This window comes from Xanthomonas sp. BRIP62418 (genome assembly GCF_003993495.1).
In the GTDB taxonomy this organism is placed as follows: Bacteria; Pseudomonadota; Gammaproteobacteria; order Xanthomonadales; family Xanthomonadaceae; genus Xanthomonas; species Xanthomonas euroxanthea.
The window spans coordinates 1-57,671 of the sequence record NZ_QEZG01000035.1; the positions used below are offsets into that span (position 1 = coordinate 1).

The 57,671-nt window shown below is 64.7% G+C and carries 42 protein-coding genes, 1 tRNA gene and 3 pseudogenes (1 of these 46 running past the window's edge); 24 read left to right on the forward strand and 22 right to left on the reverse strand.

Going from position 1 to position 57,671, the window contains the following annotated elements; translation table 11 throughout:
• Window positions 1-374: pseudogene (locus EO174_RS23055) on the forward strand (hypothetical protein); the annotation flags it as partial.
• A gap of 27 nt (window positions 375-401) precedes the next feature.
• On the opposite strand, the gene EO174_RS09865 reads toward EO174_RS23055, so the two are convergent.
• The 4 genes from EO174_RS09865 to EO174_RS09880 form a co-directional block, all read right to left on the reverse strand.
• Complete coding sequence (locus EO174_RS09865) at window positions 402-1,568, reverse strand: lysozyme inhibitor LprI family protein (RefSeq protein WP_126944304.1); 1,167 nt, start codon at window positions 1,566-1,568, stop codon at window positions 402-404.
• Window positions 1,568-3,169 (reverse strand): hypothetical protein, encoded by a 1,602-nt coding sequence (locus tag EO174_RS09870; RefSeq protein ID WP_126944161.1) that lies wholly within the window; start codon window positions 3,167-3,169, stop codon window positions 1,568-1,570. The genes EO174_RS09865 and EO174_RS09870 overlap by 1 nt, the downstream gene beginning before the upstream one ends.
• Before the next feature lie 137 nt (window positions 3,170-3,306).
• The gene (locus EO174_RS09875) at window positions 3,307-4,179 is read right to left on the reverse strand and encodes a hypothetical protein (RefSeq protein WP_241239998.1); all 873 of its coding nucleotides are present in this window, start codon (window positions 4,177-4,179) and stop codon (window positions 3,307-3,309) included.
• Window positions 4,180-4,333: 154 nt separating this feature from the next.
• The gene (locus EO174_RS09880) at window positions 4,334-4,807 is read right to left on the reverse strand and encodes a DUF3574 domain-containing protein (RefSeq protein WP_126944167.1); all 474 of its coding nucleotides are present in this window, start codon (window positions 4,805-4,807) and stop codon (window positions 4,334-4,336) included.
• Between the two features lie 226 nt (window positions 4,808-5,033).
• Here EO174_RS09880 and EO174_RS09885 point away from each other — a divergent pair, with 226 nt between their 5' ends.
• The 6 genes from EO174_RS09885 (at window position 5,034) to EO174_RS09910 (ending at window position 17,162) form a co-directional block, all read left to right on the forward strand.
• Complete coding sequence (locus EO174_RS09885; RefSeq protein ID WP_126944170.1) at window positions 5,034-7,469, forward strand: TonB-dependent receptor; 2,436 nt, start codon at window positions 5,034-5,036, stop codon at window positions 7,467-7,469.
• A 128-nt stretch (window positions 7,470-7,597) separates the two neighbouring features.
• Window positions 7,598-8,356 (forward strand): trehalose-phosphatase, encoded by a 759-nt coding sequence (otsB, locus tag EO174_RS09890; protein ID WP_126944174.1) that lies wholly within the window; start codon window positions 7,598-7,600, stop codon window positions 8,354-8,356.
• A 46-nt stretch (window positions 8,357-8,402) separates the two neighbouring features.
• Window positions 8,403-10,181: a glycoside hydrolase family 15 protein gene (locus tag EO174_RS09895; RefSeq protein ID WP_104583635.1), complete on the forward strand. Its 1,779-nt coding sequence runs from the start codon at window positions 8,403-8,405 to the stop codon at window positions 10,179-10,181.
• Window positions 10,178-11,545, forward strand: a complete 1,368-nt coding sequence (gene otsA, locus EO174_RS09900) for an alpha,alpha-trehalose-phosphate synthase (UDP-forming) (RefSeq protein WP_104583636.1) — start codon at window positions 10,178-10,180, stop codon at window positions 11,543-11,545. Before EO174_RS09895 ends, otsA begins: the two co-directional genes overlap by 4 nt.
• A 617-nt stretch (window positions 11,546-12,162) precedes the next feature.
• Window positions 12,163-14,601, forward strand: a complete 2,439-nt coding sequence (locus EO174_RS09905) for a glucose/quinate/shikimate family membrane-bound PQQ-dependent dehydrogenase (RefSeq protein ID WP_184355138.1) — start codon at window positions 12,163-12,165, stop codon at window positions 14,599-14,601.
• A gap of 692 nt (window positions 14,602-15,293) precedes the next feature.
• On the forward strand, window positions 15,294-17,162 hold the full coding sequence (locus EO174_RS09910; RefSeq protein ID WP_126944180.1) for a methyl-accepting chemotaxis protein: 1,869 nt from the start codon (window positions 15,294-15,296) through the stop codon (window positions 17,160-17,162).
• A 323-nt stretch (window positions 17,163-17,485) separates the two neighbouring features.
• Here EO174_RS09910 and pgeF read toward each other — a convergent pair whose 3' ends face one another.
• Together pgeF and rluD are read right to left on the reverse strand one after the other, a co-directional pair.
• The gene (pgeF, locus tag EO174_RS09915; RefSeq protein WP_126944183.1) at window positions 17,486-18,301 is read right to left on the reverse strand and encodes a peptidoglycan editing factor PgeF; all 816 of its coding nucleotides are present in this window, start codon (window positions 18,299-18,301) and stop codon (window positions 17,486-17,488) included.
• 1 nt (window position 18,302) lies between these two features.
• A complete protein-coding gene (gene rluD / locus EO174_RS09920; protein WP_104583640.1) occupies window positions 18,303-19,298 on the reverse strand; it encodes a 23S rRNA pseudouridine(1911/1915/1917) synthase RluD in 996 nt (331 codons plus the stop codon).
• Window positions 19,299-19,418: 120 nt separating this feature from the next.
• On the opposite strand from rluD, the gene EO174_RS09925 reads away from it, so the two are divergent.
• Together EO174_RS09925 and EO174_RS09930 are read left to right on the forward strand one after the other, a co-directional pair.
• Window positions 19,419-20,300, forward strand: coding sequence for an outer membrane protein assembly factor BamD (locus EO174_RS09925; RefSeq protein ID WP_104583641.1), 882 nt, complete (start codon window positions 19,419-19,421; stop codon window positions 20,298-20,300).
• A gap of 337 nt (window positions 20,301-20,637) precedes the next feature.
• Entirely contained in the window at window positions 20,638-21,624 is a 987-nt protein-coding gene (locus EO174_RS09930; protein ID WP_126944186.1) for a hypothetical protein, read from the forward strand.
• Between the two features lie 9 nt (window positions 21,625-21,633).
• On the opposite strand, the gene EO174_RS09935 is transcribed toward EO174_RS09930, so the two are convergent.
• The 4 genes and pseudogenes from EO174_RS09935 to sucC form a co-directional block, all read right to left on the reverse strand.
• Window positions 21,634-23,274 (reverse strand): NAD+ synthase, encoded by a 1,641-nt coding sequence (locus EO174_RS09935; protein WP_206515064.1) that lies wholly within the window; start codon window positions 23,272-23,274, stop codon window positions 21,634-21,636.
• A 33-nt stretch (window positions 23,275-23,307) separates the two neighbouring features.
• Window positions 23,308-23,667: pseudogene (locus EO174_RS23060) on the reverse strand (DUF559 domain-containing protein); the annotation flags it as partial.
• 426 nt (window positions 23,668-24,093) lie between these two features.
• The gene (gene sucD / locus EO174_RS09945) at window positions 24,094-24,969 is read right to left on the reverse strand and encodes a succinate--CoA ligase subunit alpha (RefSeq protein ID WP_047124757.1); all 876 of its coding nucleotides are present in this window, start codon (window positions 24,967-24,969) and stop codon (window positions 24,094-24,096) included.
• Window positions 24,970-24,993: 24 nt separating this feature from the next.
• On the reverse strand, window positions 24,994-26,163 hold the full coding sequence (gene sucC / locus EO174_RS09950) for an ADP-forming succinate--CoA ligase subunit beta (RefSeq protein WP_016901264.1): 1,170 nt from the start codon (window positions 26,161-26,163) through the stop codon (window positions 24,994-24,996).
• Between the two features lie 231 nt (window positions 26,164-26,394).
• Here sucC and EO174_RS09955 point away from each other — a divergent pair, with 231 nt between their 5' ends.
• Window positions 26,395-28,008, forward strand: a complete 1,614-nt coding sequence (locus tag EO174_RS09955) for a HAMP domain-containing sensor histidine kinase (protein WP_104544483.1) — start codon at window positions 26,395-26,397, stop codon at window positions 28,006-28,008.
• A 192-nt stretch (window positions 28,009-28,200) separates the two neighbouring features.
• A complete protein-coding gene (locus EO174_RS09960; RefSeq protein ID WP_164739181.1) occupies window positions 28,201-29,595 on the forward strand; it encodes a sigma-54 dependent transcriptional regulator in 1,395 nt (464 codons plus the stop codon).
• A gap of 296 nt (window positions 29,596-29,891) precedes the next feature.
• Here the strand turns inward: EO174_RS09960 and pilB are convergent, their stop codons facing one another.
• Both pilB and EO174_RS09970 read right to left on the reverse strand, forming a co-directional pair.
• Window positions 29,892-31,628, reverse strand: a complete 1,737-nt coding sequence (gene pilB / locus EO174_RS09965) for a type IV-A pilus assembly ATPase PilB (RefSeq protein ID WP_126944195.1) — start codon at window positions 31,626-31,628, stop codon at window positions 29,892-29,894.
• Window positions 31,629-31,880: 252 nt separating this feature from the next.
• A complete protein-coding gene (locus tag EO174_RS09970; protein WP_126944198.1) occupies window positions 31,881-32,312 on the reverse strand; it encodes a pilin in 432 nt (143 codons plus the stop codon).
• 355 nt (window positions 32,313-32,667) lie between these two features.
• Between EO174_RS09970 and EO174_RS09975 the strand changes: the two genes are divergently transcribed.
• The 4 genes from EO174_RS09975 (at window position 32,668) to EO174_RS09990 (ending at window position 35,970) form a co-directional block, all read left to right on the forward strand.
• Window positions 32,668-33,924 carry a type II secretion system F family protein gene (locus EO174_RS09975; RefSeq protein WP_126944201.1) on the forward strand — a complete coding sequence of 419 codons (1,257 nt, stop codon included), beginning with the start codon at window positions 32,668-32,670 and terminating at the stop codon, window positions 33,922-33,924.
• Window positions 33,925-33,930: 6 nt separating this feature from the next.
• Window positions 33,931-34,794, forward strand: coding sequence for an A24 family peptidase (locus EO174_RS09980; protein WP_016849610.1), 864 nt, complete (start codon window positions 33,931-33,933; stop codon window positions 34,792-34,794).
• A gap of 13 nt (window positions 34,795-34,807) precedes the next feature.
• A complete protein-coding gene (gene coaE / locus EO174_RS09985; protein ID WP_126944204.1) occupies window positions 34,808-35,431 on the forward strand; it encodes a dephospho-CoA kinase in 624 nt (207 codons plus the stop codon).
• Window positions 35,432-35,640: 209 nt separating this feature from the next.
• The gene (locus tag EO174_RS09990) at window positions 35,641-35,970 is read left to right on the forward strand and encodes a SymE family type I addiction module toxin (protein ID WP_126944207.1); all 330 of its coding nucleotides are present in this window, start codon (window positions 35,641-35,643) and stop codon (window positions 35,968-35,970) included.
• Window positions 35,971-36,074: 104 nt separating this feature from the next.
• On the opposite strand, the gene EO174_RS09995 is transcribed toward EO174_RS09990, so the two are convergent.
• The 4 genes from EO174_RS09995 to rimK all read right to left on the reverse strand — a co-directional run bounded on the left by EO174_RS09995 (window position 36,075) and on the right by rimK (window position 39,712).
• Entirely contained in the window at window positions 36,075-37,409 is a 1,335-nt protein-coding gene (locus EO174_RS09995; protein WP_164739182.1) for a HAMP domain-containing sensor histidine kinase, read from the reverse strand.
• Window positions 37,402-38,079 (reverse strand): response regulator transcription factor, encoded by a 678-nt coding sequence (locus EO174_RS10000; RefSeq protein ID WP_006448355.1) that lies wholly within the window; start codon window positions 38,077-38,079, stop codon window positions 37,402-37,404. The genes EO174_RS09995 and EO174_RS10000 overlap by 8 nt, the downstream gene beginning before the upstream one ends.
• 31 nt (window positions 38,080-38,110) lie before the next feature.
• The gene (locus EO174_RS10005; RefSeq protein WP_241239999.1) at window positions 38,111-38,581 is read right to left on the reverse strand and encodes a hypothetical protein; all 471 of its coding nucleotides are present in this window, start codon (window positions 38,579-38,581) and stop codon (window positions 38,111-38,113) included.
• 225 nt (window positions 38,582-38,806) lie between these two features.
• The gene (gene rimK / locus EO174_RS10010) at window positions 38,807-39,712 is read right to left on the reverse strand and encodes a 30S ribosomal protein S6--L-glutamate ligase (protein WP_166763129.1); all 906 of its coding nucleotides are present in this window, start codon (window positions 39,710-39,712) and stop codon (window positions 38,807-38,809) included.
• Window positions 39,713-40,200: 488 nt separating this feature from the next.
• Here rimK and glgX point away from each other — a divergent pair, with 488 nt between their 5' ends.
• Complete coding sequence (gene glgX, locus EO174_RS10015; protein WP_126944210.1) at window positions 40,201-42,330, forward strand: glycogen debranching protein GlgX; 2,130 nt, start codon at window positions 40,201-40,203, stop codon at window positions 42,328-42,330.
• A gap of 461 nt (window positions 42,331-42,791) precedes the next feature.
• On the opposite strand, the gene EO174_RS10020 is transcribed toward glgX, so the two are convergent.
• Window positions 42,792-43,184: an H-NS family nucleoid-associated regulatory protein gene (locus EO174_RS10020; protein WP_104583655.1), complete on the reverse strand. Its 393-nt coding sequence runs from the start codon at window positions 43,182-43,184 to the stop codon at window positions 42,792-42,794.
• 88 nt (window positions 43,185-43,272) lie between these two features.
• Window positions 43,273-43,668: a hypothetical protein gene (locus EO174_RS10025; RefSeq protein ID WP_119127575.1), complete on the reverse strand. Its 396-nt coding sequence runs from the start codon at window positions 43,666-43,668 to the stop codon at window positions 43,273-43,275.
• Between the two features lie 341 nt (window positions 43,669-44,009).
• On the opposite strand from EO174_RS10025, the gene EO174_RS10030 reads away from it, so the two are divergent.
• The gene (locus EO174_RS10030) at window positions 44,010-46,277 is read left to right on the forward strand and encodes a methyl-accepting chemotaxis protein (RefSeq protein ID WP_126944213.1); all 2,268 of its coding nucleotides are present in this window, start codon (window positions 44,010-44,012) and stop codon (window positions 46,275-46,277) included.
• Between the two features lie 772 nt (window positions 46,278-47,049).
• Here the strand turns inward: EO174_RS10030 and EO174_RS10040 are convergent.
• Entirely contained in the window at window positions 47,050-48,837 is a 1,788-nt protein-coding gene (locus EO174_RS10040; protein ID WP_126944216.1) for a YbhB/YbcL family Raf kinase inhibitor-like protein, read from the reverse strand.
• Between the two features lie 246 nt (window positions 48,838-49,083).
• On the opposite strand from EO174_RS10040, the gene EO174_RS10045 reads away from it, so the two are divergent.
• Window positions 49,084-49,461, forward strand: coding sequence for a hypothetical protein (locus EO174_RS10045; RefSeq protein ID WP_126944219.1), 378 nt, complete (start codon window positions 49,084-49,086; stop codon window positions 49,459-49,461).
• 267 nt (window positions 49,462-49,728) lie between these two features.
• Here the strand turns inward: EO174_RS10045 and EO174_RS10050 are convergent.
• Window positions 49,729-50,152, reverse strand: a pseudogene (locus EO174_RS10050) (zinc-dependent alcohol dehydrogenase); the annotation flags it as partial.
• A gap of 435 nt (window positions 50,153-50,587) precedes the next feature.
• Between EO174_RS10050 and atpC the strand changes: the two are divergent.
• On the forward strand, window positions 50,588-51,130 hold the full coding sequence (gene atpC, locus EO174_RS10055; RefSeq protein WP_241240000.1) for an ATP synthase F1 subunit epsilon: 543 nt from the start codon (window positions 50,588-50,590) through the stop codon (window positions 51,128-51,130).
• A gap of 69 nt (window positions 51,131-51,199) precedes the next feature.
• Window positions 51,200-52,705 carry a DASS family sodium-coupled anion symporter gene (locus tag EO174_RS10060; protein ID WP_126944222.1) on the forward strand — a complete coding sequence of 502 codons (1,506 nt, stop codon included), beginning with the start codon at window positions 51,200-51,202 and terminating at the stop codon, window positions 52,703-52,705.
• Between the two features lie 335 nt (window positions 52,706-53,040).
• On the opposite strand, the gene EO174_RS10065 is transcribed toward EO174_RS10060, so the two are convergent.
• Window positions 53,041-53,114, reverse strand: a tRNA-Gly gene (locus tag EO174_RS10065).
• A 121-nt stretch (window positions 53,115-53,235) separates the two neighbouring features.
• On the reverse strand, window positions 53,236-55,020 hold the full coding sequence (locus EO174_RS10070; protein WP_126944312.1) for an autotransporter domain-containing protein: 1,785 nt from the start codon (window positions 55,018-55,020) through the stop codon (window positions 53,236-53,238).
• A gap of 190 nt (window positions 55,021-55,210) precedes the next feature.
• On the opposite strand from EO174_RS10070, the gene thiS reads away from it, so the two are divergent.
• The 4 genes from thiS to EO174_RS10090 all read left to right on the forward strand — a co-directional run.
• Window positions 55,211-55,411 (forward strand): sulfur carrier protein ThiS, encoded by a 201-nt coding sequence (gene thiS / locus EO174_RS10075; protein WP_104583664.1) that lies wholly within the window; start codon window positions 55,211-55,213, stop codon window positions 55,409-55,411.
• A 49-nt stretch (window positions 55,412-55,460) separates the two neighbouring features.
• A complete protein-coding gene (locus tag EO174_RS10080; RefSeq protein ID WP_016903327.1) occupies window positions 55,461-56,255 on the forward strand; it encodes a thiazole synthase in 795 nt (264 codons plus the stop codon).
• 172 nt (window positions 56,256-56,427) lie between these two features.
• Entirely contained in the window at window positions 56,428-57,213 is a 786-nt protein-coding gene (trmB, locus tag EO174_RS10085; RefSeq protein WP_104648926.1) for a tRNA (guanosine(46)-N7)-methyltransferase TrmB, read from the forward strand.
• A gap of 66 nt (window positions 57,214-57,279) precedes the next feature.
• A protein-coding gene (locus EO174_RS10090; RefSeq protein WP_104648908.1) for an SLC13 family permease crosses the window boundary here: on the forward strand, window positions 57,280-57,671 show its 5' end (the start). The gene runs 1,471 nt beyond the window's last position; the window shows 392 of its 1,863 coding nt (coding positions 1-392); the start codon lies at window positions 57,280-57,282; the stop codon falls past the right edge of the window.

Sequence of the window (57,671 nt, forward strand, 5' to 3'; positions counted from 1 at the left end):
ACCATCTCAACTGGTCCTTGCCCGCTCACCGTCGCGGGACCCTGAGCGGCATGGATGCCGCGCCGGAGCCTACATGGACGTACTTGCGGCGTGTCCTGCGATGGTGGGCGGGCAAGGACCCTGCAGCCAAGCCGCAGATCGCATGCTTTGGCCTTGGCTTTGGCCTTGGCTTTGGCCTTGGCTTTGGCCTTGGCTTTGGCCTTGGCTTTGGCCTTGGCTTTGGCCTTGGCTTTGGCCTTGGCTTTGGCCTTGGCTTTGGCTTTGGCTTTGGCTTTGGCTTTGGCGTTAGCTTTGGCTCTGGCTCATCCACATCGCCTGGTCTCGGACCAGGACGACCGGCGTTGCCGCATCAAGCGACGCCACCGCCCGCCTGAAATCCGCGAGCAGGCTTGCCACCGCTCTCAACCTGCGAAATCCAGCCGCGCATTCACCCAGGCCGCCACGATCGCGGCGGCCGCCTGCTCGGCCTGTTTCGCAGGCAGGCGCTTCTCGCGCACCAGCCATGCGGCAGTGTCGGCGCGCACCTTCGGTAGCAACGCGCGCACAGCCTTGCGCTGTACCGCCGGCCAATCGCTGTCTTCCCCGGTCCAGGCGGCAATCGCCTTGTCCGGATCGTCGCCGTAGCGCTTGCGCAGTGCCGGGGTCAGGTATAGCAACGGCGACACCGACGCGCGTAGCGCGATGATTTTCCACTCCGCGTAACTGGCGTAGCGAATGGTGCCTGCGTCCTTGCCCAGGGCCTGGATCAACCCGTCGAAGCCGGCATCCAGCTGCTTCCAGCTGGCCAATGCAAACAGGCCGCCCGGCGGCTCGCAGATGGGCGCGAACCCGTCGCGGGTGGAGCCATACAGCGAGCCGAACGCCTCATATGCTGGCTCCCCCACTGTAGCGAAGATGAAGCAATGCACGTACGGGCGCTGATCGCGGTCGTCGCGCTCGATCCACATCCGCAACAACGTCAGGATACGTTCCTGCGGCTGCATGGCAGGCACGCCCTCCACGTCGTCGAGCAGGGATGCGGCAAAGTCGTCGACCTTGCGCAGCGCCTTGCGTGCGCTTTCAAACCGCGCATCCGCCAGCGCCGCATCCACCCCCGCGGCCGGAACGAACTGATGCAGATAGGCCAGCCACGCCGAGGCCAGCGGCGTGTCGTAGCCCTGCAAGTGGCGCGTGGCGTCGGCAGGCGCGGCAGGAATCGCGGCGATGATGCGGTCCAGTGCCTGCTGCTGCGCAACGAGCGCCTTGGCCAACGCATCGGCCCTGGCCTTCAATGTGCGTTGCAGGCAGCCGTCCAGCTTGGCGTCCTGCGCGCAGGCATTGCGCTGCCGCAACCAGGCGCGCTGCTGATCCCGCACGCCAGCGACCGCGTGCCGCGGCGTGGTGTCCACCAGCGCCCGATAGGACGCGTCGATCTGATCGTCCAGCGTGCCCAGCGCCGGCACCGCGCACAGCCGTTTTTCGACCGCTGTACCTGCCTGCTTGCAATCGAACGACGTCGCCCAGGCGCCGCCGGTGCCAAGCAACAGGGCGCCACCGATGAGCACGCGCAATACACCTGAGCGGGACATCATTGCACCGTGTCCTTGCGTGCAGGCAACAACGAGAGCAGCAGCAGGGTCACCGCCAGCGCGACATAGGCACCGACGAACTGCCAGCTGATCGCGCGCGCCAGGCCGTGCAGCGACCATGGCAGATAGATGCCACCGCGCGGGTCCACCGAATGGATCAGGCCGAACAGCGTCAGCCCGGCGGCCACCAGCAGGAACACCGCGCCGCGGCGCAGCCGGCCATCGATCATCGCCACCACCGTGGCGATCCACAGCATTGCGGTGATGATGAAGCCGTTACCCAGCGCGAAGATCACCGCCAGCTCCGGCAGGCCGTGCCCATCGAGCTTGGTGGTGAGTGCGACCAGCTGCTCCGGCGGGATCCAGCCCGGCGCCTTGATGGTCAGCAGGTACGCCACCGACGGCAGAAAGCCCAGCACCATCGCGCCGGCATGTTGCCTGGGCGTGGCCTGGAACGCCTGCGTGGTGATGTCGATCGACACGTACACGATGATCGGTGCCAGCACCGCCAGCGGCAGCCACTGCACCAACCCGGAGATCACGCCGAGCATGCCGCCGATGCCGACGAACAGGCCGGTCAGCAGCGTGTAACCGGAGCGCGCGCCCATGTGCTTGTAGGCCGGCTGGCCGATGTACGGCGTGGTCTGCGCCACCCCGCCGCAGACGCCGGCGACCAGCGTCGCCAAGGCTTCCACCAGCAGGATGTCGCGGGTGCGGTAGTCATCGCCCGCCGCGCGTGCGCTCTCGCTGACATTGATGCCGCCCACCACCATCAACAAGCCGAACGGCAGCAACAACGGCAGATACGCCACCGCGGCCGGCAGGCCGTCGATGAAGCCCAGGTTCGGCAGCGGCAACACGATCGTCGGCGGCGTGAACGCAGGCACGGCAAAGCCCGGCGCACCCAGGCCTGCCAGGCCCAGCCCGTAATACAACGCAGTGCCGATCACGAACGCCACCAGCACGCCGGGCAACGTGGTCGGCAGCCGCCCCTTGGCCAGCAGCACATACAGCAACAGGCCCAGGGTGACGAAGCCGGCCACCGGCGAGCGCAGGGTTTCCAGCAGCGGCAACAGGCCCATCAGCACCAGCGCGATGCCGGCGATCGAACCGAGCAAGGCCGCACGCGGCAGCGCGCGCGTGACCGCCTCGCCGACAAACGACAGCACCAGCTTGAGCAGGCCCATCACCACCAGCGAGGCCATGCCGAGTTTCCAGGTGGCGATGGCGGCCGCCTGCGGGTCCAGCCCCTGCGCCTTGAAGCCGACGAACGCCGGGCCCAGCACCAACAGCGCCATGCCGATGCTGGTCGGCGCATCCAGGCCCAGCGGCATCGCGGTGACGTCGTCGCGCCCGCTGCGTGCGGCCAGCCGCCGCGCCATCAAGGTGTAAAGCAGGTTGCCCACCAGCACGCCGAACGCGGTGCCGGGAAACATGCGCCCGAACACCACTTCGGCCGGGAACTGGAACATCCCGACCAGTGCCATCGCAATGAAACCGAGGATGGAGAGATTGTCGACGACCAGGCCGAAGAAGCCATTGAGGTCGCCGGCGACGAACCAGCGCGGCGATGCCGCAGTACGCGAGGAAGGGGCCGACATGGGAGCCAGGAAGCGTGGGGATCGGCCGATGGTAGCCGCTGCTCATCACGCGCGACAGCGCCGCGGTGAATCAGAGCGTGTCGCCGCGATTGCGCCCGCCAGTCCTGCACGCGGCGGCCCTGAGGTAGCGACACACGCTATTTCATTGCCGCCTCGACCTCGATCCAGCCGACGATGTCGCCACGGTTGGCGCTGCGATAGCGCACCTGCACGCGCGTGGCGTCGGCGCTGACATCCAGCGCATCGGCCTGATCGCCCTGCACCAGGTAGCGCTTGGTGCTGGTCGCCGAAGGTGTGGCGTACAGCGGCAGACGCGCCACCTGCACGTGCAACTGCACCGGCATCGGCGCGTCCAGCGTGGTGCCGATCGCGCTGGACACCCGCACCCCACGCGCGTCGTAGCGCGGCCATACCGACAGCGGCATGCCATCGTCGCTGCCCGGATCGAGCAAGGTCTGGATCTGCGGCGAAGCGATCGGCTGCTGGGTCGTGGCCACATACAACCGCCCATCGGCCGCGTAGCGATACACGTCGGCGTACCACATCGGCCCGCTGCGGCAGGAGCTGGTCATGCTGCGGTCCGACTTGTCGGGCGTCAGGTTGAAGAAGCCTTCGCACTGCACCGCCGGGCGCGTGGGCGGGGTCAGCGCACGAAACCGGCGTTGTGCCGGATCGAACACGAACACCAGCACCGCCTCGTTGACCTGGCCGAGCATCGCCGACACCGCCAGGTCAGGATGTCCGTCGAAGTTGTAGTCGTCGCTGTCCACGCCGGCGCCGCCTTCGCCGTCGTCCACATTCGCGTCGAGCCATTGCTCCTTGCCGCCCGGGGCGAACACCACATGCAGGCGTTCGCCGACCAGCGTGGCGGTGGCATGCGTGTGCGCGTCGATCGTCACCTGCACGCTGGCATCGCGTGCCGCGGCCGCGAACGACAGGCCGAAGAGCGCCGTCGACAACCACACGCCGGCTGCGCGCACATGCAGACGGCGCAGATGTTCAAGGCGCATGGCCACCCGGTCTGGCCCCTCACCCAGTACGAAGCTGCCCGCTGTAAAGGCACGGATGTAGCGCATCATTGCACCGCACGCGCAGCATTCGCCGGTGCCGCTGCCCACGCCGCGGTCGCACCGCAGGTACGGCGGCCGCGCCAAGCGGCACCACTCAGAACGACACCTCCACCGCCTGCCGCGACCACAGCACCGACTGGTGCCCGGTGGCCTGCTTCCAGGCCAGGCGGATCGCCTCGATGTCGTTGCGCCGCTGCGGGGTGTCCTCGTGCAGGATCACCAGCACCTTGGTGCCCAGCCGGTTCGGCTCCTTGGCACCGCGAAACAGCCACTGGCCGTAGGCATCGAACACGGTCAGCCCGTCCGGGAAGCGCGGGGTCACTTCCTTGTCCAGGAACGCGCGCCATTGCGTGTCGTCGATGGTGCGGGTCTGCGGGCGATCGGCCGGGCCGGTCTCCTGGCCCACACCGAAGTACAGCTCGCTGCGCACCCAACCGTGCGCCGTCGACGGCCGCGCCGCGTCGCCTTGCAGGCTGGCAGTGGTCGAGCCCGGCGCGCCGCCGGGAGTGGTGGCGCAGGCGGACAGCGCCAGCGTGGCGGCAAGCAGGCAGGACGGCAGCAACTTCATCGACTTCTCCACAACAGGTACGGTTACGACGGATCGGGGCGGGCTCATGCAGGGCCGGCATCAGCTGATGCCGGCGTGCGCGCACTGTGCCATCTCGCACGCGCCTGAACAACGCGATAATATCTCTCTATCCGGATGAATGTGGACGATCCGAACCCCTTTGCGCCCCGCCCGGCCGGATGCCGACCGCGCGGCGCGTTCGCAGTTGCTGTTGCAGGAGAAAGACATGACCCGCCCCACCCTTTCGGCCATCGGCCTGGCCGTCGCCGCCGCGTTGAGCGCCAATGCACAGGCCCAGCAGGCCGCCCCCGGCGCCACCACGCTGGACACCGTGATCGTCACCGGCACCCGCGCCAGCGACCGCACCGTGCTGGAATCGACCGTCCCGGTGGACGTGCTCACGGCTGAGGACATCCGCAAGGCCGGCGTGGTCAATGGCGAGCTCGGTAGCGCGCTGCAGGCATTGCTGCCCTCGTTCAACTTCCCGCGCCAGTCCAACTCCGGCGGCGCCGACCATATCCGCGCCGCGCAGCTGCGCGGCCTCTCGCCCGACCAGGTGCTGGTGCTGGTCAACGGCAAGCGCCGGCACACCTCGGCGCTGGTCAATACCGACAGCAAGATCGGCAAGGGCACCACGCCGGTGGATTTCAATTCCATCCCGATCAATGCGATCAAGCGCATCGAAGTGCTGCGCGACGGTGCCGGCGCGCAATACGGCTCGGACGCGATCGCCGGCGTCATCAACGTGATCCTGGACGACAACCCCGAGCGCGGCGAGCTGGAAGCCAGCTTCGGCGCCTACAACACCGATGTGGAGCCGATCAACCGTCGTGTCACCGATGGCCAGACCAGCTACGCCAGCGCCAAGGTCGGCACGCTGCTCGGCGATGACGGCGGCTTCTTCAAGGTCGGCCTGGAGCTGAAGAATCGCGAAGCGACCAATCGCGCCGGCTTCGACCAGATTCCACCGTTCGAAGAACAGACCCCGGCCAACCTGGCCCTGGCCGGCCGCCGCAACTACGTGCTCGGCGATGGCGCCACCAAGGGCCTGAACGCCTGGCTCAACACCAAGGTCCCCTTCAGCGCCAACGGCGAGTTCTACGCCTTCGGCACCTACAACCAGCGTGACACCGAAGGCGCCAACTACTTCCGTTACCCGGATGGCAGCGCCAACTGGCGCGAGATCTACCCCAACGGCTACCGCCCGATTTCCGAAGGCGAGAATCGCGATCTGCAGATCGTCGCCGGCGCCCGTGGGCAGCTCGGCGACTGGGACTACGACGCCAGCGTCAACTACGGCCGCAACGACTTCACCTACCGGCTGCGCAATTCGCTCAACGCCTCGCTCGGCCCCGGCAGCACCACGCGCTTCAAGACCGGCGATTTCGCCTTCGCGCAGACCGTGGCCAACCTGGATCTGACCCGGGTGTTCGATGCGGCCGGCGCCACCCATACCTTCGGCACCGGCGCCGAGTTCCGCCGCGAGCAATACCGCACCCATGCCGGCGACCCGGCCAGCTATGCGGCCGGCCCGTTCACCGATCGCCCCACCGGCTCGCAGGCCGGCGGCGGCCTGAGCCCGCAGGACGAGGCCGACCTGTCGCGCAACGTGGCCAGCGCCTATGCCAACGTGTCCAGCCAGTTCGGCGACAAGTTCTCCACCGACCTGGCCGGCCGCTACGAGCATTACCAGGATTTCGGCAGCCAGTGGACCGGCAAGCTGGCCGCGCGTTATGCGTTCGCCCCGGCATTCGCGCTGCGCGGGGCGGTCTCCAACAACGTGCGTGCACCCTCGCTCAGCCAGATCGGCTACGAAGCCACGTCCACCGGTTATGACGCGGCCGGTCGCCTGACCCAGGGCCGCCTGCTGTCGGTCTACAACCCGATCGCCCGCGCGCTCGGCGCCACCGACCTGAAGCCGGAAAAATCGCTCAACTACAGCCTGGGCTTCACCAGCCAGCTGGGCGATCACTTCGACCTGTCGCTGGACTTCTTCCAGATCGACATCGACGACCGCATCGCGCTGTCCGAAGACATCACCGGCACCGCGCTGACGGACTTCGTGCAGCAGAACTTCGGCGTCAGCGGGGTGCAGAGCGCCAGCTACTTCCTCAACGCCGCCGACACCCGCACCCGCGGCGCCGAGCTGGTCGGCAACTGGCGCCAGTACGCCTTCGGCGGCGACCTGCTGCTGACCGGTACCTACAGCTACGCCAAGACCGAGTTGAAGAACGTCATCGGCACCCCGGCGCAGCTGCTCGCGCTGGACCCGGACTACGTGCTGTTCGGCATCGAAGAGAGCAACACGCTCACCGATGCGGCGCCGCGCACACGCGCCGCGCTGGCCGCCAACTGGAACAACGAGCACTGGAACCTGCAGACCCGCATCAACCGCTACGGCAGCGCGACGCGCGTGTTCGACTTCGGCGGCGGCTTCGTGCCACGCCAGACCTACGGCGCGGAATGGCAGCTGGACCTGGAAGCCGAGTACCACCTGGGCACGCAATGGACGCTGGCGATCGGTGGCCAGAACATCCTCGACAACTATTCGGACCGTTCCATCGACGACATCGCCTACTTCGGCAACCTGCCCTACGACGTGCTCTCGCCGATCGGCAGCAACGGCGCGTACTGGTACGGGCGGGTGCGCTACACCTTCTGACGCCGGGATTGGCGGATTGGGGATTGGGGGATTGGCAAGGGCGACTAGGCGCCAATCCCCACTCCTGAATCCCCAATCCCCGCTGTTGCATAACCTGAATATCACATCGCTTTGCGCACACTAGCGCGATGGCAGACGTGCACTCCCCCCTTCCGTCGCCGCCATTGCTGGACGATGCCTGTGCATTGTTTCTGGACGTGGACGGTACCCTCATCGACTTTGCCGACAGCCCCGAGGCTGTGCGGCTCCTGCCCGAGGTCCGCGCGGCCATCGGCCAGCTGAGCCAGCGCCTCGCTGGCGCAGTGGCACTGGTCAGCGGACGACCGCTGTCGCAGCTGGACGCCCTGTTCGCGCCGCTGCTGCTCCCGGCCGCCGGCCTGCACGGGCACGAACTTCGCAGCGACATCGCTGCGCGCGCGGCAATGCCGCAGGACACCTCCGAGTGGCTGCATGGCCTGCACCAACGCGCCGCCGCACTCACGCACCGGCACCCTGGTGTGCTGGTCGAAGACAAGGGCGTCAGCGTCGCGCTGCACTGGCGCGCGCAACCGCTCGCCGGCCCCGAGGTGCTCGCCTTCGCGCAGCAGGAAATCGCCCAGCTTTCCGGCTATCGCCTGCAACCGGGCGACCACGTGGTCGAATTCGTGCCCGAAGGCAGCAACAAGGGGCTGGCGGTCGAACAGCTGATGCAGCACGGCGCATTCGCCGGCCGCACGCCGGTGTTCGTCGGCGATGACCTCACCGACGAATTCGGCTTCGAAGCGGCCAATCGTCTCGGCGGCTGGAGCGTGCTGGTCGGCGATCGCGCCCAGACCAGCGCGCGCTTCCGCGTCTACGGTACCGCCGACGTGCATGCGTGGCTGCAACGCAACGCGCGCCAGGCCTGAGCGCGGCGCGCTTCCCTCTTCTCTTCAAAAGGATCGTTCGCACTCCATGACCGAGCCAAACCTGGATCTGGGCGTCATCGGCAACTGCAGCTTTGGGGCATTGGTCGATCGGCAGGCACGTGTGGTGTGGAGTTGCCTGCCGGCCTTCGACGGCGACCCGGCATTCTGTTCGCTGCTCTCGCCCAAGGGCGAAGGCGGCGACTTCGCGGTGGAGCTGGAAGACTTCGCCAGCAGCGAGCAGCATTACCTGCCCAATACCGCCGTGCTGCGCACCGTATTGCGCGACAGCCACGGCGGCGAAGTGGAAGTCATCGACTTCGCGCCGCGCTGGCGCAACAACGGGCGCTTCTATCGGCCCGTCAGCATCATCCGGCAGATCCGCCCGCTGGCAGGCAACCCGCGCATCATCGTGCGTGCGCGCCCGCTGGCCGACTGGGGTGGCCGCAGTCCGGAGACCACCTGGGGCAGCAACCACATCCGCTGGGTGCTGCCCGAGTTCACCCTGCGCCTGACCACCGATGTGCCGGTCCGCTTCGTGCGCGACGGCCTGCCGTTCGTGCTCAGCCACCCGGTCAACCTGGTGCTGGGCGTGGACGAATCGCTGACCCGCTCGCTCACCGGTTACGTGCAGGAAGCGCAGGAACGCACCGAGGAATACTGGCGCGAATGGGTGCGCTACCTGTCGATTCCCCTGGACTGGCAGGAAGCGGTGATCCGCAGTGCGATCACGCTCAAGCTGTGCCAGTACGAGGACAGCGGCGCGATCATCGCGGCGATGACCACCTCGATCCCGGAGGCGCCCAACACCCCGCGCAACTGGGATTACCGCTATTGCTGGTTGCGCGATGCTGCGTTCGTGGTGCGCGCGCTCAATCGCTTGGGCGCCACGCGCACGATGGAGCAGTTCATCGGCTACATCTTCAACATCGCCACCGCCGACGGCACGCTGCAGCCGCTGTACGGCGTCGGTTTCGAATCGCAGCTGGAAGAGCACGAAGTCGAGACGATGGACGGCTATCGCGGCATGGGCCCGGTACGGCGCGGCAACCTGGCCTGGATCCAGCAGCAGCACGACGTCTATGGCAGCGTGGTGCTGGCATCCACGCAGCTGTTCTTCGATCTGCGCCTGAAGGATCAGGGCGATGCGGATACCTTCCGCCGCCTGGAGCCGCTGGGTGAGCGCGCGTTCGCGCTGCATGACGTGCCCGACGCCGGCCTGTGGGAATTCCGCGGACGCGCCGAAGTGCATACCTACACCGCTGCGATGTGCTGGGCTGCCTGCGACCGGCTGTCCAAGATCGCCGACCGGCTGGTGCTGCCCGAGCGCAGCGTGTACTGGCGCGAGCGCGCCGACACCATCCGCGCACGCGTGCTGAGCGAGGCATGGAGCGAGGAACGTGGTCATTTCACCGATACGCTGGGCGGTCATCGCCTGGATGCATCGCTGTTGCTGCTGGCCGATATCGGCATCGTCGCCAACGACGACAGCCGCTTCGTGCGCACGGTCGAAGCCGTCGGCCGCGTACTCAAGCATGGCGATGCGCTGTACCGCTACATCGCACCGGATGACTTCGGTGAGCCGGAAACCAGCTTCACCATCTGCACGTTCTGGTACATCGACGCGCTGGCCGCGATCGGTCGCAAGGAGGAGGCGCGTGAATTGTTCGAGCGCATCCTCTCGCGCCGCAATCACCTCGGCTTGCTGTCCGAGGATCTATCGTTCGAAGACGGCGAAGCCTGGGGGAACTTCCCCCAGACCTATTCGCATGTGGGTTTGATCATCGCAGCGATGCGCTTGTCGCGCAGCTGGCAGGAGGCGTCATGAGTCGTTTGGTGGTGGTATCCAACCGCGTCGCGGTGCCCGGCGAAAACCGTGCCGGCGGCCTGGCGGTGGGCTTGTTGGCGGCGCTCAAGGAGCGTGGCGGCGTGTGGTTCGGCTGGAGCGGCAAGACCGTGCGCGGCGACAGCGGCGGCATGCACGAGCAGACCGAGGGCGACATCAAGTTCGTCACAATGGACCTCAACAAGCGCGACATCGATTCGTACTACAACGGCTTTGCCAATCGCACGCTGTGGCCGCTGCTGCACTTCCGCCTGGACCTGGTCGACTACGACCGCGCCACCCGCGAAGGCTATATGCGGGTCAATCGGCTGTTCGCCGAAAAGCTGGCGCCGTTGTTGAAGGACAGCGACACCTTGTGGATCCACGACTACCACATGATCCCGCTGGGCGCGATGCTGCGCGAGCTGGGGGTGGGCTGCAAGATGGGCTTCTTCCTGCACGTGCCGATGCCCTCGGCCGACCTGATGCAGGCGATGCCAGATCACGCGCGCCTGTTCAGCACGTTCTACGCCTACGATCTGGTCGGCTTCCAGACCCAGCGCGACGCCGAGCGCTTCAAGGCCTATGTGCGCCTGTTCGGCGGCGGCCGCATCCTGGACGGCGACATCGTCGAGGGCCCAGGCGGGCGTCGCTTCAGTGCCGCGGCCTTCCCGATCGGGATCGATACCGAGTTGATCGCCAACCAGGCCAAGGCCTCGGTCGGCAAGCAGGCCGTGCGCGACCTGCGCGAAAGCCTGCGCGGCCGGCAACTGGCGATCGGCGTGGACCGGCTGGATTATTCCAAAGGCCTGCCGGAACGCTTCCAGGGGTTCGAGCGCTATCTGGAGCGCTACCCGGAGCAGTCCGGCAGCCTGACCTACCTGCAGATCGCGCCGGTGTCGCGTGGCGATGTCAACGAATATCGCCGGTTGCGCGGGCAACTGGAGCAGATCGCAGGCCATATCAACGGCGGGCATGCCGAGCCGGATTGGACGCCGCTACGCTACGTCAATCAGAACTTCAGCCATGCGACCTTGACCGGTTTCTATCGCGCCGCCTCGGTCGGTCTGGTCACGCCGCTGCGCGATGGCATGAATCTGGTCGCCAAGGAATTTGTCGCAGCGCAGGATCCGCAGGATCCCGGCGTGCTGGTGCTGTCGTTGCTGGCCGGTGCCGCCGATGAAATGAAGGAAGCGCTGCTGGTCAATCCGCACGACCTCGACGGCGTGGCCGATGCGATCGCCACCGCCGCAAGCATGCCGTTGGCAACGCGCATCGAGCGCTGGCGGGCGATGATGGATCATCTGCGCAAGAACAATATCAACCACTGGCGCCAGCGGTATTTGCAGGCGCTGGCCGATATCTGACTTTGGATTTGCGCCTTACCAGCAACACGCTACCCGCGCACACCGCGATCAGCACACTCAGGCGCCGCGCATTGCCGGCGCCTTTTTTCTTGCATCGGGAGAAAGTGCCTGAAGGGCGATGAGAATACGTCTGCCGGTGCAAGTGGAAGATTCCTGAGTCGAAAATCCCGGCGTGCACGACTCGCCATTCCCGAATGCCGAATCCCGCCTCATCACTTGCGTCAATAACAAATTAGAGTTACAGCCGGATGACGCATGTTGTCGCCATGCGCGAATGCCACCAGGACCACCTGAGATCACCGGCACTCTCCATCCCTGCGGTTTTAAGCACTTCCCGCGCTGCGATGCACGGCCTGAACACTGGTTCCCATTCCGTCACGGACACGAGCGTCGTTGCGGTCTAAAATATTTACATGAGTAGCGCTGAGAACCTGGGAGGGGCTGCGCGTTCATATCCGGACGTTCTTGTTTAGGACGTTTTAGTTAGAACACGGGCCGCCCTTCGCCAGCCTGTGATCTTTCTCCCTCCACGACTCGCCATCGCCTGCCGGTGCCTGGGTCCTTCCTGACATCTCAAAATGACTGATCAATCCTCAAAACGTGGACTAGGCACCTGGTTGCTGGTGGTCTATGCCGTGGTGATCGCCGTGCTCGGTGCGGTGCTTGCCTACGAGGGCGGCCGCCTGGTCGCCGTCGGTGGTTCCTGGTATTACCTGCTGGCGGGCATCGGCCTGTTCCTGGCCGGCGTGTTGCTGGCATTGGGCAAGCGTGCCGGCCTGTGGCTGTTTGGTGCAACCCTGGCGGCCACTATCGCCTGGGCGCTGTGGGAAGTGGGCCTGGATGGCTGGGGTCTGGTCCCGCGTCTGGCCTGGCTATCGGTGCTGGGGCTGGTGCTGCTGCCGTTCTGGGGCGTGGCCCGTCGCCGCATGCAGCCGTTGTCGGGGCTGGGCTATGTGCTGGTGACCGGCGTGCTGCCGATCCTGGGCGCGACGCTGATCCTGTGGCCGTTGCTGGCACCGCGCAATGTCGAACTGGCCGATGCCTCCAAGCTGCCGGCCGAGAACGCGGCGCCCTTCAGCCGCGGCAACGTGCCCAGCCCGGACGGCAACGTCGCGGCCAATCACGATGCCAGCAACTGGACCGCGTACGCCGGCTCCAACCTGTCCAACCATTACACCCCCGGCGCGCAGATCACCCCGGAAAACGCCAAGGACCTGAAGGTGGCCTGGGAGTTCCATACCGGCGACCTGAAGCCGGCCGGCTCCAAGCTGGGCTATGCCTTCCAGAACACCCCGCTCAAGGTCGGCGACCTGCTCTACATCTGCACCCCGACCCAGAAAGTGATCGCGGTGGAAGCGGCCAACGGCAAGGAGCGCTGGCGCTTCGATCCGCAGACCAATCCGAAGGCGATGGCCGGCGTTGCCGCCACCACCTGCCGCGGCGTGTCGTACTACCAGGCGCCGCAAGGCACCGCCGAGTGCCCGACGCGGATCTTCTGGCCGATGGTCGATGGCCGCCTTGGCGCGCTGGACGCGCAGACCGGCAAGCTGTGCACCAGCTTCGGCACCAACGGCTTTGTCGATCTCAACGCCGGCACCGGCAACACCAAGCCCGGCTTCGTCGGCCCGACCTCGCCGCCGGTGGTGATGCGCGGCGTGGTGATCCAGCCCACCGGCCAGGTCCGCGACGGCCAGGAAGGCGATGCGCCGTCGGGCGTGGTGCGCGGCTTCGATGCGCTCACCGGTCAGCTGCGCTGGGCCTGGGACCTGGGCAACCCGGCGATCACCGCCGAGCCGCCGGCCGGGCAGACCTACACCCGTTCGACCCCGAACGTGTGGTCGCTGATGTCCGCCGACGACGAGCTGGGCCTGGTGTATCTGCCGACCGGCAATGCCTCGGGTGATTTCTTCGGCAAGGGCCGCACCCCGCAGGATGAGGAATACACCGCTTCGCTGGTTGCCGTGGATGCGGCCACCGGCAAGGAGCGTTGGCACTTCCGCACCGTCAACCACGACCTGTGGGATTACGACATCGGCCCGCAGCCGAACCTGGTCGATTGGCCGGTGGCCGGTGGCGGTACCCGCCCGGCGGTGATCCAGGCCACCAAGTCCGGCCAGGTGTTCGTGCTGGACCGCGCCACCGGCGCACCGCTCATGCCGGTCAAGCAGATCGCCGTGCCGCAGGGCACCGATCACGGCGACTGGACCGCGGCCACGCAGCCGATCTCGCCGGGCATGCCCAATACCGTGGGCGCGCCGAGCCGTGACTACGAGACCATTATCGAATCCGATGCCTGGGGCATGACCCCATTCGACCAGCTGGCCTGCCGCATCCAGTTCAAGCAGCTGCGCTACGAAGGCATGTTCACCCCGCCGACCCTGCAAGGCTCGCTGGCCTTCACCGGCAACCACGGCGGCATCAACTGGGGCGGCGTCTCGGTCGATCTGCAGCGCGGCATCATGGTGATGAACAGCAATCGCCTGCCCTACACCCTGCAGGTCTACACCCGCGAAAAGATGAATGAGCTGGGCGTGGTATCGGTGTTCGACGGCAAGAGCAAGACGCCCGGCTACATGGCGCAGAAGGGTCTGGCCTACGGTGCCCGCAAGGAGCCGTGGATGTCGCCGCTCAACACGCCGTGCGTGGCACCGCCGTGGGGCTACATTTCCGGCGTGGACCTGCGCACCCAGCAGGTGATCTGGCGCCGTCCGCTGGGCACCGGTTACGACCAGGGCCCGATGGGCATCCCGTCCAAGACCAAGTTCGAGATCGGCACGCCCAACAACAGCGGCTCGCTGGCCACCGCCGGCGGCGTGACCTTCATCGGCGCGTCCCTGGATGATTTCATGCGCGGCTTCGACACCCGCACCGGCAAGCAGGTCTGGGAGACCCGCGTGCCGGCTGGCCCGCAGGCCGCGCCGCTGAGCTACACCATCGACGGCAAGCAGTACATCGTGGCCGCAGTGGGCGGACACGACCGCATGGAAACCAAGTCGGGCGACAGCGTGATCGCCTGGGCGCTGCCGGACGAGGCAGGTGCCAAGCCGGCGAAGTAAGCCGATGTAGCGTCAGCTAGTTAGGTATCGATAGACCGGCCATCGCGAGATGGCCGGTTTTTTTTTGGGGATTGGGGATTGGGGATTGGGGAATCGGGAATCGGGAATCGGAAAAGCGTCTTTCTGTCGCTTTGGGCTGGGCTGGGCCTGTGGGTCGCCTGATTCCCCGATTCTCCATTCCGCTCTTCGATGTCTATTCGTAGCGTTTCGCTGATCTCGGTCTGTAGGGCATCCGACTCCCTATTTCCCGATTCCCGATTCCCGATTCCCTATTCCCTATTCCCTATTCCCTATTACCTATTCCCGATTCTCCATTCCCGGTTCCCGCGCCTCGATGTGTATTCGTGGGGTCGCGCTGATGGCGCTGCGGCCATTCTTGGTCACAGACACGCGATCAAATGGCGTGGAGTCCAGGTCTAAGAAGTGTTGACGGCAGCCGTCGATATTTCACGTGGAATTTACAATTTGGAGGCGGGTGTCTAGTGACACCTCACGGCTCTGCAGTGTACCGGGCGGCACTGAAACCGCTTCCAAATCAACTACATCGGGGTTTTCAGGGGTACGGCCGACAGATTCCGACGAACGGCAATTTCACGCCGTCATGATTCGGGCTCGGCCGCCGATACCCCATAGCAGCCCATGCAGTGCAGGACAGCGCTCCCCACTCCGAATCACTCCGTTGGACTCAGCCTATGTCGCCCTCATTCGATGCCACTGCCGTCTCCCGCCCGCCTTCCGGCCGGAGCCTTGCGCGTCTCACCAGTGCCACATGGCTGCCTGCCGCTGCACAGCTCGGGCTGCTGGCCTTGCTCACGCTCCATGCGACCATGTTGTTGCCCGGCGGCGTCTGGGCCGGGTTGACGCGCCTGCTGCCGGCGCTGCTGGTGCTGGGCGCGGCAAGTGCGGGGCTGTGGTGGTGGTCGCGCCGCCGCAACGTCGCGCAACTGCAACAGGCCGTCGGCACGGTGACGGCCATCGGTGACGGGCACTTCCAGCGCCTGGACCTGCGCAACGCCGCCGGCGAGCTCGCGCCGTTGCTGCATGCGCTGCAGGCGACCCAGGACAAGCTGGCCATCCGCCTGGATGTGATGGAACAGGGCCTGCGCCACGGCCAGTTCGTGATCAAGGCGCTGGACGACCTGGACACCATGATCCGCATCGCCGACGACGATGGCCAGGTGCTGTTTGCCAACCGCAAGCTGCTGGCGATGCTCAAGCTGATCGAGCCGGATGTGCAGAGCTTCCGCCCCGGCTTCCATGCCGAAGGGTTCGTCGGCGGCAGCATCGGCGACATCTATCCCGACAGCCAGGCCGCGATCGACCGCATGCGTGCATTGACCGCCTCCAAGGCGGTGCGCGCGCCGTTCTTCGGCCGCCAGATCGACTTCGTCTACAGCCCGATCATCGCCGCCGACGGCGCCAGGCTGGGCACCATCGCACAGTGGGTGGACGTCACCGCGCAGGTCAACGCCGAGCAGACGCTGATCCAGATCATCGATGCCGCCGCGGCCGGCGATTTCAGCCGGCGCATGCAGATCGACGGCATGGACGGCGTATTGCTGTCGCTGGCCCAGGGCATCAACCGCATCTACGACTCGGTGGAAACCCACCTGGCCGCGTTGGCGCGCGTGATCGGTGCCCTGGCCGACGGCGACCTCACCCAGCGCGTGGACGGCGATGCGCACGGCATCTTTGCGCGCCTGCGCGACGACACCAACCAGACCGTGACCCGTCTGACCGAGATCATCGGCGGTATCCAGATCGCATCGGACACGATCCGCCGCGCGGCGATGGAAATCGCCGCCGGCAACACCGACCTGTCCGAGCGCACCGAGCAGCAGGCCGCCAATCTGGAAGAAACCGCCAGCTCCATGGAGGAACTCACCTCTACCGTGAAGCAGAACGCCGACAGCGCGCTGCAGGCCAACCGGCTGGCGGTGGGCACCGGCGAAGTGGCGCAGAACGGCGGCCAGGTGATGGACGCTGTGGTGTCCACCATGGGCCAGATCAGCACCGCCTCGCGCAAGATCGGCGAGATCATCGGCGTCATCGACGGCATCGCCTTCCAGACCAATATCCTGGCGCTCAACGCCGCGGTGGAAGCCGCCCGCGCTGGCGAGCAGGGCCGCGGCTTTGCGGTGGTTGCCTCGGAGGTGCGCGCCCTGGCGCGGCGCTCGGCCGATGCGGCCAAGGAGATCAAGACGCTGATCGCCGACTCCACCGACAAGGTCGAACTCGGCTCGGGCCTGGTGCACCGCGCCGGCGCGACCATGCGCGAGATCGTCGGCTCGGTCAAACACGTCACCGACATCATGAGCGAGATCACCGCCGCCAGCGCCGAGCAATCCAGCGGCATCGAACAGGTCAACCGCACCGTCGCGCAACTGGACGAAGTCACCCAGCGCAACGCGGCATTGGTGGAAGAAGCCACCGCCGCCGCGCGCAGTCTGGAAGAACAGGCCGTGGAGTTGGCCGATGCGGTGTCGATCTTCCGCCTGCAATCCGCACACGGCGGCACCCCGAAAGCAGTGCACGCAAGTTTCGGAAACGCAGCCGCGTAAGCCGCCGTCACGGAATCACCGTAGGAGCGCACCTGGGCGCGATAAGGCTTTCCCGGTAACGCCCCATCGCGCCCAGGTGCGCTCCTACACCTGTCTGCCATACCATCCAGCACGCGCGACCGACCAACGCTGCAAATCAGCGAGCCATCGTAAAAATCGCCACGCTACGTAGGAGCGCACCCGGGCGCGACGAAGCATTACCAGTAAGACCCATCGCGCCCATGTGCGCCCCCACATCGAGTTGCGGCGCTAGTCCAGAAACCGCGCGTGCTGCTCCGGCGCAGGCAGCTGCGCGAACGCATCCTGCGCAAACAACTGCATGCTCAGGGCGCGATCCAGGCCAGCGTGGCCATGCGTCCGCTACGGCGGTCGCGACGATGCGAGAAGAAGCGTTGCGGCTCGGAAATGGTGCACAGCCCGCCGCCGTGGATGGCGCTGGCCGGCACACCGGCACGCTGCAGGCGCTGACGCGCCAATGCATACAGATCTACCAGCCAATGCCCCGGGCGGGTCGCGACGAACGCGGCGCGTGCCTGCGCATCGTGCGCGACGAAGGCGTTGAACACGTCTTCACCGATTTCATAGGCCTGCGGCCCCGCTGCCGGCCCCAACCAGGCCCTCACCTGCTGTGGCGGCGTGCGCATCGCCGCCACGCTGCGCTCCAGCATGCCGTCGGCCAGGCCGCGCCAGCCGGCATGCGCGGCGGCCACTTCGCTGCCATCCCTGGCCGCGAGCACGACCGGCAGGCAGTCGGCGGTGAGGATCGCAAGCACCACGCCGGGCACCGCGGTCACCGCTGCGTCGGCAACCGGTTCCTGCGCTGTTGGGGCGACAGTGCCTGCGGCACGCACCCACTCGCCGGGCGCAGGCGCGGGCGCATCGACGCGCAGCACCTCCACCCCATGCACCTGACGCAGCCACTGCGGGGTGCCGGGCAGTGCCAACGCCTCGACCAGCAGCGCCCGGTTGCGTTCCACCTGCTCCGGCACGTCGCCCTCGGCACTGTTGCGGTTGCCGAGGTTAAGCGTGTCGAACGGCGTCAGCGAGCCGCCCAGGCCGTAGCGCAGCGTGGTCAGCGCATGGATGCGCGGCGGCGCCGGCCAGTCGGCCGGCAGCACGAAGGGCGCGGCGGCGGCCATCTCAGCGGCGTGCCAGCTCGGCGGCGCGTGCGCTGTCTTCGCGCAGCGCGGTCATCAGCCGCTGCAGGTCCGCCGGCACCGGCGCGCTGGCGCGCACCGGCTCGCCGCTGACCGGGTGCAGGAACTCCAGGGTTTCGGCATGCAATGCCTGGCGCTTGAAGGTACGCAGCTCGTGCACCAGTTCGTCGCTGGCGCCCTTGGGCAGCTTCAGCGCGCCGCCGTACAGCGGGTCGCCGACGATCGGCGACTTCAGGTGCGCCATGTGCACGCGGATCTGGTGGGTGCGCCCGGTTTCCAGCCGGCATTCCAGCGCGGTATGCGCGCGGAAGCGCTCGCGCAGGCGGTAGTGGGTGACCGCATCGCGGCCGTCGTCGCGTACCGCCATCTTCAGCCGATCGCGCGGATGGCGGTCGATCGGCGCATTGGCGGTGCCGCCGGAGACCAGCGCGCCCACCACCACCGCCAGGTACTGGCGGTGCACATCGCGTGCGGACAGCTGTTCCACCAGCGCGGTCTGCGCCTGCACGGTGCGCGCCACCACCATCACCCCGCTGGTGTCCTTGTCCAGCCGGTGCACCACGCCGGCGCGCGGCACCGCCGCCAGCGCCGGGTCGCGGAACAGCAAGGCGTTGACCAGGGTGCCGTCCGGGTTGCCGGCACCCGGGTGGACCACCAGCCCGGCCGGCTTGTCGATCACCAGCACCTGCTCGTCTTCGTACAGCACGCTCAGCGGGATGTCCTGCGGCGCGGCATGGGTCTGGGTTTCCAGCACCACCTGCACCTGCACGCTCTCGCCGCCGCGCAAGGTGTCGCGCGGGCGCGCCATTTCCCCGTTCAGCAGCGCATCGCCGGACTTGATCCACTCCGACAGGCGCGAACGCGAGAATTCGGGAAACAGCTCGGCCAGCACCGCGTCGAAACGGCGTCCTGCGGCGTTGTCGGGCACGATGGCCTGGCGGATGGACGGGTCGAGGGGGTCGGCAGATGGGTCGGACATGGACACAGGCACTCGGGCAAAAGCGGGAATTTGGGGGTCCGGGCGGCGGGAGTCAGTCGCCGGACAGGCCACTAGGCTATCATCGCGCTCTCGTTTTCCTGATGCGTCCTGCCCAGACCCATGATCCGACGGTCCACGTTTTCCGCGCCTGCGCGCCTGATTGCCCTCATGCTGGTCATGGCGTTCGTCGTCACCGGCTGCCACCGCGGCGCCAAGGACAAGAATCCCGACGAGGGCATGCCGGTCGAGCAGCTCTACGGCAAGGGCCACGACCTGATGGAGAAAGGCAACTGGGCCGGCGCCGAAGCCAGCTACAAGCGCCTGATCGCCCAGTACCCGTATGGCCCGTACACCGAGCAGGCGATGATCGAAACCGCCTACGCCCAGTACAAGGCCGGCAAGCACGACGACACCGTCTCCAGCGTCGACCGCTTCATCCGGACCTACCCGACCCATCGCAACATCTCGTACCTTTATTACCTGCGCGGGCTGGCCAACAGCAACCGCGACACGGTGTTCCTGCGCCGCGTCTGGTCGCTGGACCCGAGCCGCCGCGACCTGTCCTCGCCGCAGCAGGCCTACAACGACTTCAACACCGTGACCGACCGCTACCCGAACAGCCGCTACGCGCCGGATGCGCGCAAGCGCATGATCGAGCTGCGCGACGTGTTCGCCCAGCACGAACTGGACAACGCGCTGTACTACCTGCGTCGCAATGCCTGGGTGTCGGCGGCCGGTCGCGCCAACTACCTGCTGGAAACCTATCCGCAGAGCGCCTACCAATACGACGCGGTGGCGGTGCTGGCCGAGGCCTACACCCACCTGGGCAACAAGACCCTGGCCGCCGATGCCCGCCGCGTGCTGGAGCTCAACAGCCCGCAGCATCCGTGGCTGACCGGCAATTGGCCGAAGTACCCGTGGGCCATCCGCAAGCTCAACCCGTTCGCCGGCGAGAAGTCCGCCGCCACCGGTCAGCGCAATGCACAGATGAGCCGCGACTGAGCGATCAGCCGCCGGTGTGATGAGAAGGGGCCGCAAGGCCCCTTTTTTATTGCGGCAATGCCGCTGCCGCAATGCCGGTGGCAGCGGCGCGGCTGAGTGTCGCAGGCGCCTGCCGTGCCTGACGACGGCCACGCCCGATCGAGCGACAGATCGATCTTTCCCGCACTACGGACGTGCACGCTTGCACACCACGCGTCCTTGCGCCGCCGAGCGCGCTTGCCTGCGGCAGTTGCGTTCACCTCGCCAGACCTGGCACCAGGTCACCGAACCGCGCCTGCGCGCTGCCTATACTCGGCCTCGGGAAGATCACTCCCGCTGACGCCCGCCAGGAGGCCGCATGACCCGCTGCATCATCCCGTTCATGCTTGGCCTGCTGCTGGCGGCAATGACCACCACCGCCAGCGCGGCTCCCATCGTCTACGGCGTCAACGCCCACGACAGCCGCTCCGCCTACCCGATCGCCCAGGCCGAGGCCCGCTTCAAGCTGCTGGCCGCGCGCAATCTGCGCAGCTACCGCTTCGATGTGGACCCGCGCGATTACGCCACGCTGGATGCGCTTGTCCCGCTGGCGCGCAAGTACGGCATCACGCTACGCCCAATGGTGTACCCGATGTCGCGCGAGATCGGTTACCAGCTGGCGCGTCGCTATGCGGCCGACATCAAGGTCTGGGAGATCGGCAATGAACAGGATCTGGTGCGCGCCGAGGCCGATGCCCGCATCGCGGCGATGACCACGATGTACCTGGGCATGCGCCAGGCCTCCAACGAACTGGGCGCCGGCCTGCGCTTCACCATCAACATCACCGCCTGCAACAGCGACGACCGCAGCGCCAACGCACGCTGCCCGGGTGACCGCAATGGCTCGCTGTGGTTCCTGGCCAAGGCCAAGGCGGCCGGCTTCAACTTCGACCACATCAGCTTCCACTACTACGCCTTCCACCAGGACGCCGGCTACTGGAGCACGTTGTATCTGGGCCAGCTGCGCACCGCCGCGCAGACCTACAAGACGCCGGTGTTCTTCAACGAGCTGAACTGTGCGGAGATCTACACCGGCAACACCACCGGCGGTGCGGAAGGCGACCGCGGCTGCTACGACAGCCTGGCGCAGCTGCTGCGCAACGTGCGCGACAACTACGCCGACGTGGTGTCCGAGGTGAACGTCTACGAATTGCTGGACCAGACCAGCATCGAGGGCGCCGAAGGCCATTTCGGCCTGATGTACGACCTGACGCGGCCCAAGCCGACCCTGGACCTGCTCACCCGCTTCGCCCAGGCGCCGGCCGCCGCAGCGGTGGCCAATGCGCCGGACGACCGACCGCAATAGCCAATCGGGCTACTGGCCAGAATACCCATTGGTGATCGGGTAACGCCGCTCGCGACCGAACGCGCGCCGCGACACCTTCGGCCCGGGCGCGGCCTGGTGGCGCTTCCATTCGTTGAGCCGCACCAGCCGCAGCACGTGTTCCACCGTATCGGCGGCGTAGCCAGCCGCGACGATGTCGTCGCGCGACTGTTCCTGGTCGACGTAGCGATACAGGATCCCGTCCAGCACATCGTAGGGCGGCAGCGAATCCTGGTCAGTCTGGTTGTCGCGCAACTCGGCCGAGGGCGGGCGCGAAATCACTGCCGGCGGAATCACCGGCGCCCCGCCCACGGTATTGCGCCACTTGGCCAGGCCGAACACTTCGGTCTTGTACAGGTCCTTGAGCGGGGCGTAGCCGCCGCACATGTCGCCGTAGATGGTGGCGTACCCCACCGCGTATTCGCTCTTGTTGCCGGTGGTCAGCAACAGCCCGCCGAACTTGTTGGACAGCGCCATCAGGATCACCCCGCGGCTGCGCGACTGCAGGTTCTCTTCGGTGATGTCCGGCTGGGTGCCTTCGAACATCGGCCCCAGCGCGGCGAGCAGGCCTTCAAACGCCGGCTCGATCGCGATGGTTTCCAGCTTGACGCCCAGCGCGCGGCATTGCTCGTCGGCCAGGTCGTTGGACAGATTGGCCGTGTAGCGCGACGGCAGCCGCACCGCGGTGACGTTGTCGCCGCCCAGCGCGTCGACCGCCATCGCCAGCACCAGCGCCGAATCGATGCCGCCGGACAGGCCCAGCCACACCTTGCTGAAACCGTTCTTGCGGCAGTAGTCCTGCAGCCCGCGCACCACGGCGCGCCAAGCCAGCGCATCCATGCTTTCGTCGCCGTCGTCCACCCACACCACCGGGGTGAAGCTGCGCTCGCCGGCGGCGTAGTCCACCACCAGCCACTGATCGACGAACGCGGCGGCGGCCGGATGCACGGTGCCGTCGCCATCGGCCACCACCGAGGCACCGTCGAACACCAGCGCATCCTGCCCGCCGACCACGTTGAGATAGGCAATCGCCGCCCCGCTCTCACGGGTGCGCTCGGCCAGCAAGGCATCGCGCTGCGCATGTTTGCCGCGCTCGTAGGGCGAGGCGTTGGGCACCAGCACCAGCTCGGCGCCGGCCTGCACGGTCCTGGCCAACGGCTCGACAAACCACAGGTCCTCGCAGATCACCAAGCCCACCTGCACGCCCTTGACCGTGACCACGCAGTTATCGCCATCCGGGTCCACGTCGAAATAGCGGCGCTCGTCGAATACCGCGTAATTGGGCAGCTCTCGCTTGCGGTACGTCGCTTCGATGCGCCCGTCGCGCAACACGCTGGCGGCGTTGTAGACCACGCTGCCGGCACTCTGCGGCCAGCCGACCACCGCCACGACCCCGCGCGTGCTGGCGGCGATGCGCGCCAGCGCTTCCTCGCAATGGGCCAGAAAACCGGGCCGCAGCAGCAGATCTTCCGGCGGGTAACCGCTGATCGCCAGCTCGGGAAACAGCACGATGTCCGCATCGAACTCATCGCGCGCTGCCGCGATGAAGTCGATGATGCGATCGGTATTGCGCGCCACGGCACCGACCGGAAAGTCGAACTGCGCCATGGCAATGCGGAGCGTCTGGGACATGTCAACGGCCTTGTGCGTGTGTTTTCCGAAGCACGGAAGCGGAAAGGGAGAACGAGCCGCAAGCAGACCTCGCGCGATCATCTCGCAGACGTCGTCGCCACTCGCCAGCACCGCATTATTCCAGAAGCGCAGCACCTGGAAGCCCTCGCGGCGCAGGAAAGCATCGCGCGTGGCATCCGCACCCGGCAGCAGGTGCTGGCTACCGTCGATTTCGACGATCAACGCCCGGGCGAGGCAGACGAAATCGACGATGTAGGGCCCGATGGGGACCTGACGCCGGAATTTGAAGCCGAGCAGACGCCGATCTCGCAACCGATACCAAAGCGCGCGCTCGGCGGCGGTCATCTCACGACGCAGGCGCTTGGCGAATCCGGTCTTGGCGGCGTGGCGCATCGACATTCTCGGCAGGAGGATGGCCACGGTGACTGGTGCCGCCCGGGTGGCGCCATCGGTGTCGATGGCACTTTGGCGTGGGAGATCGCCGCGCGGGAAGCGCCCTCACCCCTACCCCTCTCCCGCAGGCGGGAGAGGGGATGTCGCTGCCGGCGGGGGCTTGGGCAGCGGCAGTTGCCTGACCTCGGTGTGCTCCGTCGATTTGCCGGAGAACGACAAACCTGGCGTGCTTGAGAACATGACCGGGCTTTTGCTCTTGCTCCTGCTCTTGCTCCTGCTCTTGTTGTCGTTCTTGCTGTTGCTCCCTTCTCCCGCCTGCGGGAGAAGGTGCCCGAAGGGCGGATGAGGGGATGTTCCAAACGCCCACAAAAAAGGCCGCCCGAAGGCGGCCTCTCTGACGCTCACACGCTTGCGCGCGCGGCGTGCTTACTTCACCAGCGCAGCAATCGCCGCACCCAGATCGCCCGGCGAACGGACGGTCTTGACGCCAGCGGCTTCCATCGCCGCGAACTTGCCTTCGGCAGTGCCCTTGCCGCCCGATGCGATCGCACCGGCGTGGCCCATGCGCTTGCCGGCCGGCGCCGAGGCACCGGCGATGAAGCCGACGACCGGCTTCTTCACGAACTGCTTGATGTATTCGGCGCCAGCTTCCTCGGCGTCGCCACCGATTTCGCCAACCATGATGATGCCTTCGGTCTGCGGGTCTTCGTTGAACAGCTTGAGGCAGTCGACGAAGTTCAGGCCGTTGATCGGGTCGCCACCGATACCGATGCAGGTGCTCTGGCCCAGGCCCACTTCGGTGGTCTGCTTGACCGCTTCATAGGTCAGCGTGCCCGAACGCGACACGATGCCGATCTTGCCCGGCTTGTGGATGTGGCCCGGCATGATGCCGATCTTGCACTCGCCTGGGGTGATCACGCCGGGGCAGTTCGGCCCGATCAGCACGGTGTCCGGATGCGAGCGGGTCAGCACGTTCTTGACGCGCAGCATGTCCAGCACCGGGATGCCTTCGGTGATGCAGACGATGACCTTGATGCCGGCCGCAGCCGCTTCCAGGATCGCATCGGCCGCGTACGGCGGCGGCACGTAGATCACCGACGCGTCTGCGCCGGTGGCCTTGACGGCATCGGCCACGGTGTTGAACACCGGCAGGTCGATATGCGTGGTGCCGCCCTTGCCCGGCGTCACGCCGCCGACGACCTGGGTGCCGTACTCGATCATCTGAGTGGCGTGGAAGGTGCCCTGCTGGCCGGTGAAGCCCTGCACGATCACCTTGGTGTTCTTGTTAATCAAAACGGACATGGATAGTTCCTTCGGTGTCGTGAATCAGGCGGCGTTCTTGACAGCTTCGACGACCTTCTTGGCACCGTCGTTGATGTTGTCGGCCGGGATGATGGCCATGCCGCTGTCGCGCAGCAGCTGCTTGCCTTCTTCCACGTTGGTGCCTTCCAGGCGCACCACGACCGGAACCTTGACGCCCACTTCCTTGACCGCCGCGATGATGCCCTCGGCAATCATGTCGCAGCGGACGATGCCGCCGAAGATGTTGACGAAGATGCCTTCGACCTTGTCCGAGGACAGGATCAGCTTGAATGCCTCGATGACGCGCTGCTTGTTGGCGCCGCCGCCCACGTCCAGGAAGTTCGCCGGCTCGCCGCCGTTGAGCTTGATCACGTCCATGGTGGCCATGGCCAGGCCGGCGCCGTTGACCATGCAACCGATGTTGCCGTCCATGGTGACGTAGTTGATGTCCAGCTCCGACGCAGTCACTTCGGTCTCGTCTTCCTGCGTCTTGTCGCGCATGGCGACCAGCTGCTTCTGACGGAACGCGGCGTTGTCGTCGCTGTCGAACTTGCCGTCCAGCGCGTACAGGTTGCCATCGTCCAGGATGGCCAGCGGGTTGATTTCAACCAGCGCCAGGTCCTTTTCGTTGAACAGGCGATACAGGTTCACCATGATGCTGGCGAACTGGCCGGCCTGCTTGGCGGTCAGGCCGAGCTTGAAGCCGAAATCGCGGCCGTGGTAGCCCTGCACGCCTTCGACGAAATCGACATTGAGCGAGTGGATCAGCTCCGGCGTCTCGGCGGCGACCTGCTCGATCTCCACGCCACCCTCGCTGGAGGCGATGTAGGTGATGGTCTTGGTGCCGCGGTCGACCAGGATCGACAGGTACAGCTCCTTGACGATCTCGCCGGCGGTGGTCACCAGCACCAGGTTGATCGGCAGCTCGACGCCGGCGGTCTGGTAGGTGGACATCTTGGTGCCGAGCATCTTGGCCGCTGCGGCCTTCACGTCGTCGGTGGTCTTGCAGAACTTGACGCCGCCAGCCTTACCGCGACCGCCCGCGTGGATCTGCGCCTTCACCATCCAGGGGCCCTTGCCCAGGGAATTGGCGACTTCAACCGCTTCGTCCGGGGTCGCCGCGACCTTGCCGGCCGGAACGGGGATGCCGTACTCGGCAAGCAGCTGTTTTGACTGGTATTCGTGGAAATTCATGCGTCACCGTGGGAAAAGGAAACGACCGCTGCGTGCAACGCAGACCGCGTGGGCGGCACGTCAAGAGACGCGAACGGGCCGCCTATTGTGGCCGACCACGCCGTGCGGCGCAAAAGTCGGCCCGAGTGCCCCGCCGCTGGCGGCGCTTGCGTCCAGCCCGGCACTGTGCGCAAGCGCTGCGTGGGCCGCGCACCTGCCTATACTCGCCGCTTGCGCCCGCGGGGAATCGGTTTGCCATCCAGCCCATCGCTTATCGACCGGATCCAGTCCGCGCCACAGCGCGAGCTGTACTTCTTTTCGCTGTACCGGGTGCTGGTGGCCGGGCTGATCGCCGCACTGGTGTTCAGCCCCCTGTCCGACGCGATCCCCGAGCCCCGCTACCCGCGCCTGGCGGCCGGTGTGGCGATCGGCTACCTGGCGATGGCCATCCCGCTGCTGTTTCGGGGACGCAACGAGCGCCGCCTGACCGCCACCGTGCTGTGCGCGGTGATCGCCGACATCCTCGCCGCGACCCTTGCCACGCATGCGCTGCCTGGCGCCAGCGCCGGCATCGCGATGATGCTGCTGTTCAATGTCGCCGCCGCCTCGATCCTGCTGCGCCTGCGCTATGGCATGAGCATTGCCGTGCTCGCCAGCGCCGCCACCGTGCTGGAGTACCTGTGGACCGTGCTGGAAGGCGGCGGCGCCACCCGCCCGATCGCCGAACTGGCGATGTTCGCCACCAGCTATGTCGCAGTGGCCTTCATCTGCGAACAGATCGCCTCGCGGGCGCGCCGCAACCAGGTGCTGGCCGAGGAGCGCGGTGCGCAGGTCGCCAATCTCTACGAGATCAACGAGCTGATCATCCGCCGCATGCGCACCGGCGTGCTGGTGGTCGATACGCACAACCGCATCACCCTGGCCAACGAGGCGGCGCTGGCGCTGCTCGGCGATGGCGACCAGCGCAACGCCCCGGTCGACCTGTCGCTGGCCGCGCTTACCCCGGAGCTGGCGCGCCGCCTGCAGCGCTGGCGCAGCGGCTGGCGCCAGGAGGAAGCCCCGCTACAACTGGGCGCCGACCGCCCGGAAGTTCAGCCGCGCTTCGTGCGCCTGCTCGCCGACAGCGACCTGGTGCTGGTGTTCCTGGACGATGCCAGCGTGGTGTCGCGGCGCGCCGAATCGCTCACCCTGTCGGCGATGGGACGCTTTTCGGCCAGCCTGGCGCATGAGATCCGCAACCCGCTGGCAGCGATCAGCTACGCCTCGCAATTGCTGGAAGAATCCCCGGACATCGGCGATGCCGACCGCCGCCTGCTGCAAATCATCCACCAGCAATGCCAGCGCACCAACGGCATCGTCGAAAGCGTGCTTGCGCTGGCCCGGCGCGAACGCGCCAACCCGGACAACCTGGACCTGGCCGCGTTCGTGCGCCGCTTCGTGATCGAGTACCGGCAGACCCTGTCGATGGAAACCGACATCCTGGAAGCGAGCATTCAAGGCGCGTCCGTGCATGCCCTGGTCGACCCCAAGCACCTGCACCAGATCCTGACCGCGCTGGTCCACAACGCGCTCAAGTACGGCCGGGTGATGGACGAGCCGGCGCGGGTGAAGCTGCGCGTCGAACGCCTGGAACGCATGGCGGTGATCGATGTCATCGACCGCGGCCCCGGCATCCCGGAGACGGTGGCCGCACAACTGTTCCGCCCGTTCTACACCACCTCCGAGCACGGTACCGGGCTCGGCCTGTACATCGCCCAGGAGCTGTGCCGCGCCAACCAGGCGCAACTGGACTATGTGTCGGTGCCGGGCGGCGGCGCCTGCTTCCGGATCCTGTTGCAGGGGCCCAACAGCCTGCTCGGGAAATGAGCGGGATCGTTGCGTCACGCCTGCAGCATGCCCATGGCGCATCTGCCTGCAACGGCGCTGCGTTCGTGTATCTGCGGCCAGCCGCTACGCTTCGTGCGTCCCGCCGCGCCCGTTGTTTGATCATGTGAATCGTTGGGCCCGCACTCGGCCGGCAATTGTCGACTGTCATCGCCCTGGGCTATCGTGCGCCACATGAACGAACCGAAAAGTGCCCTGGTTGTCGATGACGAGCGTGACATTCGCGAACTGCTTGTTCTCACCCTGGGCCGGATGGGCCTGCGCATCAGCACCGCCGCCAACCTGGCCGAAGCGCGCGAGTTGCTGGCCAACAATCCCTACGACCTGTGCCTGACCGACATGCGCTTGCCCGACGGCAACGGCATCGAACTGGTCACCGAAATCGCCAAGCACTATCCGCAGACCCCGGTGGCGATGATCACCGCGTTCGGCAGCATGGACCTGGCGGTGGAGGCCTTGAAGGCCGGTGCCTTCGACTTCGTCAGCAAGCCGGTGGACATCAGCGTGCTGCGCGGCCTGGTCAAGCACGCGCTGGAATTGAATAACCGCGATCGCCCCGCTCCGCCGGCGCCGCCGCCGGAACAGGCCAGCCGCCTGCTCGGCGATTCCAGTGCGATGGAAAGCCTGCGCGCCACCATCGGCAAGGTGGCGCGTAGCCAGGCGCCGGTCTACATCGTCGGCGAATCGGGCGTGGGCAAGGAGCTGGTCGCCCGCACCATCCACGAACAGGGCGCCCGCGCGGCCGGCCCGTTCGTGCCGGTCAACTGCGGCGCCATCCCCGCCGAACTGATGGAAAGCGAGTTCTTCGGCCACAAGAAGGGCAGCTTCACCGGCGCGCATGCCGACAAGCCCGGCCTGTTCCAGGCCGCGCATGGCGGCACGCTGTTCCTGGACGAAGTGGCCGAACTGCCGCTGCAGATGCAGGTCAAGCTGCTGCGCGCGATCCAGGAAAAATCGGTGCGCCCGGTCGGCGCCTCCAGCGAGTCGCTGGTGGACGTGCGCATCCTATCGGCCACGCACAAGAACCTGGGCGACCTGGTCTCGGACGGCCGTTTCCGCCACGACCTGTACTACCGCATCAACGTGATCGAACTGCGCGTGCCGCCGCTGCGCGAACGCGGCGGCGACCTGCCGCAGCTGGCCGCGGCGATCATCGCCCGCCTGGCGCACAGCCATGGCCGGCCGATTCCGCTGCTGACCCAATCCGCGCTCGATGCGCTGGACCAGTACGGCTTCCCGGGCAATGTCCGCGAGCTGGAAAACATCCTGGAACGCGCCCTGGCCCTGGCCGAAGACGACCAGATCAGCGCCACCGACCTGCGCCTGCCCGCCCACGGCGGCCACCGCCTGGCCGCCACCCCCGGCAGCGCCGCCGTCGAACCGCGCGAAGCCGTGGTCGACATCGACCCCGCCTCGGCCGCCCTGCCCTCCTACATCGAGCAACTGGAACGCGCCGCGATCCAGAAAGCGCTGGAAGAAAACCGCTGGAACAAGACCAAGACCGCCGCGCAGCTGGGCATCACGTTTCGGGCCTTGCGGTACAAGTTGAAGAAGTTGGGGATGGAGTAGAAGGGCCGGGAATGGGGAATCGGGATTGGGGAATCGTAAAAGCGAGTTCGCTGCGTTCGCTCGTCCTGAATGCTTCGTTCTGACCTCTATGTCTTCTTGAGCACTGAAGACGGCATTCATGGCCTGATGCTGTTCTCACAATAAAAAACGGCGCTCCTCTTACGAGGAAGCGCCGTTTTTTTGGCCTTCGCAACTTTGCCCAGTCTCAAAACCGTCGAGCAAAAGCTTGGGGGAAAAGGATTACCGCTGTAACCAGCTTCTCCGATTCCCCAATCCCGATTCCCGATTCCCGGCCCTCAGTCCTTGGTTACGCGATTGATCTCGGCCAGGCTGGTCACCCCGTGCGCGGCCTTGACCAGCGCAGACTGGCGCAGGTCGCGGATGCCGATCTTCTGCGCGGCCTCGGCGATCTGCATCGCGTTGCCGCCTTCCAGCACGATCGCGCCAATCTCGTCGGTCATCGGCATCACCTGGTAGATACCGGTACGGCCCTTGTAGCCTTCGGTGCACTCGTCGCAACCGACCGCCTCATACAGTTCGATACCGGCAGCGAGCTGCTCTGCAGTGAACCCTTCCGCCAGCAACGCATGCTCGGGCAAGGTCGATTTGCGCTTGCAGTTGTTGCACAGGCGCCGCGCCAGACGCTGCGCAATCACCAACGTCACCGATGAGGTGATGTTGTAGGGCGCAATACCCATGTTCATCAAACGCGCGATGGTCTGCGGCGCATCATTGGTGTGCAGCGTGGACAGCACCATGTGACCGGTCTGCGCGGCCTTGATCGCGATCTCGGCCGTTTCCAGGTCGCGGATTTCGCCGACCATGATGATGTCCGGATCCTGGCGCAGAAACGAGCGCAACGCCGCCGCGAACGTCATGCCGCGCTTGTTGTTCTGCTGCACCTGGTTGACGCCAGGCAGGCGGATTTCGACCGGATCCTCGGCGGTGGAAATGTTGCGCGTCTCGTCGTTGAGGATGCCCAACGCCGTATACAGCGACACCGTCTTGCCCGAACCGGTCGGCCCGGTCACCAGCACCATGCCGTACGGCTTGTGGATCGCCTCCAGGAACAGCTTCTGCTGGTCCGCCTCGTAGCCCAGCTTCTCGATGCCCAGCTTGGCCGCGCTGCCGTCCAGGATACGCAGCACCACCTTTTCGCCGAACAGGGTCGGCAAGGTGCTCACGCGGAAGTCGATCTGCTTGGTCTTGGACAGGTTGAGCTTGATGCGCCCGTCCTGCGGCACCCGCTTTTCGGCGATATCCAGCTGCGACATCACCTTCAGACGCGCCGCGATGCGCTGGTTCAGCTTTACCGGTGCCTTGGCCACGTTCTTCAGCAGCCCGTCGATCCGCAGCCGCACCCGGTAGTCGTCTTCATAGGGCTCGAAATGGATGTCGGAGGCTCCCCGCCGGATCGCATCCACCAGCACCTTGTTGACGAACTTCACCACCGGCGTGTCGTCGCCCTTGGCATCGACCCCAGCATCCCCGCCGGCGCCCATGTCCTCGTCCCCGGCCGACACGTCCAGGTCGCCCATCCCCTCATCGTCGTCACCGAGCGACGAGCCAAGCGCCGCATTGCTGGCTTGCCATTGCTCCAAGGTACGACGGATCTGGTCCTCGTCGACCAGGATCGGCTCGACCACCAGGTTGGTATGGAACTTGATGTCGTCCAGCGCCCGAGTCTGGGTCGGGTTGCTCACCCCCACGAACAACCGGTTGCCGCGCTTGAACAGCGGCAGCACCTGATACTTCTGGAGCAACTCCTCACTGACCAGCTTGACCGCGTTCTGATTGGCGTCGAACACCGACACGTCCATCAGCGGCATACCGAACTCAACCGCATTGGCGGCCGCGAGCTGCGCGGCTGTTACAAGCTTCTTTTCGGCGAACCATTGCGGTAACGGGACCTTGGCCGATGCGGCCTGATCCATCGCTGCTCGTGCGATACCTTCGTCCAGTACACCGTCCTGAACCAGACGACGAGCGATTCCGGTGATCCCGACTAGATTGACAGTGGCAGCTATGTTCATGAAATAAGTTCCAGGGAACAGCAGACTAAAAGTACTCCATTGTCACTGAGTGCAACGGATCAGCACAGTGGATTGCAGTAATCATTAGGCTTAACTACTACGCCAGATGTCCAACTATCACTTCAGCAAGGTAACAATGCTGTCGCATTAAAAACAAACGGGCCCGCAAAATATGCGGGCCCGTCACAAAGAGCAGCGAAAAAACATCAGATCGGTTGAGTGAATTTTCTCTGCCTTATTCAAAGCTACTTATTAGGTTCCGCCGCAGGTCTTGGGCTTCAGCTTCTGAGCAACGTTTGTGGCGCAAGTCCAAGCGCCTACAACACCAGCCGTGGTATCAGCTGCGCGGCTCCAAGTGATGGTTTGCCCTGCAACTTGGGCATTGCCCTTCAGGGTGCAAGTGACGGTAGAAAGACCCGTCGTTGCTACGCTAACAGCATAAGAGCAGCGGTCAGAACTAGCTTGCAAACCCACGTCCGCAGGCGTGGAAAGTGCAGTAGCGATGCCATCTGCCACTTTGGTCTCAATATTGACCTTGGCAGGCGTGATCTCTGCCAAACCTGCAGCTACCTGCGACTTCGCAGTGTAATCCTGGTAAGCCGGCAGTGCAATTGCAGCCAGGATGGCGATGATCGCAATCACGATCATCAGTTCGATCAGCGTAAAACCTTGTTGCTTCTTCATGGATGTCCCCTAGAGTTGTTGAGTGTTCGCCCACGGGCCACTCCCTTTGGGCGCCGCGTAGCGGATGCCACGTGCAGGGTTGTATAAGCAGGATGCATGCCAAGTATTCGGCAATCACCCCAATTTCCCCCCTGCAGTGGATGATGCAGCATGTTGCACGTGCCTTGGGGAGCCACGATGCGGAACTGCGACAGACTCCCCTACCCGCCCCCAACGGTCACTAGGTGACGCGAAACGTCAGACCCTAACGCCCCCCCGGGGGGACACTGAGGGACGCAGGAAGCAGATGCCGTGCCCCCCGGAACGAGTTACCATTCAAGGGTATTCACCTGGGGATGGTGAATGGGGGTCTCACATGTCAGCAGTACGTAGTGCCATCAAAAACAAGCCGACCGCACAGGTAGATCAGATGAGTCCGTTTGTCTGGGAGGGAACAGACAAGCGCGGCGTCAAGATGAAAGGCGAGCAAGCGGCCAAGAATGCAAATTTGCTACGCGCAGAATTGCGACGCCAAGGCATTACGCCGACCGTTGTCAAGGTGAAGCCCAAGCCGCTTTTCGGCTCTGCTGGTCAGAAGGTGACCTCAAAGGACATTTCGTTCTTCAGCCGGCAAATGGCAACAATGATGAAGTCCGGTGTGCCGATCGTCGGTGCGCTGGAGATTATTGGCAGCGGCCACAAAAACCCGCGCATGCGTAGCATGGTTGGACAGATTCGTAGCGATATCGAAGGTGGCTCATCGCTGCACGAGGCAATCAGCAGGCACCCGGTGCAGTTCGACGAACTGTATCGAAACCTGGTCAAGGCTGGCGAAGGCGCGGGCGTCCTTGAAACGGTGCTGGACACCGTGGCTACCTATAAAGAAAACTTGGAAGCATTAAAGGGAAAGATCAAGAAGGCCCTGTTCTATCCCGCAACGGTGGTCGCGGTAGCGCTTTTGGTCAGCTCAATTCTGCTGATCTTTGTCGTGCCGCAATTTGAAGACGTTTTCAAAGGCTTCGGTGCGGAACTTCCTGCGTTCACTCAGATGATCGTCAATGCATCAAGGTTCATGGTGTCTTGGTGGTGGTTGATCTTGTTTATCGTAGTCGGCGCAGTGGTTGGCTTCATCTATGCGTACAAGCGCTCCCCATCAATGCAACACGGCATGGACCGTCTAGTGCTCAAGATGCCGATTATTGGCAAGATAATGCACAACAGCTCGATCGCCCGCTTTTCCCGCACCACAGCCGTGACATTCAAGGCTGGCGTGCCGCTGGTCGAGGCACTGAGCATTGTTGCTGGCGCCACGGGTAACTCAGTCTACGAGAAAGCTGTGCTGCGCATGCGAGACGATGTATCGGTAGGCTACCCAGTCAACGTCGCGATGAAGCAGGTCAACCTGTTCCCGCACATGGTGGTGCAGATGACTGCCATCGGCGAAGAGGCAGGTGCACTTGACGCCATGTTGTTTAAGGTCGCCGAGTACTTCGAGCAGGAGGTCAATAACGCGGTCGACGCCCTCAGTAGCTTGATCGAACCACTCATCATGATATTCATTGGTACCGTTGTCGGCGGCATGGTCATCGGCATGTACCTGCCTATTTTCAAGCTAGCCACTGTAGTTGGATAAAACGTAATGGCATTTCTCGACCAGCATCCCGGTCTCGGCTTTCCTGCCGCGGCCGGACTGGGACTGCTGATCGGCAGCTTCCTGAACGTGGTGATCCTGCGCTTGCCCAAGCGCATGGAGTGGCAATGGCGGCGCGATGCGCGCGAGATCCTGGAGCTGCCGGACATCTATGAGCCGCCGCCGCCGGGGATCGTGGTGGAGCCCTCGCACGACCCCGTCACCGGCGACAAGCTCAAGTGGTGGGAGAACATCCCGCTCTTCAGCTGGCTGATGCTGCGCGGCAAATCGCGCTACAGCGGCAAGCCGATCTCCATCCAGTACCCGCTGGTGGAGCTGTTGACCTCGATCCTGTGCGTGGCCAGCGTCTGGCGGTTCGGCTTCGGCTGGCAGGGCTTCGGCGCGATCGTGCTGAGCTGCTTCCTGGTGGCGATGTCGGGCATCGACCTGCGGCACAAGCTGCTGCCGGACCAGCTGACCCTGCCATTGATGTGGCTGGGCCTGGTCGGCTCGATGGACAACCTGTACATGCCGGCCAAGCCCGCCTTGTTGGGCGCGGCGGTGGGCTATGTCTCGCTGTGGACGGTGTGGTGGCTGTTCAAACAGCTCACCGGCAAGGAAGGCATGGGTCACGGCGACTTCAAGCTGCTGGCCGCGCTCGGCGCCTGGTGCGGATTGAAAGGCATCCTGCCGATCATCCTGATCTCCTCGCTGGTCGGCGCCATCCTCGGTTCGATCTGGCTGGTGGCCAAGGGCCGCGACCGCGCCACGCCGATCCCGTTCGGCCCCTACCTGGCCATCGCCGGCTGGGTGGTGTTCTTCTGGGGCAACGATCTGGTAGACGGCTACCTGCACTTCGCAGGCCTGCGTTGACCCGGGCACGGCGATGAGCGACTTCATCGTCGGCCTCACCGGTGGCATCGCCTCCGGTAAGAGTGCGCTTGCCGCCGAATTCGAGAAGTTGGGCGTGCCGGTGATCGATGCGGATATCGTTGCGCGCCAGGTTGTGGCGCCCGGCCCCATTCTCGATGCGATCGTGGAACGGTTTGGCACGGCCATCCTGCTACCGGATGGCACGCTGGACCGCCCGGCCCTGCGCCAGATCGTCTTCGCCGATCCGGCCCAGCGGAAAGCGCTGGAAGCGATCACCCATCCGGCCATCCGTACAGAACTGCAGCGCGCCGCGCGGGAAGCCGTAGGCCCTTATACGATCGTCGCCATTCCCCTGCTGACCGAAGCGGGCGGCCGAATGACCTATGCCTGGCTGGACCGCATTGTTGTGGTCGATGTGCCGGTGTCGCTTCAGCATGCTCGCCTGATGCAACGCGACGGGATTACCGCAAAACTTGCCGATCAGATGATTGCCGCGCAGGCATCCCGCGCACAACGCTTGGCGATTGCCGATGACATCGTCAGCAACGAAGGCAACACGGACCAGTTGGCGCAACAAGCGCGACGCCTGGATGCGAGCTACAGGGCAATTTTACAAACGCATCGAATCGGGCGCTGACGTCCACGGCCGGGCACCCACGATGCTCCCACGGTCAGCCGGCTGCCATGATCGACGGCGAGTTCATTGGCACACGCTGCATGGCGTTCGTTCCTTCCGCACACAGATCCTCCGGCATGCGTGGCATGTTTCCCCGGGCAGCGTAACGTAGCTCGACGTCGAATCAGCGCACCAACACCGACCGCATCTACTTGCTGCATTGACATTCGATTTCCGCCGAGCGGGCGGTCACGCCGGTAAAGGACGCGCAGCCCATGCGGCTGGTGCCCTCGCCCACGTTCGACGTAGACAACCTCGACTTCGACCGTCGCCCCAAGCGTCGCGTGGACGATCTGCCGCCGCGCAAGGCGCGCATGCCCACGCGCTGCACGGTGGGCTATGCGTTCTACGATGCGGAGCCGGGCCGGCCACATAGCCAGCGCATCCCGAGCGTACGCCTACGCGGGCTGTGGCTGGAGCAGTTGGGGTTTGCGGTTGGGTGCAAGCTGCAGATCACTGCGCGTGCGGGCGAGTTGGTGGTGACGGTTGTAGAGCGCTGAGCTGGGTTTTGGGTGCGATTGTTTTTTGGACGCCTGCAGCGGGGAGGACGATACGTGTAAAGCCCTCGCGCCCGGGTGCGCTCCTACGGAGGTGCGGGTGGTGGTTAGCGGTGGAAGGCGAGTGTTGCGATGACGCCGCGCTGCTGGCCTGGGCGCACGCTGACGCGCCAGCCGTAGAGGTCGCACAGCCGGCTGACGATCGATAGGCCGATGCCGCCGCCTTGCGAGTGGCCGGCGTGGGTGCCGCGGTAGCCGCGCTGGAACAGCTTGGCGGCGTCCTCTTCGCTCAGGCCGGGGCCGGAGTCGATCACTTCCACTGCATCGGCAAGCACGCGCACGCGCACCTGGCCGTCCTGGGTGTACTTGACCGCATTGCCGATCAGGTTGCCCAGCGCCACCGACAAGGCAGATTCAGGCGCGTCGATGACCAGGTCGCGCTCGCCTTCTAGCAGCAGCTCCAGCGGTTTGCCGCCGAGCTGGGCGCGGTGCGCGTCGATCAGTTGCTCGGCCACCTTGGCGACATTGCTGCTGCCCTGCCCGCGCTCGTTGCGCGAGAGCAGCAGCAACGAGCCGATCAAATCGCTGCACTGCAGTTCGGCGCGCTGGATGCGTTGCAGGCGCTGCAGCATCTTCTCGTCGAGATTGGGCTTGGTGAGCAGCAGTTCGGTGGCGCCGCGAATCACCGCCAGCGGGGTGCGCAGTTCGTGGCTGACATCGGCGTTGAATTCGCGGTCGCGCTGTACCACTTCGGTGAGGCGGGCCGAGTAATCGTCCAGCGCTTCGGCCAGCTGGCCCACTTCGTCGTCGGGGAAGTGCGCGGCCAGCGGCTTGGGCTCGCTGGTGCCGCCGCGGTAGGCACGCAGGCGCGCGGCCAGGTCCGACACCGGGCGCATCACCTTGGATGCAGACCACCAGCCGATCAACAGCGAAAAGCCGCTGAACACCAGCACCGAGAGCATCAGCGTGCGCTTGAGCTGGATCTCGCCCTTGAGCGTCTGGGTCATGTCGTAGGCGAGGAAGAACCACTCGCTCGGCGTCTTGCGCACCGCCAGCTTGTACGAATACGCGTTGCCGCTGTCGTCCACGCCGGAGATGGTGTGAATGCCGTCGGGCAACTGGTACCACTCCGGCTGTTCCAGCCGCAGCGCGTCGAACTTGTCGCTCTTGACCACGCGCCCGCGCATCTGCTGCACCGGCAGATCGGGGTTGCGCAGCGGGTCGGAGTAGAAGCGCTGCGCGAAGGCGTCGATGTTGCGGTTCATCACGTCTTCGACCAACTGGTTTTCCACGCGCGAACGTGCCCAGTTGGTGGCGAAGGCGAACAGCGTGGTCAGGCAGAAGCCCAACAACACGAACGACAGGATGATGCGGCTGCGCAGACGCCGCCGGTAACGGCCGCGCTTGCGCGCCGGCCGCGCGCCGTTATTGCTTTCAGGCATCGGGCGAGGCGATGCGATAGCCGATGCCGTGACGGGTCTGGATCATCGGTACGTCGAACGGCTTGTCGACCACCGCGCGCAGGCCGTGGATATGCACGCGCAGCGAATCCGAGTCCGGCAGCTCCTCGCCCCAGACGCGGGTTTCCAGCTCCTGGCGGGTGACCACGGCCGGCGAGGCCTCCATCAGCGACTGCAGGATCTTCAACGCGGTGGGGTTGAGCTGCAGCAGCTTGCCGCGGCGACGCACTTCCAGCGTATCCAGGTTGTATTCCAGGTCGCCGGTTTCCAGCACGCGGGTATGCACGCCCTTGCCGCGACGCGACAGAGCATTGAGCCGCACTTCCACTTCCTGCAATGCAAACGGCTTGATCAGGTAGTCGTCCGCACCGGAGTCGAAACCGGCCAGCTTGTTGTCCAGCGAATCGCGCGCGGTGAGCATCAGCACCGGGGTCTGCTTGCGCGCTTCGTTGCGCAGCTTGCGGCACACTTCGATGCCATCCATGCCGGGCAGGTTGAGATCGAGCACGATGGCGTCGAACTCATGCACCACGGCCAGATGCAGCCCGGTCACGCCATCGGCAGCAAAATCCACCGTATGGCCGCGGTCTTCGAGATAGTCGCCCAGATTGGCGGCGATATCGCTGTTGTCTTCGATTACTAGAATTCGCACTGAAACCTCAATAACTATGGTCGGGGTGGACTTAGGAGCCCGGGTCGGTAGCTTTGTATCTCCGCTGCATGGAGCTCATGTCGCGCTCGCCGCTGTCACGCAAGCGTCTGCGTTCGGCAACGGTTTTGCAGATCGAAGTGGTGTGATGAGAACCTGTCGCCTTTTCACGAGTACAAATCAGGCGACTTTCCTCACCCGCCCTTGTCAAAATTGTGTTGATGAGCTGTTGGTCGTTGTAAACCGCTGCTTTTCGGTCTGGAGTCAACGCCTGCGCATCATCCCGGTCTGCAACTGCAACTTCTATTCTCGTGAGCGCAGAAAGCACCTTAGCGCGATCTTCCTGACTGATCTCGGAGTACTTAGTGCCGCCGTCCAACTCCTTGCGCACTTGGGCGACCTGCTGGGCGACGGGCTTCTTGACGTCTACTTTGGACGAGGCAGCCTCAGCATCGGCCAGCAGAAGCACAGCTAGAGATGCGGCATAACAGAAAGCCTTGAGCATGATCGTTCCTTGTCCCATCGTCCGTTTAACATTTCCTCACTTTAGACTCGACTTTACTGCTGGAGCAAGCATGCCTAAGTAAAAAGGCCCAAGTGCGACAACGCACTTGGGCCAAAAGTTCATCCCGATCACCGTCACTGCCGAGAGCGGAGCTACGGTCGGGTGAGGCTAGCGAGGAAAGGATTATATTTTCGTTAAATTTTCGATAACAACGCGGGTGGCCGATCAGCGGATCGACTGCTCCAGGTGCTGGATGATCGCCGCCGCCACGTCCACCTCGCAGACCCCTTCCACCCCCTCCAGTCCGGGGGTCGAATTGACCTCGAGCACCAGCGGCCCGCGCGTGGAACGGATCAGGTCCACGCCCGCCACGGCCAGGCCCAGCGCACGCGCCGAGCGTACCGCGACCTCCTGTTCCTGCTCGGTGGCCTGGGCCACCGCGGCGCTGCCGCCCAGATGCAGGTTGGAACGGAAGTCGCCCTCGGCCGCCTGCCGGCGCATGGCGGCAACGACCCGGTCACCGACCACGAAGCAGCGCAGGTCCGCGCCCTCGGCCTCGCCGATGAACTCCTGCACGATGAAATTGGCATAGAGCCCGCGCAGCGCCTCGACCACGCCGCGCGAGGCGCTGGCCTTCTCGGTGAGGATCACCCCGGCGCCCTGCGCGCCCTCGTTCAATTTCACTACATGCGGCGGCGGGCCGAGCATCGACAGCAGGTCCTGGGTGTCGTCGGGGTTGTCGCCGAACACGGTCACCGGCATGTCGATGCCCTGCGCGGCCAGCAACTGATGCGCGCGCAGCTTGTCGCGCGAGCGCAGGATGGCATCGGAGGGGTTGGGCGTATAGGTGCCCATGAATTCGAGCTGGCGCAACACCGCGGTGGCATAGCGGGTGACCGATGCGCCGATGCGCGGGATCACCGCGTCGAACCCGGTGATCGGCTTGCCCTTGTAGTGCAGGCTGAAGCCGTCGGCGGCGATGCGCATGTAGCAGCGCAGCGGGTCGAGGATGCGCACGGTGTGGCCACGCTTGCGCCCGGCCTCGATGAGCCGCCGGGTCGAGTACAGCTTGCTGTTGCGGGAAAGGATGGCGATTTTCATCGCAGCAGGGGTACGGCGCGGCCTGGACATGGTCGGAGTCTGATGACGGAGTGACCCAAGTCCGCAGGTCTGCCGGTCGATTGCACGGGCGGGCAGCGTCCCTGCCCTGCATGCTGCGTTCGACGGGTGTGCGACGGCCCCGAGAATGGGAGGCGGAAGCGACGCAGCAAGGCAGCTGTCACACTGCATGCGTTGCATGACTCCGACGGCCTGGATGCTAGCAGGGCGGCTGCGCGGCGCTCAAGCGCGCGCGCATGACACCGGTGATGCACAGAGAGGGTTTGTCTGGCGACAGCCGCATAGACAACGCAGCCGACCTGCGCGATGCGTATGTGTCAGATCACCCACGGCCGTGCGCCCTGTTTCTCCGTCACTGCGGTCAGCAAATAATGGGCGGCCACGCCCTGCGACAACCGCCCTCACGCCGCCCCCCTGCCGTCGTGACGCAGTTTGCACAGCTGCCCACGCAATGCTTGAGTTCCCTCAATGCCGGCATGCCGGCGCACCCGAGACTCTCAATGCGACGTCCAGCAAGCGCGGCTTACGCCAACCCCTCCCGCATCCGCCAAGGACGCCCGTTTCCGCGCGGCGCCGTCTTCGATGGCAAGGGCACCAATTTTGCACTGTTTTCCGCGCATGCCACCCGCGTGGAATTGTGCCTGTTCGACGAACAGGGCACCGAAGTGCGGGTGGACCTTCCGGAATACACCAACGAGATCTGGCACGGCTACCTGCCCGACGTCAAACCCGGACAGCGCTACGGCTACCGCGTGCATGGCCCGTATGAACCGACCGAAGGCCACCGCTTCAACCACAACAAGCTGTTGATGGACCCGTACGCACGCGAGATGGATGGCGACCTGATCTGGGCGGACGAACTCTACGGTTACACCGTGGGCCACCCGGACGGCGACCTGAGCTTCGACGAGCGCGATAGTGCGCCGTTCATGCCCAAGTGCGTGGTGGTCGAAGACACCTACGACTGGGAAGACGACGCGCGCCTGCTGACGCCGTGGAACGAGACGGTGATCTACGAGACCCACGTGCGTGGCTACACCATGCGCAACCCGCAGGTACCAGAAGCCGTGCGTGGCACCTTTGCCGGCCTGGCACAGCCGCAGGTCCTACAATACATCAAGGACCTGGGCATCACCGCGGTCGAACTGTTGCCGGTGCATGCGTATCTGGACGACCAGCATCTGCTGGACAAGGACCTGCGCAATTACTGGGGCTACAACACCATCGGCTTCTTCGCGCTGAAGTCGCGTTACCTATCCAGCGGGCATCGCGATGAATTCCGCGACATGGTCAAGGCCATGCACAAGCAGGGCCTGGAAGTGATCCTGGACGTGGTCTACAACCACACCGCAGAAGGCAGCGAGCTTGGCCCGACGCTGTCGTTCAAGGGCATCGACAACGCCAGCTACTATCGCCTTGCTGAAGACAAGCGTTACTACATCAACGACACCGGCACCGGTAATACGCTCAATCTGAGCAACTCGCGGGTGATCCAGTTCGTCAACGATTCGCTGCGCTACTGGGCCAGCGAGATGCATGTGGACGGCTTCCGCTTCGATCTGGCCACGATCCTGGGACGCGAGCCGAGCGGCTTCGACCAGCGCGGCGGCTTCCTGGATGCATGCAACCAGGACCCGCTGCTGTCGGAGGTCAAGTTGATCGCCGAGCCCTGGGATTGCGGCCCCGGTGGCTACCAGGTCGGTCACTTCCCGCCGGGCTGGTCGGAATGGAACGACAAGTTCCGCGACAATGCGCGCGAGTTCTGGAAGGGCGAGGACGGCAAGCTGGCCGAGTTCGCCACCCGCTTCACCGGCTCGGCAGACCTGTTCGATCGTCGCGGTCGCCGCCCGTGGGCGTCGGTCAACTTCATCACCGCGCACGATGGATTCACCCTGCGCGACCTGGTGAGCTACAACGAAAAGCACAACATGGCCAACGGCGAGGACAACCGCGACGGCTCGTCCAACGATGGCTCCTGCAACTACGGCGAGGAAGGCGACACCGAGAATGCGGACGTGCTGCAGATCCGCGAGCGGCAGATGAAGAACCTGCTCGCCACGCTGCTGCTTTCGCAAGGCACGCCGATGATGCTCGCCGGTGACGAGCGCGCCCAGTCGCAGGGCGGCAACAACAATACCTATTGCCAGGACAACGAGATCACCTGGCTGGACTGGGAAAACGACCCGACCGATGGCCGCCTGACCGACTTCGTCAAGGCGCTGACGCAATTGCGCAAGCGCTATCCGATCCTTTCGCGCGGCCGCTTCCTCAACGGCCAGTACAACGAAGAAGCGGGCCTGCGCGATCTCACCTGGCTCAATCCGGGCGGGACCGAGATGGACGACGCGCACTGGACCGACGCGGGCGCGCGCTCGGTGGGACTGCTGCTGGAAGGCAAGGCACAGACCTCCGGCGTCAAGGAGCTGGCCAACGACGCCACCTTGCTGATCGTCATCAATGCCTACCACGAAGGCGTGACCTTCACCCTGCCCTCGACCGACGAACCGGTGCATTGGAAGCTGGTGCTCTCGACCGACGAAGCCCTGGAAGTGGACATGATGCCGGCAGGCGCCAGCGAATTCCTGGCCCCGCCGCGCAGCGTGTCGGTATTCGAGTGCAAGAACGACTAGTAACCCTGGTGCGATAAACCAAACGCGCGGTCTGCCGGAACTCTGGCAGGCCGCGCGTTTTTTATTGCGTCGACACAGGAAATGGATGCTCCGGTTTGAACCGGATCTGCACTGCCGGTCGGTAAACACCGCTGCTGTTTTCGTGTGCGGTTACCACTCTGCCGCTGACACCCAGCTGCGCGTCAAGCGCGGGGCAAAGAGCAGCGCGCCTGACAACGGCGCGATCACAGATCAAGCTCCGATTGCTTAGCTGGCGAAAGCGCTTTTAAGGCGGTATCGATGACACCTATGGTCTGGATCACGGCGACATCGGCAAGCGTGATCACTGCCAGCCTGGATTGCACGATCCGGCAACGCCTGCAATGCAGCGCGGCACTTACAGCGATAAAACCAAGGTGCAGGAAGGCCGTAATCGCTAGGCCACAGGCGTGCGCGCAGCCAGACCGTGACTCTTCAAGAACTCAGCCCGGATACAGCGGGAATCGCTTGTCCGGATGGTTGGCCTTCCATTCCTTGTAGGAGCTGGTGCCTTCCCATGCCTTGAACGCGCGCGGTGTGCGGCCACGCCCGGACCAGGTCTCGCCGGAATGCGGAATCCAGTACTTGGCGACGACCTCGCCCGTGGACGACAGCGGCCCCTTGGACTTGCCGGTCATTGCCAACGACGCGATCTGGGACTTCTGCTTGGCATTGAAGCGGCTGCCGAACTGGGTCAGCACCTCGACCACCTGGTCGAAGGCTTCCAGCGTCTGGGCGTACTTCAGCTGGGCTTCTTCCTGCTCGAGCTTGCGCAGCTCTTCCAGCAATTGGGCTTTGGCGGCGGCGGCGGATGAAGCGGGCGGAACCTGGCGCATTGGCAAAACTGAGGTTGGAAGGGTCAGCGAGTATTGCTGTTGCGCCGGCTAGCGTAAAGCGGCCGGGCGCGCCCGAGTCTGGCGGCGCTCAGCGATGGCGCAGCAAGGCGTGCTCGCGGGCCATGGTCAGCACCGGCCCGATGCGCCCGGCCCGGATCAGCTCGCGGCAGTGCTTGCCGACGAACTCGACCCTGGGCGCCGAAAACCACTGAACCACCCGATCCAGCTCGCCGGCGTTGATGGACCAGGCATGGCAGACCGCCTCGCCCAGTTCTTCCACGCCCACCAGCCCCAGCTCGCGGATCTGCTCGGAATCCAGCGCGAACATCTCCAGCACCTTGCCCGCATCGTCCGGCGTGCCGTAGTCAAAGCGCATCTGCCCGGCCAATCCGGCGCAATACGCAATAGAGGCTGCGCGCGCGGATTCGGCGCGTCGGATGCCCTTGAGAAGTGCGCCGATAAGTTGAGGGTGCGTGGTGGTCATGGTGCTCGCTCGACGTGCCCGGCACTATGCCCATCGCCGCGCACCCGTTCAATCAGGAGCTTCCTGACCATGGGGAAGGAAATGGCCAAGCAGCTACCAAACCCCGGCCTGTCGTTCCCATACTCGGCGCCCCCCTACGCTGCGTAAGTAACTCACCCACATGCGCCCCGAAATGACCCCACGGGGATTGCGGCAAGCTCCGACGGCAGAAGGTGACAGGTGCCACAAAAAGCACAGCATTTGTATAGAGCTTGAATATACATGTATGCCTTTTCTTCATTCCTTGCGGTAGAGGCCGCTAAGTGTGTGTGCGCTTTTGCACAGCTCCGAAGGTTTACGAGATGGAATTTCTTCAAAGGCACGGCGTTGGTAAGCGCCTGGGCGCCGCATTCGGCGTCCTGATTCTTCTTTCTGCCATGCTTGTTGCAGCAGGCCTGTGGACGATGTCGGTTTCCAAACATCAATTGGACTCGATCGTTCAAGACCGGATGGCGAAGATCCAGGTCGCCAATGAAATGCTGGACGCCAACTCTTCGATCCTGGTAGCGCTCGGGACCTATGCAATGGTCACCAGCGATGCGCTCAACAAAGAGGCTGTCAAGACCATCAGTGACGAACGGGCCCGCTACAACGGGCTACGCGAAAAGCTCAGAACCCTGGACAGCCTTTCCTTGTCTGAAGGCGGCCGCCGCGTCAGAGTCGCCCTGGACGAACGCCGCACCATCGCTCGCAGCTTCACTGATCAGGTGATGGCCCTGTGCGCCGAAGGGGACCGCATGGGAGCACAAACCCTGCTGAGCGAGAAGGGAAGACCCGCCGTCCTGCTCTGGCAGAAAACACTGCGGGAGTTGGTGTCACGCCAGAACAACAACACCAAGGATGCGTACGCGGAAGCACTGGCCGCCATTGCAGGCGGACGGGCCATGCTCATTACCGGTGGCGCCGTTGTCCTGATCGCAAGCGCTTTGCTGGGCTGGATCATTACCCGCAGCCTCACCACGCCCCTGGCCCGTGCAACACAGGTCGCCAATGCCATTGCGCAAGGGGATCTGACCAGCAACGCGCAAACCAAGGCTCGGGACGAACCAGGGCGTTTGCTTCAGGCAATGCAGGTCATGCAAACGCAGATCCGCAGCCTGATGGCGGCCCAGTCAGACATGGCCAGGCGCCATGACGAAGGCCAGATCAGTTTTCTGATGGATGCCAGCGCACTGCCCGGCGACTACGGCCGCATGGCCGAGGACACCAACGCCCTGGTTGCCTCCCACCTCAGCGTGCAGTCCAACCTCGCACGCATCATGGGCCGCTATGCCATTGGCGACCTGAGTGAAGACATGGAGCAGTTGCCTGGCGAAAAAGCCGTGCTGACGCAGACCATGAATGAAGTCAAGACCAACCTGTCTGCCATGAACCTGGAAATCAAGCAGTTGGCACAAGCTGCTGCCAATGGCGACTTCACCGCACGCGGCGATGCGGATCGGTTCCAGTACGACTTCCGCATCATGGTCGAGAGCCTCAACCTGCTCATGGCCACCGCGGACAGCAACCTGCAATCCCTGTCCTCGCTGCTGCAGTCCATCGCCGCAGGCGACCTAACAGCCCGCATGACCGGTGAGTTCAAGGGCGTCTTCGCGCAGATGCGCGACGATGCCAATACCACTGCTGCACAGCTTGCAGAGATTGTCGGACGCATCCAGCAGTCGGCGGTGTCCATCAATTCGGCAGCCAGCGAGATTGCGGCAGGCAACCAGGACCTGTCCCAGCGCACCGAACAACAGGCGGCCAACCTGGAAGAAACCGCTGCCTCGATGGAAGAACTCACCTCCACCGTGCGCCAGAACGCCGAACATGCGCGCCAGGCCAACCAGCTGGCGATTGGCGCCGCAGGCGTGGCATCCCAGGGCGGCGAAGTCGTCGGCCAGGTGGTCGCAACCATGAGTGGTATCGAGGCGTCGTCCAAGAAGATCGCCGACATCATCTCGGTCATCGACGGTATCGCGTTCCAGACCAACATCCTGGCATTGAATGCCGCCGTGGAAGCGGCGCGGGCCGGCGAGCAAGGCCGCGGCTTCGCGGTGGTGGCCTCGGAAGTGCGCACCCTGGCCCAGCGCTCATCTGGCGCAGCCAAGGAGATCAAGGACCTGATCGACGACTCGGTGCAGCGCGTTGTGGAAGGCTCGGCCCTGGTGCGCAGCGCCGGAACCACGATGACCGAAGTGGTCGCCAGCGTGCAGCGCGTGACCGACATCATGGGCGAAATCTCTGCAGCCTCGCAGGAGCAGTCGGCCGGCATCGAGCAGGTCAACACCACCGTGACGCAGATGGATGAAGCGACCCAGCAGAACGCCACACTGGTCGAGGAGGCGACCGCTGCAGCCCGCGCGATGGAAGAACAGGCCACGCAGCTGACCGAGGCGGTGGCGGTGTTCAAGATCGACAAGGACAACGTTGCGGTCCGCGCGGCTCCTGCCTCGTCAGCCATTGCTGGCTCAAACAGCAACAGGACGCCAACGCCTGTGAAGACACCCGCAAAAATTGTCCCGCACCGTGCACCGCGCAAACTGGAAGCCATCAGCTCCACTGACGGCGCAGGCTGGCAGGAGTTCTGAGTCAATCTAGGTGGGCCCAGATTTTCTGGGCCCACCGGGGTTCTGATTCGCCCCGGCATTGCACAGCAGCAGACGGTGGCAAACGCTTGTCCTGCATTTCCGAGTCCGCTATAAGTTGCCCCTAAGCGGGCTTAACAGCACCGACATAGTGGCCAGGTAGGCTCGCTCCTCAGGGTCAGATGAGGTGCGGGGCTACCGTCTGTGCATCAAAGGGCATAAATGCAAACACTGATAAATGACCTGGAAGTGCTGCTGGCAGCTTGGGATGCGCAAGCAAAAATTTTTGATTCATGCGACATGCCTGCGTCCGCACTTGCCTTTCGAGAATGTCGGCGGCGCTTGAGCCTGGTCTTGGCACCGCATGTTGGCGCTTTCGGCGCACATGCCACGAAGGTCACTACCCCTCCCTGACGGAGCAGGGGTGACCCAAGCGCTTGGCCACCAGTCCAGCCGCCCAGGAGAATGCGGAAGCCTGCGCGCTCAACGGGCCACGTCCAGCACCAGCTGTTGGCCCGTAGGCGGGCATGGCTTGGCGCGACAGAGGTCAGGCGATCCCGCAGCCGGGTCGGTGTATTGGATGCAACAAATGCCGACACCCCGGGGAGTGTCGTTGCAAAGCAAAGGCCGGTGGTGAACACCGATCTCTGTTGAAAGATCACGATCTCCAGCCGTGCGGGCGCCTTCAGCGCCCGCCACGTCCGCGAATCGAAGAATGGAAAGCCCCATCTACGACAGGGATGGCAATGCGATCAACTCGCGGTTTCCGGCGCGATTACTTCGGCGGGGCGACGGTCTGGGCGTAGGTACCCAACGTTTCGCCTTTCGCCAGAACATGGCCCGACGCAGCGGCAAGCACCTCGTCCCGGGTCGCACCCGGCTTGACGTCCAGCATGGTGTCCAGCGCCAGGACCTGGAAGTGATAGTGGTGCGGCGGATCGCCCACCGGCGGGTGCGGTCCGTAGTAGCCAACCGAACCACGGCTCGTTGCCCCCTGCAGCACGCCGTCGGGCTCAGTCAGACGCATCTGCTCCTGCAGGCCCTCGGGCAGCTGGGTGACCTTGGCGGGAATGTTCCAGGCCACCCAATGGACGAACGGCGTGATGGGCCTGGCATCGGGGTCTTCCATGATCACGACGTAGGAGGTGGCCTTGGCAACCGCTTTCCATGACAGCGCCGGCGAGACGCCATCGGCGTAATCGCTGAAGCGCTTGTCCATCGCAGCGCCGCTGGCAAACGCGGGCGCAGTCACGGTGAGCGTTCCCTTGCCGTTGGTCTCGGGACGAGCCAGGGCGAGCGGCACCCCATTGCCCTGGTTGACCTGTTTCTCGAGCGATGCCGCTGGTGCTGCGCTGGGTTGCCCTGCTGCCGCAGCGCGGGCCGGTGCGCCCGTGGCGGAGATGCGGTAGATGACGCCATTGGCATCGTCCGAGACCAAAAGCGCGCCGTTGGCCGTCTCCGCAAGGCCCACGGGCCGCGCAAAGTGTTTCGTGCCGCCCTCGGTCAGGAAGCCGGTCACGAATGGCTCGAAAGCGACCGGCTTGCCGTTTTCGAACTTCAGCCGCACCACCTCGTAGCCAGACGCCGGCTTGCGATTCCACGACCCACGGAAGGTGATGAAGGCATCGCCCTTGTAATCGGCCGGGAAGGATGCGCCCCGGTAGAAGTGGAACTGCATGGCCGCGGCGTGAGCCGTGTAGCCCAGGACCATCGGTTCGCTGATCGCGGCCCACTGCTGCTTGGTCATCTCGCCCTGCGGCGTGCTCTGCGGGTTGACCCCGTCCTTGCCCCAGATGTGGGGCCAGCCATATTGCTTGCCCTTGACGATGTGGTTGAGCTCCTCCGGCTGGACCTCATCGCCCAGGAAATCCATGCCCTGGTCCATGCCCCAGAACTCGCCGGTCGCAGGGTCCCAATCGAAGCCGATGGTGTTGCGCAGGCCACTGGCAAAGATGGTGCGTGACTTCCCATCGGGCGACACGCGCAGCATCGTCGCGTGCTCGGGGTTGGTCTCGTTGCACGCATTGCAGGTCGAGCCGATGCTCAGATACAGCATGCCGTCCGGGCCGAATGCCATCGTACGGTTCGGGTGCTGCCCACCGTCCGGTAGATCGCCCACCAGCAACCTGAGTGGTCCCAGGGTTCCGTCTTTCAGAATCGGGGCGACGAACAGCTCCTTGACCGTGACCAGGTAGAGCTGGCCATCGCGAACCGCCAGCCCATGCGCTCCGGATCGGTTGGCCACCACCTTGGCAGGTGCGTCGAGCTTGCCATCGTCGTTGGCGTCCTTCAGCAGCAGGACGTCGCCCTGATCACGCCGGGACACGTAGATGTTGCCGCCCGGCGCCACGGCGATGATGCGGGCATTCTTCAGCCCGGTTGCGAGCGGCTTGATCTGAAAGCCTGCCGGAACTTTCAGCCCAGCCATCTGACCAGGACTGGCGTCTACCTTGTCCGGCTTGAATGTGTGCACCTGCGCCGGCACGTCGGTGCCGTCCCCTTGCTGCGCGTGTGCGTGACCTACCAACAATCCGAGCAGTGCTGCGGACAGGATACGGCGCATATGGCTCTCCCGATGCGTGGATAAAGTGCTCTCAAGAACTGCCTGGTGGATCGGCAGCCGACACGATCTTTTTGCACGGGATGCGTGATGGGAACAGCAAGGAAACGCCTGCTTCACCTTGCTCACGGCCCATGGCCATGGCCCGAGTGAATTAGACACCGGGCCGGTTGACGCAAGCACAGTCGGTACAGGTCACAATGACGACGATCGGGGTCAGACAGGCAGGTCCTGCGCAAGGAGATTTCGGTGGAGACATCTGTCGTCGTCACATTGGAGGCCGCGTTTGCCGGGTTCACATTTCTGCCCTGGATTGCGTGGGCACACAACAGCCTCAACCCCACGTTGATTCTTCATGCAGAGCGTGTGGAGTACCGCGTCTTGCGGACCCGTACTCGGCCTTACGCGGATGTTGCCTTGGTCGACTACCGGAAGACCCACGGAACCGAGAACATCGTGCTTGCGTTCCACGGATCGAAGACCACCTTCATTGCGAACACAGGGCTGCTGCGACGGACCAGGGAGGCCATCCACTTGCTCCACCAGCGTGGCTGCCCTCTTTCGGATCGTGCGCGTGCATTGATTTCTCCAGGCAGCAGCAACGACACCTACAACCCATCGCGCTAACGCACCCGCCCGACGTGCAAGGCTCAGACCACCGCAATGCCGCTGCGTCGCTGCGCCGGCTGACCACAGCGGGCTCAGCGGCAGGTTCGGCGTCGGCAGCGGTCAAACCGCGAAGCGCCCGGTCAGCTCGTCGTGGGCACCACGGTCTGGCGCAGGGGCGGATGCAACGGAAACGAGCCGCGCTGCTGCTACGCAACGCGTTGCATCCCTTACCACGGCCCAGCTGTGCGTGCCCTCATTCCAGGGCGACGCCCTCCACAGGCTTACTCAATCCGCGAAGCTCAACACCACGCGACCTTCGATGGCGCCTTGGTGCATGCGGGTAAACACCTCGTTGATGTTTTCGAGCCGGTCGGTCTGGACCGTCGCGGCCACCTTGCCCTGCCCTGCGAAGTTCAGCGACTCTTGCAGACCCAAACGACTGCCGACGATCGATCCCCGCATGGTCACGCCGTTGAGCCCTCCTTCTTCGCATTGACCGCCATAATGGCGCCCGGTCGCCGGGCGAGATCCAGCTTGGCGTCGTCCACATCGACCGCTGCCACAGTGAGTCACATCGCCTTGGCGCGTTGCGGCCATATGACCCAGCCCGCCGATGCCGGAGATGACACCCAGTCTCCAGGCTTGGTGTCGGTCATTTGAGCCCCTTGTAGACCGTCACACCTGCGCAAAGAAGGGGAGCGATCTGAACGACTTCTTAGAAGGCAAGCGTTGGAGTGAAGCCAAACGCCTTACCTCAAAGCCCCTTTTGAGTTCAATCAATTTTTCCGTGGCGCGAGCGCTTTCCAGCAGGCTGCACGCCATGCACCTGGATGCCCAGGACCCAACACCAGAAACGACCGGTAAATAAGCATCAGCTCTCCGCATCCTTGACTGACATTTTTTGCGTGACGATGCCCGAATCATTTCGGTTTGCTCCGGCACATACCATCATCCCAGCTTGCCCCAGAGGCCGTTCGATCCGAGTTGATCGAAATCAAGGCAGGCGTGTATGGTGCAATGCATCATGAGACCCGAGGTGGCACCGCCTGGCGTTGCTTTTCGGTGTCGAAGTCGCGCGGTGATGGCGAGAAAGAAAAGCTGTTATGGGGGGCAACAGCGTCATATTTTTTCAAGGAGTGTGGACATGAGGCCTGGTGAAAAATCAGCAGTCGTTACCGGTGCTGCGCAACGCAGTGAGGCTTCTTCGAGCAAGGCTTCAGGCGGATACGACATGCACGCACACACGTCTGCCCATCCCGGACCCGACTTCATCGCCAATGCCCAGCAGACCTTCGGGCTGACTGTCGTGAGCCTTACGGGAGCCCAATGGGAGGGACGCGCTCGGGAGGTCAGTCTTCCTGGAGAACGCGGCCGATTTGGCGTGATGGCACGACATACACCAATGCTGAGCACGCTGCGCGAAGGCATGATCCTCATTTATCCGGAAACGGGCGAGCCGCCTTTCCAGCTGTATGTGTCGGGCGGCTTCGTCGAGGTCCAGCCAACTCACGTCGCCGTTTTGGCTGACCTGGCGCTGCGAAGCGAAGACCAGGACAGGGCGAAGGCCGAAGTTGCGAAAACTGCCGGGAATTCGCCCATGGCAACGTCTCTCACGGACGCTGCCTATGCGCAAACGCACGCCGAGCTTATGCATCACTTTGGGGAAAGCCCACGCGCCAAGCCTTGATGACTGGAACCGCGGCAAATCGCCTCAAGCGTTCTCCGCTTGTTGAACAGTCATAAAAGAGGGCCCCGCATGTCAGGTCGCGTCAAAGCAGCATTCAAGTATTTCAATCAAGCCGTGCCGTTCAAACTGCCTCAGGCTCTGGTGACAACGGCCGTGCTTATTGCATTGCTCTTGCTCCCGTGTCCTGAAGGCCTGACGCCCAAGGCCTGGGGGCTGGTCGCCATCTTCCTGACCACCATCATCGCGATCATCCTCAAGGTCATGCCCATCGGGGTGATGGCGATGATGGCCATCGTCATCGTCGCGCTTTCCCAAGTCACGTCAACCAGCTCCAAGGGTGCGATCACTGATGCGCTCAGCAGCTTCTCGAGCCCGCTCATCTGGCTGATCGTGGTTGCGATCCTGATTTCCCGTGGCCTGAAGAAGACGGGCCTGGGGAACCGTATCGGCATGGTGTTCATTGCGCTCCTGGGCAAACGGACACTGGGCATCGGCTACGGCCTGACGATCTGCGAGCTCCTGCTCGCCCCCTTCACCCCCAGCAATACCGCGCGTGGCGGGGGCATTGTTCACCCCATCATGAGGTCTATTGCCAACTCGTTCGATTCCGATCCGGCCAAAGGCACGCAAGGCAAGGTCGGGACCTACCTGGCATTGGTGAACTACCACGCCAATCCCATCACATCGGCAATGTTCCTCACCGCCACAGCACCCAATCCCCTGGTGGTCGATTATGTCGCCAAAGCGACGAACCAACAGCTGCACCTGTCCTGGACGACCTGGACGCTCTGCATGCTTCTACCGGGGCTGGCCTGTTTGATCATCATGCCTCTGGCCATCTATCTGCTGTCTCCTCCGGAGTTGAAGGCCACCCCCAACGCGGTTGATTTCGCCAAGACCGAATTGAAGGCGATGGGGCCGCTGACGGCGAAAGAAAAAGTGATGATCGGGACCTTTGGTTTGCTGTTGGTCCTTTGGGCGAACGTGCCCGCCATGATTCTCGGCCCCTCATGGACCCTGGATCCCACAGTCGTGGCATTCGTTGGCTTGTTTACGCTGATCATCACCGGCACGCTGGACTGGGACGACGTGCTTTCCGAAAAAAGTGCGTGGGACACGCTGGTGTGGTTTGGCGCGCTGGTGATGATGGCCGAACAGCTCAACAAGCTGGGCGTGGTTGGCTGGTTCACCGAGGCCATGAAGGGCGCCATCATCGCGAGTGGAATGGGATGGAAAGCCATCGCCGGCGTGCTCGTCCTGGCCTTTGTCTTTTCCCATTATCTGTTCGCGAGCACCACCGCCCACATTAGTGCGATGCTGCTTGCGTTCCTGGGCGTGGGTGCACTGCTCATACCGCCGGATTACGTCATCCCCTTCATGCTCATGATGACCGCGTCTTCGGCGATCATGATGACACTGACGCACTATGCCACGGGAACCTCACCCATCATTTTCGGCAGCGGCTACGTCAGCCTGGGCGCCTGGTGGAGGATCGGACTGATCATGTGCCTGCTTGAGCTTCTCATCTTCGCTCTCGTCGGCAGCACCTGGTGGAAAGTCCTTGGCTTCTGGTAGATCTTGGATCGTCCCATGAGCAGCCAAGAACACAGCGCCTGACACGCCACCTGGCAACGGCCAACTCATCGCGCAGCGTGGAGCAGCACCTGCGTATCCCACACGACCTGCGACAGAAAGGCCGCCAAGAAAAACGTCAGGACGCTTGCCTGCATGCCGCGTGGCACACCGCAACCGATGCTGGATAGATGGCATGCGGGCCGGCCGAGCGCGACATCATCAGCGGCGTGGGCAAGATTGATCCCTCGATTGATACCTCAAGGGGCATCGCTCGGAATTATCAATCGGCCGGAATATCCAGCCAAGTCAGACACTTAGAGACTTGGCGGAAGCTCTGGAGCGGGCGATGGGAATCGAACCCACGTCAGTAGCTTGGGAAGCTACAGCTCTACCATTGAGCTACGCCCGCGTGGCGTTGCGAGAGTGTAGGCGGGTGCGGGTGTCGGGCGCAATGCGCAGACGTGACGAGGGCCGGTTGCCCGGCCCTCGTGTCCTGCAGATCTACCGCGTGGACAGCTGTGCGGCGCGGATCAGAAATTGCCGCTGAAGTTCACGAACAGCGTCGCATCGCGGGCGCTGCGCTGTGCGGTGGTAGTGCTCAGGCCGATATTGCTCTGCAGGCCCCACAGGCCGGTGCGGGCGCCCAGCACGACGGTCGCATAGTTGCGGTCGAAGTTCTGGCCCGGGACGGTGTACATGCCCACTTCCGGCATCGACTGCAGCCAGGCGCTGGCTTCGGTGCCGCCCTTGAACTCGTGGTCGTAGGTTGCCTGCAGGTACGGCTTGACCATTGCACCGTCCAGGCGCACCTGGAAGCCGATGCGGCCGACCATCGAATCGATGTCCTGATCGGCGTAGCCCAATGCGGTGGAGCTTGCGTTGCCCTCGGTGTAGCCGTCGAGCTTGAGCTTCTGCCAGGTCAGGCCGACCACCGGGCCGTACTTGACGTTGCCTTCGCCCAGCGAATAGCCGGCGTTGACCGCGGCGGTGAGGTTGCTGCCGTCCGGCGAGCCGCTGTGCACGCGCGTGGCTGGCCCGAGCTGCACTTCGCGGTCGACGTCGTAGCTGAGCCAGCTGTAGCTGACCTGGGCATTGACCCAGACCGGGCCGGTGTACCAGCCGAAGAAGCCGCCCAGCGTGGTGTCGTCCTGCTTGAAGCTGCCGTTGCGGTTGCCGAAATCGGCATCCATGCTGCCGAAGCCGGCGAAGCCGCCGAACACCAGGTCGCCGGCAGTCCAGTCCACGCCGAACAGGCCGGCCGGGGCCATGCCGTCGTACAGATCGGCGTGGTCGTAGCGCTGCATGTCGCCACGCACGCTGCCCCACCAACGCAGGCCATCGGCGTCCGGCTTGCCGTCCAGATGCCAGGCCACCTGGTCAGCGCGCGCACGGCCGATCGCCTGCGCCGAATGCGTCAGCACCTGCTGCAGGCGCGGCGCTTCCAGCAGCGAAATGGCGTACTGGCCCAGGATCTGGTGGGTGGCGGTGGTCGGATGGATGCCATCGGCGAACACATAGGTGTTGGGCGCGTTGGCGGCGACCAGGCTGGTCGGGTTGCACGCCGGCAGCGGCACGGCCGGGTTGCAGGCGGTGCTGGTGACGTTGCTGAACCCGTAGGTGCCCGGATCGGCGACCACTTCCTGCAGGATGTGGAAGGTATCGACCGGGATCACGCGCAGGCCGGCCGAGCGCAGGCCATTGAACAGCGCGGTGTTGTAGGCGGTTGCCGCCGCAGTGCCCTGCGCCATCGCGGCGGCACCGCCGGCGCGGAAGCGCGGGGTGATGCCCACGTCCGGAATGGTCGGCACCATCACGTAGCGCGCGCCGGCCGCCTGCAAGGCGCCGACCGCTCCGACCTGCGCGGTGACCGCATTGCCGATGATGGCCTGCGCCTGGGCCGGCGCGGCTGCAGCGGCGAGCAGATCGTTGGCACCGCCCCACACGGTGTAGAGCGCGTTCGGATTGGCCTGGCCGCCGTTGGCGCTCAGGTAGGTGTTGACCTGGCTGGTCACCGACGGCGCGGCGCCGAGCACGCTGGTCGAATTGACCTGGATGCGCGCGCCGCCGGCAGCGTAGTTGTCGCCGGTCTGGCCGTTGCCGTTGGGCGCTGCATTGGTGCCGTAATGGTCGGCGACGTATTCGGCCCAGACCCAGCCCGGGTTGGTGGTGAACTTGCCGGTGACTGCGCGCGAGGCGGCCGGCAGCAACGGGTTGTAGTAGCCGCTGTCGGTGAGGCTGTCACCGAAGAACACGGTCTGGTCGAAGGCAGACGCGGCCATGGCCGGGGTGGCCGCAATGGCGATGGCCACGGCCATCAGGGAACGGATCGGGCGAAGAGTTGAAGCCATGGAAGTGCCTGCTCAAGGTAGTGTGGAACTGGACCGGACCTGCTGACGTACGCCGGCGCATGGCACATGGTTTCACCCTCGCCGCCCGCGCTCACGCTGCATTGCCGCATAACGCAAAAACGCGCGCCCTGACGGCACGCGATGCCACAATGATGACATGAACATTCAACTCAACGGCACCCCGCGCGACATTCCCGACGACTTGCTGCTGGCAACCCTGCTGGAGCAGGAAGGCCTTGCACAGCGGCGCGTGGCGGTGGAGGTCAATGGCGAAATCGTGTCGCGCGGGCGGCACGCCACGCACCGTTTGCGTGCCGGCGATGTGGTGGAGATCGTGCACGCATTGGGCGGCGGCTGATGCGGCGCGCAGGCCGGCGCAGCTGCGCGCGATCGGTGATAATTGCCTGATGACCAATACCGCCCCCTCTGATGCGCTGATCATCGCCGGCAAGCCCTACCGTTCGCGCCTGCTGACCGGCACCGGCAAGTTCAAGGATCTGGACGAAACCCGCCTGGCCACCGAAGCGGCCGCCGCGCAGATCGTCACCGTGGCGATTCGCCGGGTGAACATCGGCCAGGACCCGAACGCGCCCAGCCTGCTCGATGTGCTGCCGCCGGATCGCTACACGCTGCTGCCCAACACCGCCGGCTGCTACACCGCTGAAGATGCGGTCCGCACCTGCCGGCTGGCGCGCGAACTGCTGGACGGCCACAACCTGACCAAGCTGGAGGTGCTCGGCGACGAGCGCACGCTGTATCCGGACGTGGTGCAGACGCTCAAGGCCGCCGAGCAGCTGGTCGCCGACGGCTTCGACGTCATGGTCTATACCTCCGATGATCCGATCCTGGCCAAGCGCCTGGAGGAGATCGGCTGCGTGGCGGTGATGCCGCTGGCCGCGCCCATCGGCTCCGGGCTGGGCATCCAGAACAAGTACAACCTGCTGGAAATCATCGAAAACGCCAAGGTGCCGATCATCGTCGACGCCGGCGTGGGCACGGCATCGGATGCGGCGATCGCGATGGAGCTGGGCTGCGACGGTGTATTGATGAATACCGCCATCGCCGGTGCGCGTGATCCGATCCTGATGGCCAGCGCGATGCGCAAGGCGATCGAGGCCGGACGCGAGGCCTTCCTGGCCGGGCGGATTCCGCGCAAGCGGTATGCCTCGGCGTCCAGCCCGGTGGATGGCGTGATTGGATGAGTGGGTGTGCTGCGTTGACATTGCAGTCGATGCGCAATGCTTGGCGGTGTGAGGTGCCGGATGTGGCCGTTGCCAGATCGCGCATTACTGCGAGTGCCCCCTCACGTTCTACCCTCACCCCAACCCCTCTCCCAAAGGGAGAGGGGCTTTGTTTTCTGATGCGACCTAATTCATGACTGATCCTTTCACCAGCGACGGCGCCAAGATGCCGCCCAAGCCCTTCACCATCGAAGAGGGGCGCCGGCAGGTGCGCAGCTTCGTGCTGCGCCAGGGCCGCTTTACCCCGGCGCAGCAGCGCGCGTTCGACGAGCTGTGGCCACGCTTCGGCCTGGACTACAGCGGCACGCCGCGCGACCTGGATGCGGCGTTCGGCCGTCCCGCGCCCAAGGTGCTGGAGATCGGGTTTGGCAACGGGGCGGCATTGCGCTTTGCCGCCCAGCAGGACCCCAGCCGCGACTACATCGGCATCGAGGTGCATGCGCCTGGTGTCGGTCGCCTGCTCAATGCGCTGGACGATGACGGCAGCACGCATGTGCGCCTGTACCACCACGATGCGGTGGAAGTGCTCGAGCACGAGATCGCCGATGGCGCGCTGGACGAGGTGCGCATCTACTTCCCCGACCCATGGCACAAGAAGCGCCACAACAAGCGCCGCCTGATCCAGCCGGCGTTCGCGGCGCTGGTGGTGCGCAAGCTGCGCCATGGTGGCCGCCTGCACGCGGCCACCGACTGGGCCGATTACGCCGAACAGATGTGGGACGTACTCGACGCCACACCGGGCCTGGTCAATCGCGCCGGCCCGCGCGGCCACGTCGAACGCCCCGCCTGGCGCCCGCAGACCCACTTCGAAACCCGCGGCCAGAAGCTCGGCCACGGCGTATGGGATCTGCTGTATGACCGGGAATCGGAAATCGGGAATCGGGAATCGCAGGAGCAAACGGCGATGCCCCCCGGATAACTCACAGCGTCAGCGCTTTCCCGCTCTGCCAATTCCCTATTCCCGACTCCCCATTCCCGGCCCCCAATGGATACCGCGCTGACACTGACCAACGATATGAAGCTCGTCCTCGGGCTGGTCGGTTTCACGATGGCGATGTTCCTGTTCGAGCGCATTCGCGCCGATGTGGTGGCGTTGATCGTGCTGGTGGTGCTGGGCGTCACCGGGCTGGTGGCGCCGGAAGAACTGTTCGGTGGCTTCTCCGGTAACGCGGTGATGAGCATCATCGCCACCACCATCCTCGGTGCGGGGCTGGAGCGCACCGGTGCGTTGAATCGCCTGGCGACCTGGTTGCTGCGGCGCTCGCACGGCAGCGAACAACGTCTGATGATGATGACGCTGGCCATCTCCGGCCTGAACTCGTCCTTCATGCAGAACCCGTCGGTGATGGCCTTGTACCTGCCGGTCGCCTCGCGGCT

What these genes read in the sequence shown, in the direction of transcription:
- EO174_RS09910 (WP_126944180.1), top strand. Translation starts at nt 15,294, where the DNA reads ATGTCGCCCTCATTCGATGCCACTGCCGTCTCCCGCCCGCCTTCCGGC.
- coaE (WP_126944204.1), top strand. Translation starts at nt 34,808, where the DNA reads ATGAGCGACTTCATCGTCGGCCTCACCGGTGGCATCGCCTCCGGTAAG.
- EO174_RS10020 (WP_104583655.1), bottom strand. Translation starts at nt 43,184, where the DNA reads ATGCGCCAGGTTCCGCCCGCTTCATCCGCCGCCGCCGCCAAAGCCCAA.
- EO174_RS10025 (WP_119127575.1), bottom strand. Translation starts at nt 43,668, where the DNA reads ATGACCACCACGCACCCTCAACTTATCGGCGCACTTCTCAAGGGCATC.
- EO174_RS10060 (WP_126944222.1), top strand. Translation starts at nt 51,200, where the DNA reads ATGTCAGGTCGCGTCAAAGCAGCATTCAAGTATTTCAATCAAGCCGTG.
- EO174_RS09875 (WP_241239998.1), bottom strand. Translation starts at nt 4,179, where the DNA reads ATGCGCCTTGAACATCTGCGCCGTCTGCATGTGCGCGCAGCCGGCGTG.
- EO174_RS09865 (WP_126944304.1), bottom strand. Translation starts at nt 1,568, where the DNA reads ATGTCCCGCTCAGGTGTATTGCGCGTGCTCATCGGTGGCGCCCTGTTG.
- EO174_RS09870 (WP_126944161.1), bottom strand. Translation starts at nt 3,169, where the DNA reads ATGTCGGCCCCTTCCTCGCGTACTGCGGCATCGCCGCGCTGGTTCGTC.
- EO174_RS10040 (WP_126944216.1), bottom strand. Translation starts at nt 48,837, where the DNA reads ATGCGCCGTATCCTGTCCGCAGCACTGCTCGGATTGTTGGTAGGTCAC.
- EO174_RS09970 (WP_126944198.1), bottom strand. Translation starts at nt 32,312, where the DNA reads ATGAAGAAGCAACAAGGTTTTACGCTGATCGAACTGATGATCGTGATT.
- otsA (WP_104583636.1), top strand. Translation starts at nt 10,178, where the DNA reads ATGAGTCGTTTGGTGGTGGTATCCAACCGCGTCGCGGTGCCCGGCGAA.
- otsB (WP_126944174.1), top strand. Translation starts at nt 7,598, where the DNA reads ATGGCAGACGTGCACTCCCCCCTTCCGTCGCCGCCATTGCTGGACGAT.
- glgX (WP_126944210.1), top strand. Translation starts at nt 40,201, where the DNA reads ATGCGACGTCCAGCAAGCGCGGCTTACGCCAACCCCTCCCGCATCCGC.
- EO174_RS09995 (WP_164739182.1), bottom strand. Translation starts at nt 37,409, where the DNA reads ATGCCTGAAAGCAATAACGGCGCGCGGCCGGCGCGCAAGCGCGGCCGT.
- EO174_RS09960 (WP_164739181.1), top strand. Translation starts at nt 28,201, where the DNA reads ATGAACGAACCGAAAAGTGCCCTGGTTGTCGATGACGAGCGTGACATT.
- EO174_RS09925 (WP_104583641.1), top strand. Translation starts at nt 19,419, where the DNA reads ATGATCCGACGGTCCACGTTTTCCGCGCCTGCGCGCCTGATTGCCCTC.
- pilB (WP_126944195.1), bottom strand. Translation starts at nt 31,628, where the DNA reads ATGAACATAGCTGCCACTGTCAATCTAGTCGGGATCACCGGAATCGCT.
- atpC (WP_241240000.1), top strand. Translation starts at nt 50,588, where the DNA reads ATGAGGCCTGGTGAAAAATCAGCAGTCGTTACCGGTGCTGCGCAACGC.
- rimK (WP_166763129.1), bottom strand. Translation starts at nt 39,712, where the DNA reads ATGTCCAGGCCGCGCCGTACCCCTGCTGCGATGAAAATCGCCATCCTT.
- pgeF (WP_126944183.1), bottom strand. Translation starts at nt 18,301, where the DNA reads ATGGCCGCCGCCGCGCCCTTCGTGCTGCCGGCCGACTGGCCGGCGCCG.
- EO174_RS10070 (WP_126944312.1), bottom strand. Translation starts at nt 55,020, where the DNA reads ATGGCCGTGGCCATCGCCATTGCGGCCACCCCGGCCATGGCCGCGTCT.
- EO174_RS09980 (WP_016849610.1), top strand. Translation starts at nt 33,931, where the DNA reads ATGGCATTTCTCGACCAGCATCCCGGTCTCGGCTTTCCTGCCGCGGCC.
- EO174_RS09930 (WP_126944186.1), top strand. Translation starts at nt 20,638, where the DNA reads ATGACCCGCTGCATCATCCCGTTCATGCTTGGCCTGCTGCTGGCGGCA.
- EO174_RS09885 (WP_126944170.1), top strand. Translation starts at nt 5,034, where the DNA reads ATGACCCGCCCCACCCTTTCGGCCATCGGCCTGGCCGTCGCCGCCGCG.
- sucD (WP_047124757.1), bottom strand. Translation starts at nt 24,969, where the DNA reads ATGTCCGTTTTGATTAACAAGAACACCAAGGTGATCGTGCAGGGCTTC.
- rluD (WP_104583640.1), bottom strand. Translation starts at nt 19,298, where the DNA reads ATGTCCGACCCATCTGCCGACCCCCTCGACCCGTCCATCCGCCAGGCC.
- EO174_RS10030 (WP_126944213.1), top strand. Translation starts at nt 44,010, where the DNA reads ATGGAATTTCTTCAAAGGCACGGCGTTGGTAAGCGCCTGGGCGCCGCA.
- EO174_RS10080 (WP_016903327.1), top strand. Translation starts at nt 55,461, where the DNA reads ATGACCAATACCGCCCCCTCTGATGCGCTGATCATCGCCGGCAAGCCC.
- EO174_RS09895 (WP_104583635.1), top strand. Translation starts at nt 8,403, where the DNA reads ATGACCGAGCCAAACCTGGATCTGGGCGTCATCGGCAACTGCAGCTTT.
- EO174_RS09880 (WP_126944167.1), bottom strand. Translation starts at nt 4,807, where the DNA reads ATGAAGTTGCTGCCGTCCTGCCTGCTTGCCGCCACGCTGGCGCTGTCC.
- EO174_RS10005 (WP_241239999.1), bottom strand. Translation starts at nt 38,581, where the DNA reads ATGCTCAAGGCTTTCTGTTATGCCGCATCTCTAGCTGTGCTTCTGCTG.
- sucC (WP_016901264.1), bottom strand. Translation starts at nt 26,163, where the DNA reads ATGAATTTCCACGAATACCAGTCAAAACAGCTGCTTGCCGAGTACGGC.
- EO174_RS09975 (WP_126944201.1), top strand. Translation starts at nt 32,668, where the DNA reads ATGTCAGCAGTACGTAGTGCCATCAAAAACAAGCCGACCGCACAGGTA.
- trmB (WP_104648926.1), top strand. Translation starts at nt 56,428, where the DNA reads ATGACTGATCCTTTCACCAGCGACGGCGCCAAGATGCCGCCCAAGCCC.
- EO174_RS09935 (WP_206515064.1), bottom strand. Translation starts at nt 23,274, where the DNA reads ATGTCCCAGACGCTCCGCATTGCCATGGCGCAGTTCGACTTTCCGGTC.
- thiS (WP_104583664.1), top strand. Translation starts at nt 55,211, where the DNA reads ATGAACATTCAACTCAACGGCACCCCGCGCGACATTCCCGACGACTTG.